The organism is Leucobacter salsicius M1-8, assembly GCF_000350525.1.
Taxonomy (GTDB): domain Bacteria; phylum Actinomycetota; class Actinomycetes; order Actinomycetales; family Microbacteriaceae; genus Leucobacter; species Leucobacter salsicius.
The window spans coordinates 57,672-115,342 of sequence record NZ_AOCN01000012.1 but is presented as its reverse complement, the minus strand read 5'-3'; the positions used below and the strand labels follow the sequence as shown (position 1 = coordinate 115,342).

The 57,671-nt window shown below is 63.6% G+C and carries 51 protein-coding genes (2 of these 51 cut by a window edge); 29 read left to right on the top strand and 22 right to left on the bottom strand.

From position 1 onward, the window contains the following. Positions 1-608, bottom strand: partial view of a LysR family transcriptional regulator ArgP gene (locus C795_RS0104495; protein WP_017792565.1) — the 5' portion only. The gene continues 295 nt to the left of window position 1, outside the view; only the first 608 of its 903 coding nucleotides appear in the window; its start codon is at positions 606-608; the stop codon falls past the left edge of the window. Positions 609-699: 91 nt separating this feature from the next. Between C795_RS0104495 and C795_RS0104490 the strand changes: the two genes are divergently transcribed. From C795_RS0104490 to C795_RS0104475, 4 genes are all read left to right on the top strand, one after another. Beyond that, positions 700-1,323, top strand: coding sequence for a LysE/ArgO family amino acid transporter (locus C795_RS0104490; RefSeq protein WP_017792564.1), 624 nt, complete (start codon positions 700-702; stop codon positions 1,321-1,323). 168 nt (positions 1,324-1,491) lie between these two features. Further along, on the top strand, positions 1,492-2,484 hold the full coding sequence (locus C795_RS0104485; RefSeq protein ID WP_017792563.1) for a DUF6923 family protein: 993 nt from the start codon (positions 1,492-1,494) through the stop codon (positions 2,482-2,484). A gap of 15 nt (positions 2,485-2,499) precedes the next feature. Beyond that, a complete protein-coding gene (locus C795_RS0104480; protein ID WP_017792562.1) occupies positions 2,500-3,030 on the top strand; it encodes a COG1361 family protein in 531 nt (176 codons plus the stop codon). After that, positions 2,972-3,331 carry an LPXTG cell wall anchor domain-containing protein gene (locus tag C795_RS0104475; protein WP_157486959.1) on the top strand — a complete coding sequence of 120 codons (360 nt, stop codon included), beginning with the start codon at positions 2,972-2,974 and terminating at the stop codon, positions 3,329-3,331. Before C795_RS0104480 ends, C795_RS0104475 begins: the two co-directional genes overlap by 59 nt. A 9-nt stretch (positions 3,332-3,340) precedes the next feature. Here C795_RS0104475 and C795_RS0104470 read toward each other — a convergent pair whose 3' ends face one another. From C795_RS0104470 to C795_RS15215, 4 genes are all read right to left on the bottom strand, one after another. Beyond that, entirely contained in the window at positions 3,341-4,477 is a 1,137-nt protein-coding gene (locus C795_RS0104470) for a sigma-70 family RNA polymerase sigma factor (protein ID WP_026139448.1), read from the bottom strand. Between the two features lie 54 nt (positions 4,478-4,531). Then, on the bottom strand, positions 4,532-4,660 hold the full coding sequence (locus C795_RS17680) for a hypothetical protein (protein WP_017792560.1): 129 nt from the start codon (positions 4,658-4,660) through the stop codon (positions 4,532-4,534). Between the two features lie 292 nt (positions 4,661-4,952). After that, positions 4,953-5,663 (bottom strand): response regulator, encoded by a 711-nt coding sequence (locus C795_RS0104460; protein WP_017792559.1) that lies wholly within the window; start codon positions 5,661-5,663, stop codon positions 4,953-4,955. Then, a complete protein-coding gene (locus tag C795_RS15215; protein WP_232225431.1) occupies positions 5,660-7,060 on the bottom strand; it encodes a sensor histidine kinase in 1,401 nt (466 codons plus the stop codon). Before C795_RS15215 ends, C795_RS0104460 begins: the two co-directional genes overlap by 4 nt. A gap of 166 nt (positions 7,061-7,226) precedes the next feature. On the opposite strand from C795_RS15215, the gene C795_RS0104450 reads away from it, so the two are divergent. Both C795_RS0104450 and C795_RS0104445 read left to right on the top strand, forming a co-directional pair. Next, positions 7,227-8,153, top strand: a complete 927-nt coding sequence (locus C795_RS0104450; protein WP_017792557.1) for an ABC transporter ATP-binding protein — start codon at positions 7,227-7,229, stop codon at positions 8,151-8,153. Further along, positions 8,150-9,253 carry an ABC transporter permease gene (locus C795_RS0104445; RefSeq protein WP_017792556.1) on the top strand — a complete coding sequence of 368 codons (1,104 nt, stop codon included), beginning with the start codon at positions 8,150-8,152 and terminating at the stop codon, positions 9,251-9,253. The genes C795_RS0104450 and C795_RS0104445 overlap by 4 nt, the downstream gene beginning before the upstream one ends. 107 nt (positions 9,254-9,360) lie before the next feature. Here C795_RS0104445 and C795_RS15205 read toward each other — a convergent pair whose 3' ends face one another. Then, positions 9,361-10,689: an NADPH:quinone reductase gene (locus C795_RS15205; protein WP_017792555.1), complete on the bottom strand. Its 1,329-nt coding sequence runs from the start codon at positions 10,687-10,689 to the stop codon at positions 9,361-9,363. Positions 10,690-10,885: 196 nt separating this feature from the next. On the opposite strand from C795_RS15205, the gene C795_RS0104435 reads away from it, so the two are divergent. The 7 genes from C795_RS0104435 (at position 10,886) to C795_RS15200 (ending at position 20,026) form a co-directional block, all read left to right on the top strand. After that, the gene (locus tag C795_RS0104435; RefSeq protein WP_017792554.1) at positions 10,886-12,328 is read left to right on the top strand and encodes a DHA2 family efflux MFS transporter permease subunit; all 1,443 of its coding nucleotides are present in this window, start codon (positions 10,886-10,888) and stop codon (positions 12,326-12,328) included. Between the two features lie 168 nt (positions 12,329-12,496). Next, a complete protein-coding gene (locus tag C795_RS0104430) occupies positions 12,497-12,817 on the top strand; it encodes a thiamine-binding protein (protein ID WP_017792553.1) in 321 nt (106 codons plus the stop codon). Between the two features lie 16 nt (positions 12,818-12,833). Continuing rightward, positions 12,834-13,232, top strand: coding sequence for a hypothetical protein (locus tag C795_RS0104425; protein WP_017792552.1), 399 nt, complete (start codon positions 12,834-12,836; stop codon positions 13,230-13,232). A 178-nt stretch (positions 13,233-13,410) separates the two neighbouring features. Beyond that, positions 13,411-14,298, top strand: coding sequence for a glucose-1-phosphate thymidylyltransferase RfbA (gene rfbA / locus C795_RS0104420; protein ID WP_017792551.1), 888 nt, complete (start codon positions 13,411-13,413; stop codon positions 14,296-14,298). Then, positions 14,295-15,296 (top strand): dTDP-glucose 4,6-dehydratase, encoded by a 1,002-nt coding sequence (gene rfbB / locus C795_RS0104415; RefSeq protein WP_017792550.1) that lies wholly within the window; start codon positions 14,295-14,297, stop codon positions 15,294-15,296. The genes rfbA and rfbB overlap by 4 nt, the downstream gene beginning before the upstream one ends. 2 nt (positions 15,297-15,298) lie before the next feature. Further along, on the top strand, positions 15,299-16,705 hold the full coding sequence (locus C795_RS0104410) for a sugar nucleotide-binding protein (RefSeq protein WP_017792549.1): 1,407 nt from the start codon (positions 15,299-15,301) through the stop codon (positions 16,703-16,705). Between the two features lie 129 nt (positions 16,706-16,834). Then, positions 16,835-20,026, top strand: coding sequence for a right-handed parallel beta-helix repeat-containing protein (locus tag C795_RS15200; RefSeq protein ID WP_017792548.1), 3,192 nt, complete (start codon positions 16,835-16,837; stop codon positions 20,024-20,026). Between the two features lie 2 nt (positions 20,027-20,028). Here C795_RS15200 and C795_RS0104400 read toward each other — a convergent pair whose 3' ends face one another. The 11 genes from C795_RS0104400 to C795_RS15190 form a co-directional block, all read right to left on the bottom strand. Then, positions 20,029-21,105: a glycosyltransferase family 4 protein gene (locus C795_RS0104400; protein WP_083879131.1), complete on the bottom strand. Its 1,077-nt coding sequence runs from the start codon at positions 21,103-21,105 to the stop codon at positions 20,029-20,031. A 56-nt stretch (positions 21,106-21,161) separates the two neighbouring features. Further along, positions 21,162-22,331 carry a DUF1972 domain-containing protein gene (locus C795_RS0104395; protein ID WP_017792546.1) on the bottom strand — a complete coding sequence of 390 codons (1,170 nt, stop codon included), beginning with the start codon at positions 22,329-22,331 and terminating at the stop codon, positions 21,162-21,164. Between the two features lie 17 nt (positions 22,332-22,348). Next, the gene (locus C795_RS16500; RefSeq protein WP_017792545.1) at positions 22,349-22,972 is read right to left on the bottom strand and encodes an arsenate reductase/protein-tyrosine-phosphatase family protein; all 624 of its coding nucleotides are present in this window, start codon (positions 22,970-22,972) and stop codon (positions 22,349-22,351) included. Next, positions 22,969-24,180: a Coenzyme F420 hydrogenase/dehydrogenase, beta subunit C-terminal domain gene (locus tag C795_RS0104385; protein ID WP_026139444.1), complete on the bottom strand. Its 1,212-nt coding sequence runs from the start codon at positions 24,178-24,180 to the stop codon at positions 22,969-22,971. Before C795_RS0104385 ends, C795_RS16500 begins: the two co-directional genes overlap by 4 nt. Before the next feature lie 60 nt (positions 24,181-24,240). Then, a complete protein-coding gene (locus C795_RS0104380; RefSeq protein WP_017792543.1) occupies positions 24,241-25,719 on the bottom strand; it encodes a lipopolysaccharide biosynthesis protein in 1,479 nt (492 codons plus the stop codon). A 7-nt stretch (positions 25,720-25,726) separates the two neighbouring features. After that, positions 25,727-26,794 (bottom strand): polysaccharide pyruvyl transferase family protein, encoded by a 1,068-nt coding sequence (locus C795_RS0104375; RefSeq protein ID WP_017792542.1) that lies wholly within the window; start codon positions 26,792-26,794, stop codon positions 25,727-25,729. 2 nt (positions 26,795-26,796) lie between these two features. Next, positions 26,797-28,230 (bottom strand): polysaccharide biosynthesis tyrosine autokinase, encoded by a 1,434-nt coding sequence (locus C795_RS0104370; RefSeq protein ID WP_017792541.1) that lies wholly within the window; start codon positions 28,228-28,230, stop codon positions 26,797-26,799. Further along, on the bottom strand, positions 28,227-29,555 hold the full coding sequence (locus tag C795_RS0104365) for a hypothetical protein (RefSeq protein WP_157486957.1): 1,329 nt from the start codon (positions 29,553-29,555) through the stop codon (positions 28,227-28,229). The genes C795_RS0104370 and C795_RS0104365 overlap by 4 nt, the downstream gene beginning before the upstream one ends. 73 nt (positions 29,556-29,628) lie before the next feature. Continuing rightward, positions 29,629-34,572, bottom strand: coding sequence for a PKD domain-containing protein (locus C795_RS0104360; protein ID WP_017792539.1), 4,944 nt, complete (start codon positions 34,570-34,572; stop codon positions 29,629-29,631). A gap of 17 nt (positions 34,573-34,589) precedes the next feature. Then, entirely contained in the window at positions 34,590-35,213 is a 624-nt protein-coding gene (locus C795_RS0104355; protein WP_232225430.1) for a hypothetical protein, read from the bottom strand. Positions 35,214-35,344: 131 nt separating this feature from the next. Next, entirely contained in the window at positions 35,345-36,304 is a 960-nt protein-coding gene (locus C795_RS15190; protein WP_017792537.1) for a glycosyltransferase family 2 protein, read from the bottom strand. A gap of 214 nt (positions 36,305-36,518) precedes the next feature. On the opposite strand from C795_RS15190, the gene C795_RS0104345 reads away from it, so the two are divergent. Further along, positions 36,519-37,463: a glycosyltransferase family 2 protein gene (locus C795_RS0104345; protein WP_017792536.1), complete on the top strand. Its 945-nt coding sequence runs from the start codon at positions 36,519-36,521 to the stop codon at positions 37,461-37,463. A gap of 61 nt (positions 37,464-37,524) precedes the next feature. Further along, the gene (locus C795_RS0104340) at positions 37,525-38,571 is read left to right on the top strand and encodes a glycosyltransferase family protein (RefSeq protein ID WP_232225429.1); all 1,047 of its coding nucleotides are present in this window, start codon (positions 37,525-37,527) and stop codon (positions 38,569-38,571) included. Positions 38,572-38,586: 15 nt separating this feature from the next. On the opposite strand, the gene C795_RS0104335 is transcribed toward C795_RS0104340, so the two are convergent. After that, a complete protein-coding gene (locus C795_RS0104335) occupies positions 38,587-40,050 on the bottom strand; it encodes a glucosamine inositolphosphorylceramide transferase family protein (RefSeq protein ID WP_017792534.1) in 1,464 nt (487 codons plus the stop codon). 117 nt (positions 40,051-40,167) lie between these two features. Between C795_RS0104335 and C795_RS0104330 the strand changes: the two genes are divergently transcribed. The 13 genes from C795_RS0104330 to C795_RS16830 all read left to right on the top strand — a co-directional run bounded on the left by C795_RS0104330 (position 40,168) and on the right by C795_RS16830 (position 53,885). Continuing rightward, positions 40,168-40,905 (top strand): CDP-alcohol phosphatidyltransferase family protein, encoded by a 738-nt coding sequence (locus C795_RS0104330; protein WP_017792533.1) that lies wholly within the window; start codon positions 40,168-40,170, stop codon positions 40,903-40,905. Positions 40,906-40,951: 46 nt separating this feature from the next. Continuing rightward, positions 40,952-42,295 carry a phenylacetate--CoA ligase family protein gene (locus C795_RS0104325; RefSeq protein WP_017792532.1) on the top strand — a complete coding sequence of 448 codons (1,344 nt, stop codon included), beginning with the start codon at positions 40,952-40,954 and terminating at the stop codon, positions 42,293-42,295. Positions 42,296-42,304: 9 nt separating this feature from the next. Beyond that, complete coding sequence (locus C795_RS0104320) at positions 42,305-43,402, top strand: DUF2207 family protein (RefSeq protein WP_017792531.1); 1,098 nt, start codon at positions 42,305-42,307, stop codon at positions 43,400-43,402. A gap of 36 nt (positions 43,403-43,438) precedes the next feature. Further along, the gene (locus C795_RS0104315; protein ID WP_026139440.1) at positions 43,439-45,292 is read left to right on the top strand and encodes an ABC transporter ATP-binding protein; all 1,854 of its coding nucleotides are present in this window, start codon (positions 43,439-43,441) and stop codon (positions 45,290-45,292) included. 27 nt (positions 45,293-45,319) lie between these two features. Continuing rightward, positions 45,320-46,558 carry a pyridoxal phosphate-dependent aminotransferase gene (locus C795_RS0104310; RefSeq protein WP_033349076.1) on the top strand — a complete coding sequence of 413 codons (1,239 nt, stop codon included), beginning with the start codon at positions 45,320-45,322 and terminating at the stop codon, positions 46,556-46,558. Continuing rightward, positions 46,555-47,013 (top strand): 23S rRNA (pseudouridine(1915)-N(3))-methyltransferase RlmH, encoded by a 459-nt coding sequence (locus tag C795_RS0104305; RefSeq protein WP_017792528.1) that lies wholly within the window; start codon positions 46,555-46,557, stop codon positions 47,011-47,013. Before C795_RS0104310 ends, C795_RS0104305 begins: the two co-directional genes overlap by 4 nt. 37 nt (positions 47,014-47,050) lie before the next feature. Beyond that, positions 47,051-47,476, top strand: a complete 426-nt coding sequence (locus tag C795_RS17135) for a hypothetical protein (RefSeq protein ID WP_157486956.1) — start codon at positions 47,051-47,053, stop codon at positions 47,474-47,476. A 247-nt stretch (positions 47,477-47,723) separates the two neighbouring features. Further along, positions 47,724-47,957, top strand: coding sequence for a glutaredoxin-like protein NrdH (gene nrdH / locus C795_RS0104295; protein WP_017792526.1), 234 nt, complete (start codon positions 47,724-47,726; stop codon positions 47,955-47,957). Between the two features lie 65 nt (positions 47,958-48,022). Further along, positions 48,023-48,424, top strand: coding sequence for a class Ib ribonucleoside-diphosphate reductase assembly flavoprotein NrdI (nrdI, locus tag C795_RS0104290; RefSeq protein WP_026139438.1), 402 nt, complete (start codon positions 48,023-48,025; stop codon positions 48,422-48,424). Then, complete coding sequence (nrdE, locus tag C795_RS0104285) at positions 48,424-50,562, top strand: class 1b ribonucleoside-diphosphate reductase subunit alpha (protein WP_017792524.1); 2,139 nt, start codon at positions 48,424-48,426, stop codon at positions 50,560-50,562. The genes nrdI and nrdE overlap by 1 nt, the downstream gene beginning before the upstream one ends. Before the next feature lie 436 nt (positions 50,563-50,998). Beyond that, entirely contained in the window at positions 50,999-51,976 is a 978-nt protein-coding gene (nrdF, locus tag C795_RS0104280; protein WP_017792523.1) for a class 1b ribonucleoside-diphosphate reductase subunit beta, read from the top strand. Positions 51,977-52,339: 363 nt separating this feature from the next. Further along, on the top strand, positions 52,340-53,620 hold the full coding sequence (locus C795_RS0104275) for a tyrosine-type recombinase/integrase (RefSeq protein ID WP_017792522.1): 1,281 nt from the start codon (positions 52,340-52,342) through the stop codon (positions 53,618-53,620). A 58-nt stretch (positions 53,621-53,678) separates the two neighbouring features. Further along, positions 53,679-53,885 (top strand): excisionase family DNA-binding protein, encoded by a 207-nt coding sequence (locus tag C795_RS16830; RefSeq protein ID WP_083879129.1) that lies wholly within the window; start codon positions 53,679-53,681, stop codon positions 53,883-53,885. A gap of 3 nt (positions 53,886-53,888) precedes the next feature. On the opposite strand, the gene dprA is transcribed toward C795_RS16830, so the two are convergent. Beyond that, on the bottom strand, positions 53,889-54,872 hold the full coding sequence (gene dprA / locus C795_RS0104270) for a DNA-processing protein DprA (protein ID WP_017792521.1): 984 nt from the start codon (positions 54,870-54,872) through the stop codon (positions 53,889-53,891). Positions 54,873-55,085: 213 nt separating this feature from the next. Between dprA and C795_RS0104265 the strand changes: the two genes are divergently transcribed. Further along, entirely contained in the window at positions 55,086-55,430 is a 345-nt protein-coding gene (locus C795_RS0104265; protein WP_332248475.1) for a sulfate permease, read from the top strand. A 6-nt stretch (positions 55,431-55,436) separates the two neighbouring features. Here C795_RS0104265 and C795_RS0104260 read toward each other — a convergent pair whose 3' ends face one another. The 3 genes from C795_RS0104260 to C795_RS0104250 all read right to left on the bottom strand — a co-directional run. Next, on the bottom strand, positions 55,437-56,003 hold the full coding sequence (locus C795_RS0104260) for a hypothetical protein (RefSeq protein WP_017792519.1): 567 nt from the start codon (positions 56,001-56,003) through the stop codon (positions 55,437-55,439). A 21-nt stretch (positions 56,004-56,024) separates the two neighbouring features. Beyond that, positions 56,025-56,483 carry a single-stranded DNA-binding protein gene (locus tag C795_RS0104255; protein ID WP_017792518.1) on the bottom strand — a complete coding sequence of 153 codons (459 nt, stop codon included), beginning with the start codon at positions 56,481-56,483 and terminating at the stop codon, positions 56,025-56,027. A gap of 81 nt (positions 56,484-56,564) precedes the next feature. Continuing rightward, positions 56,565-57,671 carry the 3' portion of a type IV secretory system conjugative DNA transfer family protein gene (locus C795_RS0104250; RefSeq protein WP_017792517.1) on the bottom strand. The gene runs 672 nt beyond the window's last position, so 1,107 of the gene's 1,779 nt are visible here — the last part of the coding sequence; the start codon falls outside the window, past its right edge; the stop codon is at positions 56,565-56,567.

Sequence of the window (57,671 nt, the reverse complement as noted above, 5' to 3'; positions counted from 1 at the left end):
CGGCGTTGAAAGGCATCGTGGCGGTCGAACTCCACGATGGGGGCGACGGCGAGGGCTTCTGCGGTAACACCTTCGGCAAAGTGAGTGGCGGCGAACTCGGGGCTTGCGACGGCGCGGTACCGGTCGACCCCGATGTGTGTGGAGGTGCAGCCGGGCACCGCTTCAGCGGTGGCCGTGAGCGCGGCCATCACCTCACCGTTGCGGAGCTTTTCAGTGGATACGGTTTCATCGGCGCGTAGCACCTCGAAGCGGGCACCGGTCTCGCGGGCCGCGCGGGCGAGCGCCGGCACGAACCAGGTTGCGAGTGAATCGGCGTTGACGACGATGGGAATCAGTGCACCGCCCGCCGGGCCCTGCTCGAGTTCGACCGCGACGTCGCTCATGATCTGTTCGACCTGTCGGGCGGCGCGCAGCACGGTCGCACCTGCAGCGGTGGTGGTGACGGGCCGGGTGCGGCGCAGCAGCACGGATCCGGAGCGTTGCTCCATGGCGCGCACGCGTTGGCTCACGGCCGAGGGAGTGATGTGCAGGCGCCGGGCGGCACCTTCGAAGCTGCCCTCTGCGATGATGGCGGCGAAGGTTTGCAGGTGCTCCACGGGCAGGTCCATGCGTCTAAGTTAAGCACTGCTAATGCGCCTGAAGAAACATGAGGTGCGCTGAAGTGGCAGATGAGTGCCCCGAGGCCCTAGCGTCGATGCTGTGATCATTCCTCTCCTCATCGGTATCGGCAGCGGTCTATCGCTCATCATGGCGATCGGCGCGCAGAATGCGTTTGTATTGCGTCAGGGCATTCGACGTGAACACGTGCTGCCCGTGGTGCTCATCTGCGGGCTTACTGATGCGCTCCTCGAGACCCTGGGAGTGGCCGGGATCGGTTTCGTTGTTGAGCGCGCCCCCATCGTGCTCGAGATCGTGCGCTGGGGCGGCGTCGTGTTCTTGCTCTGGTATGCGTGGACCGCGGTGCGACGCGCGATGAAGCCCGAGGGCATGATTGTGGACCAGAGCGCGAACGGTACCGCTGGTTCGCTGAAGCGTACGGTGCTCGCGTGCCTCGCGATTACGTACCTCAACCCGCACGTCTATCTCGACACGATGGTGCTGATGGGATCGATTGGCAATGCGCAGGGTGACCCCGAGAAGTGGTGGTTTGCCGCGGGCGGAGCCATCGCGAGCGTCGTGTGGTTCTTTGCGCTCGGATACGGTGCGCGCCTGCTCACGCGGTTCTTTGCGACCCCACGATCATGGCAGATTCTCGACGGCATTGTTGCGGCGGTTATGCTGGTGATCGCTGCGCGGCTAGCCTTCGGTTCCATGGGGGTCTAGGGCCCAAGAGATACGAATGCGAAGCCGGGGTGAATGGGTCCAAGGACTTGCGACGAATATGTGGCGTAATGGAGGTCACGTATACTTTGGTCAATGTGTAGCGAGAGGTCGCTATGCGCGGCGCTCGGGGGAGGTAGCTGTGCACACTGTATTTGGGGAGTGTGTCAGATGGCCCTTCGGGCATCAAATGTTTCGAGGCGCCTGAGCGCACTGCTGGTCGCAGGTGCCGTCGTGCTTGCCGGAGCTATCGTTCCGACGAGCATCGCCCACGCGGCGGGCTCCGCTCAGCATGAACCCGGCCTCTACATCTCTGTGGGTGACCCGACGCAGCTCACTCGCGGGCAGATTGATGCCGACGGTAAGCTGACGATGGAGACGGTGGGTGCCCCCGCGGCCACAACCTACAATGCACTTGCGGCGCACCTTCCCACCTCGTCGCTGTACGCGATTGCAAACAATGGCGGCACGCTCCTGCGGATTCTCGATGACGGATCGGTCGAGAACGTTATCAACAGCGACGGTGGCATTACGAGGTTTGGAAGTTCGAGTTCAGCCGCAGCTTTCGGTGCAGGCGCGTTTGAAGACCAGCTGTTCTATGTTGCAAATGGCGGGAGAGAGCTCGGCTGCTTTGACGTGGTGGCGTCGAATTCGTGTGGCGTGAAGACGCTGCCGCAAAAGTTTGAGCCCATCGGTATGGCCTGGAACGACGGGTTTTTCTGGGGGCTCTCGGGCACGGGCAACCAGGCGAAACTGACACGTGTCTCCCTCGACGGAGCTGTGACCCCCGGGGCGATCCCCGCGCTCGACTCCTCGCGGGTCAAGAGCGGCAGCTTTGGTGCTGCATGGACCTACGGCAATGGCAATCTCGGCTTCATGTCGAACGGCGGAGGGTCGGTGCAGATCAAGATCACTTCGGTGGACCCGATTGCGGCTGAGGTCGTAGGTTACTCCACCGGGGAGACATCAAATCAACTCGACGGTGCCATGATCCCGCCGCCGCCCGGCGACGTGGCGCTCAAGGTCGCTTCGGAGCGTACGGGCGCGGGCGACACTCACCTCGTCACTGCCACAGTGCACAACGTCGGTTCAACGCTGATCACCGGTTACCAGCTGCGGCTGGCCCCAGACACCGCAGACACTCGTCCGGTAACCGCGCCTTGAACCTGTACTGCCACGGTGGGAGCCCACCAATGCATCGGCGGTGCGCTGCAGCCCGGTGAATCACGCAGCCTGCGGTTCGAGTTGGGTGCGCCCGTAGACGCTTCGGTGGTTGCGAGTCAGTGGACCGGCCGTGTCGAGCTCAACGAGGTAGACACGAACCTGGCCAACAACACAGCCAAGTTTTCGCCAGCGGTGCCAGCTCCCATTGACGTGCGCACCGACGTGAAGGCGCGAGTCATTGACACCAATGGGGACGGCGCGGCGTCGCCGGGGGAGAAGATCGAGGTGTACGTGCTCGTCGAGAACAACAGCCCCGAAACACTCACCAGCATCGCGGTGCAGCTGGACACAATCATTCCCCAGAACCAAGAGCTGGAGGGCAGTATCCTCCCGGGGGCCCGCCGCACAATCAAGTTCGAGAACGTGGTGCCCCGAGATCGACGAGATCATTCTCTCGAGCCTGAAGGCACAGGCAAACGGGGTGCCCGTGAGTGCTCGTGGCGGCGAACTCATCGTGCTGGGGGACAGCGCGAGGCCCGTCATTAAGCCGCCAACACCCACGGTCGATGCCACTGCGGATACCGCTGGTGGGGTCGACAACGCCGCGGCCGCCGGCGCCACCGCGGGCGCGTCAAGCGCAGCTGCCTCGCAAGCCGCGGGATCCGGATCAGCGGCGAACGGTGCTGGTAGCGAGGGTAGCCCGAACGGGCCTGAGGCCGCGGGGCTGAGCGCGACGGGCGCTGAAGGCCACTCGCCCGCCTTCGCAATCGTGGGTCTGTGCCTCTTGCTCGCGCTCGCCGTCGGAGGGGCGGGGCTGCGAAGGTCGCGCCGTCAGCTCAGCGAGTAGCGCAGCGCGTTAGCAGTCCTTGGTGAATGACTGCTTGGCCTCGCACCAGTCGGTCCAATCGCCGAAGTAGAGCACGTTGCTGGCCTCGGAAGTGCCGTCGGCATCGGCGTTGCTGCTGGCGGCGCTGCTCGCGCCACCATCGGCACTGCTCGTGCTTGACGCTTGGCTCGAGACGTTCCCCAAAACGTTTCCGTTGGTGCGAGCGCCCGCGCCGTTCGATGCGTTGGTGCCCGAGGAATTGGATCCGGTGCTGCCGTCAGCAGTGCGAGCCCCGGTGCCGTCGGCCTGACTTGGCGCCGACGCCGCTGCACCCGCGGCGTTGTGCGGCTGGCTCTGCGACCCGTCTGGGGTGGTCCCGTTGCCTCCCTCAGGCCGGGGTACTGCAGAAGCATCGAGCGGGGCAGCCGGTGGCTGCCGATCCGCGTTCGATGAGTCAGGGAAGAGATCGGCCCCGAGCAGGGGAGCGATCAGCGCGGTGGCCGATAGCGCAAGCGCCGCCGCGCCAACGGCTGCGACAGCTGGCACCGTGACTCGCCTGTGAGCACCGGCGCCCAGCGCCAGAATGCCCGCGCTCACGAGCCCGACGATGACGGCTTGGTCCCTGAACTGCACCCAACGTGCGTCGCAACGATCACAGCCGTCAATGTGCGCTCGAGCCTCGAGTCGCGCAGGGGTGTCCTTCTTACCCCAGCGCAGTTCGCCAAATCGTGACACGCTGCGGGTGCACTCCTCGGGGAGGTTGCGCGCGGGATGCATCACACTCAGCCAGGCCTTGCGCAGGCCCTCGCGGGCGCGCTTGAGCAGCACCGACGCCGAATTGGGGGTGAGGCCAAAGCTCTCGGCTACCTCCTGCACCGACCGACCTTCGACGTCGACGGCAACGATGACCTGCTGCCACCGCTCGGGGAGGGAGCGCAACGCCTGTGCCGCAGCGCCCCGCTGCTCATCAGAATCAATGCGGTCGGCGGCCCCCACGAAGTCGGGGTCTTCAACCTCGGTGTCGGTCAGCTGCTGGTTGCGCTGCCGGGACTTCCAGTGGCGCCCGAACTGGGCATTCATGGTGCGAAACAGGTAGGGCTTAAATGCCTCGGTCGGGCCGCCACCCTTGAGCAGCGCCTGGAAAACGAGGTCAAACGACTCGGCCACAACGTCCTCGCCCAGCGAGTCGTCCTTCTTGAGCGCCCAGGCAAGGGCCAGGTCTTAGTGCCGCACCCAGAGCTCACCGAGGGGCCAGGCCTCACCGTTTCGCACCTCATTGCAGAGGGCCGCATCAGTGAGATTGTGTGCGCCGTCGCTCGACTGAGGGCTTGATACAGCGGGACCACTCATGCCCCGAATCGTAGCATCAGGGGGCGTCATATCGGCAGTGAGGGCGCTATGCGGGGCCAGGGCAGCGCGTCAATGATTGCTGGCAGGGAGCGAGGTCAGCGCTGCGCGTGACACGCCCGGGAATCCGATTTTGGGGGAGCCGCGTCACATTCTGGGCAGAACGGCCTCTTAGCTTCCGGAACCAAGAAAGCGCGGCAACTGCCTGCGGTCTTGGGCCTTATGTGAAGTCCGGCGTGTGCACTCCCCCCCAAATGGCACATTCCGGACTTCACCTTATTTTGGGGATTGATCGCTAGGCCGCGCCGCGCGTGTGCGCCCACACGACCGCCTGAATGCGGTCACGTACGCCTAGCTTTTGCAGCACGTTGGACACGTGGGTCTTCACGGTGGCCTCGCCCACAAACAACGCGGCCGCAATCTCGGCGTTCGACGCGCCCGTCGCGAGCTGCCGCAGCACGTCACGCTCACGCTCCGTGAGTCCCACGGCGACAAACGGGTCTGGGTTTTGTGTTGATCCGGATCCGGCATCGCCCGAATCGACAGGAGCCGCGGCCGCGGCATCGCCCGAATACATCGCACCTGCGGGGCGCGTGGCCCGCTCCATGACCGCCCGGGTGACATCCGTGCCGAGGAGCGCGCCGCCGGCGGCGAGCGTGTGGACCGCGTCGATGAGCTGTTCGGCACGGGCGGTTTTCACGAGAAAGCCGCTGACGCCGGCGGCGAGGGCGTCGAACAGGTACTCCTCGTGACCGAACGTCGTGAGGATCAGTACGGAGGAGTGAGGGGTAGCCGCCAGAATGCGGCGCGAGGCCTCAATGCCGTTCAGCCGGGGCATCTCGACGTCCATACAGATCACATCGGGGGCGAGGGACTTCGCGAGCTCGATGGCTGCGACGCCGTCGCCAGCCTCGCCCACGACCTCGATGTCGGGCTCCGTTTCGAGGATGATGCGAAAGCCCGAGCGCACGAGCGCCTGGTCGTCGACGAGTAGTACCCGGATCATGGGCGGGCCTCCTGAATGGCGGTGTCGGTAACGGTGTTGGGGGAGGCGTGAGCCAGCGGGATTCTAGCTCGCACCAGGAATCCGCCGTGCTCGCGGCGCTGCGCTTCGACCGTGCCGCCGACTGCGCCCACTCGCTCGCGCATGCCGCGCAGCCCGAGCCCCGAACCGTTGCCCGTGCTGCTGGCCACAAATCGCTGCGCGAAGCCGGTATCGCCCACTTCGAGCTCGACCGCGTCTGCCTCGAACCGCAGCCGCACGGTGGCCTCAGCGCCACCACCGGCGTGCTTGCGCACGTTCGTGAGGGCCTCCTGCGTTGTGCGGTAGAGCGCGACGTCGACGAGCAGCGGTACCGGGCGGGCCTCGCCCACCACGATCAGGGTGGTGGGCACCCCCGCACTGGTCGAGGAAGAGGTCAGCGCGGGGAGCTGGGCGATTCCGAGCGTTGTAGCGGCATCGGCGGGATCCGGGGCCCGCAGCGTACCCACGAGCCCGTGCAGCTCGGCGATCGCCTGCTCCGCGCTCGTTTCGACGACCTCGAGGGCGGCTTGGGCGCGGGACAGCGGGGAGGCATCGCTTTCGACGGGGCCTGCCGTGGTGGCGTACTGTGCCACCAACCGTCGTGCGGCAGCCGCCTGGATGCCCATCACTGACACGTGATGTGCGACGACGTCGTGCAGCTCGCGGGCGATTGCGATGCGATCGAGTGCGACCGCCTGCTCGGCGCTCGTGCGCCGCTCAAGTTCGAGCTCGCGGCCCTGCGCCTCAAGCTGCGCGCGCATCCTCGCCGACTGCCATGAGCGGTTACCAAAGAAGAACGCGCCGCCAAAGTACACCAGATTCGTGATGATCTGAATGACCGCGTACGTGGCGAACGCCGAGAACAAGCCGCTCCGAGAGACGCCGGGCAGTGCGTCGGCGTTCGACGATGCAACGATGAGCGACACGGTGAGCCACAACACCATCGCTGTGCTGATGCCAAACCTGGCCCAGAACGCGAGGCTGCGCCGGGGCTCCCAAGCGCCGACCGTGTACAGCGCGATGAACAAGCCGATGTTGGTGATGAGCAACTCGGGCACCGCGAACTGCCCGCAGATGAAGAACCCCACCGCCGAGAGCACCGCGACAGGTACTGGCCACACCCTCCGCACAGCGAGCGGCAGAGTGACCAGTCCGAGCCCCACAACCCACACCCACGCGGGCGCCAACTCGGGGTAGATGCTCGCGCGGGCGTACAACAGCGAGGTTGTGGTTGCCGAGAGCGCGAGCACGAGGGCCAGCACGAGGTCGAATTGCAGCGCCTCCCGGTTTGCCCGCGGCCTCGCCCACCGCCCTGCTGGGCTCGGTCGCTGTGGCCGTCCCGGCCGCCCCGAGTGCGGTGCTGCCGCGAGAGTCATCATGAGATTCAGCGTAGTGACCGGCCACCACGATCGCCTCCTCCGTGAGGGGGATCCGGAGCGGCGTGCGCGATTACACCGCACCGGATCGGCCGCCCGAATTCCCCCGAGAGGGGGAGGCGTGGCCCCCGTGCGCTCCGCCAAGCTAGAGGGAACGAAGGGAACATCCATGATCGAGATTCAGGGCATCAGCCGCACTTTTGGCAGCCGACGCGTGCTCGACAACGTCACGTTTGGCGTCGAGAGCGGGCGCATGACCGGGTTCGTCGGCGGCAACGGCGCGGGCAAGACCACCACGATGCGCATTCTGTTGGGAGTGCTCGCCGCCGACTCGGGCAGCATCGCATTCGAGGGGGCCTCGATCACGGCAGCAGATCGCGCACGTATTGGTTACATGCCTGAGGAGCGCGGGCTGTACCCCAAAATGAAGGTGCTCGAGCAGCTCGTCTACCTGGGCCGCCTGCACGGAATGGCCCCGGCCGCCGCCAAAGCCTCGGCCGAGGGCCTCATTGACCGACTCGGCCTCACCGAGCGCGCGAGCGACACGCTCGAGAGCCTGTCGCTTGGCAACCAGCAGCGCGCACAGATCGCGGCGGCGCTCGTACACGAGCCGGCGGCGCTTGTGCTCGACGAGCCGTTCTCGGGCCTCGACCCGATGGCGGTCGAGGTCGTGCTCGGGGTGCTGCGTGACTACGCGGCACAAGGCGCCCCGGTCCTGTTCTCCTCACATCAGCTCGATATCGTCGAGCGCCTCTGCGACGACGTCGTCGTGATCGGCGGCGGCAAGATCCTCGCCGCCGGATCACGCGAGCAGCTGCGAGCCGACCACGCGGGCCTCAGCTTCGCGCTCGAGCTCGCGGGCCCCGCAGCCGACGCCGGCTGGGTGCGCCAGCAGCCCGGCGTGACTGTCACCCACCTTGATGGGGGGATCGCCCGCTTCGACGCCGAAACCGCGGAGGCCGCGCAGCGGGTGCTCGCGGCCGCGGTCGCCCTGGGCTCCCAGCCCGCCGAGGCCGGCGGATCCGGAACGACCGTGCGTCGCTTCGGTCAAGAAACCCCGTCCCTCGCCCAGATCTTCCAGGAGGTAGTCCGATGAGCACCGCATCCCACACCCAGCTCTCGCCCGCGCAGGCCACCTGGATCGTCGCTGAGCGCGAGATCACCACGCGCCTGCGGTCGAAAGCCTTTCTCATCTCGACGGGCATCCTGCTCTTCCTGGTGCTCGCGGGAGTCCTCGCGAGCGGATTCATCGCGAAGGCCGGCGGCATAGGCGGCCCCACGCAGGTCGCCGCAGTGGGCACCGTCGCCGACCCGCTCGAGGCCGCGGGCTTTGAGGTGACGCAGGTGCCGGATCGCGCGGCCGCCGAGCAACTCGTGCTTGACGGCGACGTCGAAGCCGCGGTGGTGCCCGGGGGCGATACGCCCGTCGATCTGACGGTGCTGGCGAAGGATTCCCCGCCCATGGAGGTCGTGCAGGCGCTGTCGGCTTCGCCGACTCTTGAACTGCTCGCCCCCACGACCGAGAGCCCGTTTCTCGCATACATCATCGCGATCGCATTTGGCATCGTGTTCATGATGAGCGCGATGACGTTCGGCACGACGATTGCGCAGAGCGTTGTCGAGGAGAAGCAGACGCGCATCGTCGAGATTCTGCTTGCCACGGTGCCCGCCCGCACGATCCTCGCGGGCAAGATCCTCGGCAACAGCATCCTCGCGCTGGCCCAGGTCGTCGCGATCGCCGGGCTCGCCGCGGTGGGCATGCTCGCGACGGGGCAAGACCTGCTGCTTGGCGAACTGGGCACGGCCCTCATCTGGTTCGGCGTGCTCTTCGCGTTCGGGTTCGTGCTGCTGGCGGCGCTGTATGCGGCGCTCGCCTCGCTCGTGTCGCGGCAGGAGGACATCGGCTCGGTCACGAGCCCCGTCATGATGCTCGTGATGCTGCCGTACCTCGGCGTGATCGTGTTCTACAACAACCCGACCGCGCTCGCGATCATGAGCTACGTGCCGTTCTCGGCGCCCGTCGGCATGCCGATGCGGCTCTATCTCGGCACTGCAGCTTGGTGGGAGCCCGTGCTGTCGATGGGTGTGCTGGCGGTCTCGATCGCCCTGGTGTGGGGAATCGGGGCGCGCATCTACGAGGGCTCGATCCTGCGCACCGGATCGCGCGTGAAGCTCGGCGAGGCGCTCAAGGGGTAACCCGGGGGTCCCCGCACTAGGGATACCCAAATGACGAGGGGACACGGTAATCGCGCGATTACCGTGTCCCCTCGTCATTTCGATATGGAGTCGAAGCGCGTTGAGAGCTAGGGAGCTGGTTTGGGTGCGGGTTTTGGGGCCGGCTTGGGCTCTGCGGGATTGGGAGAGGCGGTCGGAGCTGACTGAGGTGCTGCTGACTGAGGTGCTGCCGACTGATGTGCTGCTGGTTTGGGTGCTGCAGGCTTAGGCGCTGCCGGTTTTGGTGCCGGATCGGTGCGCTGCGCTGATCCGGCGTGCGGCTTCGCGTGCGGTGCCGGTCGAGCAGCTGGTACGGCGCCTGAACTAGCGCCGCGCGCAGCCGCACCTGCGGCCCCAGCCCCAACTCCAGCCCCAACCCCAGCACCGGGTGCGTGCGGCTTCGGGCGTGCGGTGCCCGGCTTCACCAGCAGCTTGCCCGGAGCCGCGTGCGACTCCATGAGCCTGTGGGCGCTCGCGGCCTCCTCGAGCGAGAGTACCTTCGCGACGCGGCTCTTGAACCCGCCGCGAGTCAGTAGGGCGTTGAGGGATGCGGCGGCCTCGGCCAGGTTTGCGACCGATGCGTTGCTGAGGGCAAAGCCTCGCAGCTGGATGTCTCTGGTGTAGAACGACGCGGGCGTCAACGTGAAGCCCGGGCCGGTTGCACCCGCCGTGACGACGACCCGTCCGCCCCGACGCACGAGCGGCAGCACCGCCGTGAGATCGAGTCGGCCAGTGGTGTCCCACCACACGTCAATGCCCGAGGAGGCCGAGGCGTACACCCGCTCGAGCAGTGCCGGGTCGGTGCGGTCGAAAACCTCGTCGGCGCCGCACGAACGCACCCACTCGGCGTCGTGCGGCGCGCACGAGGCGAGCACGCGCGCACCGGCGGCTCGGGCCAGTTGTACGGCGGCCGATCCGACGCCGCCAGCCGCGCCGCCGATGAACACCGTCTCGCCGATCCGCAGCCCGGCCTCGCGCACCAGCCCGAGATAGGCGGTCGCACCCGTGTGCGCGACCGACATCACTGTCTCGGGCGTCACCCCGGCGGGCAGGGGGTACAGCCGGTCGGCAGGCACGACCGAGTAGTCACTGAACGACCCCTGCCGGCCGTCGTGCCCCATGCTGTTGCACCACACGGCGTCGCCGACCGCGAAGCCGGTCACCCCGGAGCCCACCTCGACCACGGTGCCCGCGAGGTCGCGGCCCACGACGAAGGGAACGCCAGCGGGCAGTGGCGTCGCGTAGGCGCCCGCGCGAATAAACGTGTCGACGTGGTTCACGGCCATGACCGAGTTGTGCACGAGCACGCTTCCTGGGCCGGGTCGTGGAATTGGAAGGTCACCCACGACGATCGAATCGACCGGGCCCGTCTCGCGAATATAGGCGGCCCGCATGTGCTCAGCGTTGAGGGTAGTCATGTGTTCAACATACGCCCGTCGGCGCACCGACATGCCAGAAAGCAGGCTTCGGCTCACAAAACCCGGCACGCGGGCCAGCGCCGGCAGCGCCCACGCGCGGCCCGATCCGGATCAAAGCGCGTAGGCTAACCGAGTGAGTAACGAGCGCAGCACCCCAGCCAGCAGTCAGATCCGGCCCTGGGCGGCACTGTGGTCGATGGTGCTGGGCTTCTTCATGATCCTCGTCGATACGACGATCGTGTCGGTCGCCAACCCGTCGATCATGCAGGGCCTCGAGACGACGATGACTGCGACGCTGTGGGCGACGAGCGCCTATCTGCTCGCGTACGCCGTGCCGCTGCTTATCACCGGGCGCCTCGGCGATCGCTTCGGCCCGCGCCGGTTGTACCTGATCGGCCTCGTGGTGTTCACGCTCGCCTCGCTCGCATGCGGCATGGCGCCCAACATCGAGGTGCTCATTGGCGCGCGCGTCGCCCAGGGCCTCGGAGCCGCGATGCTCACGCCGCAGACCATGGCCGTGATCACGCGCATCTTCGCGCCCCGCGAGCGCGGCTCAGCGATGGCGATCTGGGGCGTCACGGCGGGCGTTGCGACGCTCGTCGGCCCGATCCTGGGCGGCTTCCTGATCGACGCGGGCGGCTGGGAGTGGATCTTCTTCGTGAACATTCCCGTCGGTGTGATCGCCTTCGTGCTCGCCCTGAAGTACGTGCCCAAGCTGCCCACCAGCGCGCACCGCTTCGACTGGCTCGGCGTCGCGCTGAGCGGCATCGGCATGCTGCTGCTGGTGTTTGGCATCCAGGAGGGCGAGAGCTACGACTGGGGCACGATCGCGGGCCCCATCACGGTGCCGATGCTGATCGTAGCCGGCGTCGTGCTCCTCACGCTGTTTGTGCTGTGGCAGTGGAAGCAGAAGGGCGAGCCGCTGATTCCGCTGCGTGTCTTCCGCGACCGCAACTTCTCGGTCGGCACCGCCGCCATCGTGACCGTCGGCTTCGCGGTCACCGCGCAGAGCCTGCCCATGATGTTCTACTTCCAGCTTGTGCTCGGCCTCACGCCCACGGAATCGGCGCTGATGCTCGCGCCCATGGCGGTGCTGTCGATCGCGCTCGCCCGCCCCGTCGGGCTGTTCATCGACCGCGGCGAACCGCGCCGCGTCGCCACGCTTGGCATGGCGCTGGTGGGCGTGGGTCTCGCCATGTACCTCGTGCTGATGCGCCCCGACGCGTCGATCTGGCTGCTGCTCGTCGCCAGCGCGGTGCTCGGCCTCGGCAACGCCTTCATGTGGGGGCCGCTCGCCTCGATCACGACGTTCGGGTTGGCTCCTGAGCTTGCGGGCGCCGGATCAGGCGTCTACAACACCAGCCGCCAGGTGGGTGCGGTACTCGGTTCAGCTGCCATCACGGTGCTGATGGCAGCGCTGCTCACCGTCCAGTTCGGTGTGAAGGCCGCGACGATGGGGGAGATGGGGTCGGGCAAGGTCGGTGCGCTGCCCGCGCCGCTGCGCGAGGGCTTCTCGACTGCCATGGCCCACTCGCTGATCCTGCCGCTCGCGGTTATCGGGCTGGGCATCGTCGTCTCGCTGCTGTTTGGCAAGCGCCCCGTGAAGTCTGACACCGGGCCGGTGCGGGTCAACCCGTAGGCCGCTGCCTCGGCCACACCCACTTGCAGATGGGAAACTCCGTACGGCTTAGGGTCCTCTAAGCCGTACGGAGTTTCCTATCTGTGGAGCGGGTGAGACTGGGAGCGGGCCGCCAAGCGGCGGCTGCGTAGACTGGGGCGATCCGGAGCTTCTTCGAAAGGACCCCACATGATTCTTGCGTTCTCTGTTGCCCCGAGCGGCGCCGTACCGGGGCGTGCCGAGCGCGCCGACGGGTCCGTGTCTGACGCGGTCGCCGAGGCCGTGAAGGTCGTGCGCGAGTCGGGCCTGCCGCACCGCACCTCGTCGATGTTCACCGAGATCGAGGGCGAATGGGACGAGGTCTTCGACGTCGTCAAGCGCGCTACCGAGGCCGTCATGCCGTTTGGCGCTCGCGTTTCGCTCGTGATGAAGGCTGATATTCGCCCAGGGTTTACCGGCGAGATTGACGGCAAACTCGAGCGGCTCGAACAAGCCATCGACGACGCCTGAGCGTACGCTGGGGTGCATGCCAGTCTTCGATATGCTCCTCAACTCTCGTTTCGTCGATCAGTACGGTGCTGCGCTCGCCCCGTCCTTTAGCTTCGTGAACACCGAAGCGGGGGCTGAGCTGGATCTGCCGGTGTCGGTCACGCAGGCGAGCGCAGCCGTGCAGCGCGTCATCGCAGAGCTCGGCCACACCGTGGCCGGCGTGAGCGACGACCAGCTGCAGTTCGCGGTGATCACCAAGAAGACCTGGCTGAGCTGGGAACTCGCGACCGGCATCGAGATCACCGAGACGCCCCAGGGATCCCACGTTGCCATCTACATGGCAAACATGCCGGGCCGCCCGAAAGCACTGCTCGACGGCGCAAAGAACAAGAAGGTCGCGCAGAAGCTCGGCGAGAAGATTCGCGCTGCGGTCTAAGCACTCACGACACCGAGGGGTAGCGGTGCAGTGGCGCCGCGGACCGCGAAGCGAAGCATGCGCTAAATCTTGCACGAACTCCACGCTGTCGTGAGAGGATCAGAAGCATCCAGTTCAATGGCGACCTGGTGCGGGCTTCTGTGGCCCGAGCTGCGGTGCGCCAGAAGTGAGGTGCGACGTGCGCGGAATCATTCTTGCGGGAGGCTCCGGGACCCGACTGTGGCCGATCACCCGGGGCACCTCGAAGCAACTGATGCCCGTGTACGACAAGCCGATGGTGTTCTACCCGCTCTCGACGCTCATGGCGGCGGGCATTCGCGAGGTACTGATCATCACTACCCCCGAACACAACGCGCAGTTCAAAGCATTGCTCGGTGACGGATCGGCATGGGGCATGCGGCTCGAGTACGCCGTGCAGCCGTCCCCCGACGGGCTCGCGCAGGCTTTCATCATCGGCGAGGACTTCATCGGGGGCGAGAGCGCCGCGCTTGTGCTCGGCGACAACCTGTTTCACGGCACGGGGCTCGGAACGGCACTGCAAGAGCACGCCGAGATCGACGGCGCGAGAATCTTCGCGTACCACGTCGCCAACCCCCGCGCGTATGGCGTCGTCGAGTTCGACAGCGACGGGACCGCACTGTCGATCGAGGAGAAACCGACCGAACCCAAGAGCAACTTCGCGGTGCCGGGGCTGTACTTCTACGATTCCGATGTCGTGGAGATTGCGAAGACCATCACCCCGAGCGCTCGGGGCGAGCTCGAGATCTCGTCGGTCAACGACGCCTACCTGCGCGCGGGCAAGTTGCACGTGCAGGTGCTCGAACGCGGCACCGCCTGGCTCGACACCGGCACCTTCGACGCCATGATGCAGGCCTCCGACTACGTGCGGGTCATTGAGGAGCGGCAGGGCCTCAAGATCGGCTGCGTGGAGGAGTTGGCCTGGCGCAACGGTTGGATCGATGACGCACAGCTCGAGGCGCTCGCCGCACCGCTCGTGAAGAGCGGCTACGGCAACTACCTGATCGGCCTGCTCGACGGCGGCCGGATCGAAGGCGGCCGGGCATGAGCCGCCGGGTGCTCGTGACCGGCGGTGCCGGGTTCATCGGTTCAAATTTCGTGCACTATCTGGTCGCGCACACCGATGACATGGTGACCGTGCTCGACAAGTTCACCTATGCGGGCAACGAGGCCTCGCTCGCGGGCCTCCCGGTAGAGCGCGTCACCGTGGTGCGAGGTGACATCTGCGACGCGGGTCTGGTCGACCGGCTCGTGGCGGAGTCCGACGTCGTCGTGCACTACGCGGCCGAGTCGCACAACGACAACTCGCTGCACGACCCGCACCCGTTCCTCGACACCAACATCATTGGCAGCTACACACTGCTCGAGGCGGTGCGGCGGCACGGCACGCGCTACCACCACATTTCGACCGACGAGGTCTACGGTGACCTCGCGTTCGACAACCCCGAGCGCTTCACTGAGCACACGCCCTACAACCCTTCGTCGCCGTACAGTGCGACGAAGGCGGGCAGTGACCTGCTCGTGCGCGCCTGGGTGCGCTCGTTCGGGGTGGAGGCGACCCTCTCGAACTGCTCCAATAACTACGGGCCGCGCCAGCACGTCGAGAAGTTCATTCCGCGCCAGATCACCAATGTTCTTTGTGGGGATCGGCCCAAGCTCTACGGCGCGGGCACCAACGTACGCGACTGGATCCATGCCGATGATCATTCCTCGGCGGTCCTGCGCATCATTGAGCGGGGCCGGATCGGCGAGACCTATCTCATCGGAGCCGACGGCGAGCGAAACAATCGGGCGGTGCTCGAGGCGATTCTCACGGCCATGGGGGAGCCCGCGGACGCCTACGACCACGTCACCGACCGGCCCGGCCACGACCTGCGCTACGCGATCGACAGCACCAAGCTGCGCGAGGAGCTGGGCTGGCGCCCCGCTTTGCAGGACTTTGACCGGGGGCTGCAGCGGACGATCGACTGGTATCGCGCAAACGAGGCGTGGTGGCGGCCGCAGAAGGCGGCCACCGAGGCTAGGTACTTAGAGCTGGGGAGGTAGCCGTGGAAGCGAAATCGCTTGCGGTGCGCGAGACCACAATTCCGGGGCTGATGCTGCTCGACCTGCCGGTGCACGGCGACAATCGCGGCTGGTTCAAGGAGAACTGGCAGCGCGAGAAGATGGTGGCCCTCGGACTGCCTGATTTCGGGCCGGTGCAAAACAACATCTCCTTCAACGACAAGCGCGGCGCCACTCGTGGCATCCACGCCGAGCCCTGGGACAAGTACGTCTCGGTGGCGACCGGACGCATCTTTGGTGCCTGGGTGGACCTGCGCGAGGGCCCCAGTTTCGGCACCGTGTTCACCGCCGAGCTCGACCCGTCCTCGGCCATCTTCGTGCCGCGCGGCGTCGGCAACGCGTACCAAACGCTTGAGGACAACACCGCCTACGTCTACCTCGTCAATGACCACTGGTCGGCCGAGTCTCAGGGCGCCTACACCTTCTTGAATCTCGCCGACGAGACCGCCGCTATCGACTGGCCGATCCCGCTCGAGCAGGCCGAGCGCTCTGAAAAGGACCTGGCACACCCCCGGCTGGCAGGCGTGACGCCCATGCCAGCCAAGCGCACCCTCGTGCTCGGGGCGGGCGGGCAGGTGGGTCGCGCGCTTCGTGGCGCACTGCCGCAGGCCGACTTTGCCGACCGCGCGCGCATCGACCTTGGTGACGAGACGAGCCTCGACCGCGTGCGCTGGGGCGACTACGACACGGTGATCAACGCCGCCGCCTACACGGCGGTCGACCTCGCCGAGACCGCGGCGGGCCGAACCGACTGCTGGGATGCCAACGTGACGGGCCTCGCGCGGCTCGTCAGCCACGTGTCCCGTCATCGGATCACGCTCGTGCACGTCTCGAGCGACTACGTCTTCGACGGCACGAGACCGGGCCCCTACACGGAGCAGGATCGGGTTGCCCCGCTCGGCGTCTACGGCCAGACCAAGGCCGCGGGCGACGCGCTCGTGGCCACCGTGCCGAACCACTACATCGTGCGCACCAGCTGGGTGATCGGCGACGGCGACAACTTCGTGCGCACCATGGCGCGGCTCGCAGAGCGCGGCGTCGACCCCTCGGTCGTGAACGACCAGGTCGGGCGTCTCAGCTTCACTAAAGACATCGCCGCGGGCATCGTGCACCTGCTCAGGCAGCGCCCCGAGCATGGAGTTTATAACCTCACGAGCGGGGGCGATGCGGCCTCGTGGGCCGACATCGCGCGACGCGTGTTTGCTGAGCTGGGCCATGATCCGGATCGAATTGCGGGCGTGAGTACCGCGCAGTATTTCGCGGGCAAAGAAGCCGCCCCTCGGCCAGCCAACAGCGTTCTCGCGCTCGACAAACTGGCCGCAACGGGGTTTGTACCGCGGGCCGTCGAGACGGCGCTTTCGGAGTATCTGGTGGGCGTCGGCAAACTGTGAATGTACGCAGCGAGGTTACTTTGGGAGGTGAAATCGGGTTAGGCTAGCGCGAGTTTCAGGGGATATCAGCCGCTGCCGTGAGTAATTGCGGCCGTGGGTAATACGTTCACGCTAGGAATCCTCAACTGTATGGCCGCAAGCGCCTCTTACCCGCACTATCTTTCACGCTCACGTTCAATCCTCATCGCAGTAATTGCGCTGCTCTCGTTGCTGCTCACGGGAGTAGTTGTTGCTCCGGCGCAGGCAGCCCCCGGGCTGGTCTTGTCCGATGAGTTTGACCGTTCCGCAGTAAGCGGCTGGGGCGACCCCGCCTCGGGAGCGTACATCGCAAACTCGGCGGCCGTCTCGTCTGCCTCCGGCGGCGCCGCGGTGCTGCAACCAGCTGGCGCAGGACGCACGGCAAACATGGCCTGGAATGGCGCGTCTCTCAGTGACACTCAGGTTCGCACAGCATTTCGGATCCCCACGATCCCCACTGAGGGAAGCGGAGTGTACTTCAGCTCACTAGTGCGCGACACCGGTGACTCCTCGTATGCGGCGCGCGTTCGCGCGCTGACCAACGGTCAGGTCGAACTCGCGCTGACGCGTACCGAGGGGGCCCAAACGCGGGTACTGCAGGAGCGCACCGTCTCGCTCGACGTGCAGGCCGACGCCGTTCTCGAGGTCAAGGCCGTGGGCACCGGCGCGGTAGCGCTGCACGCTCGGGTGTGGAACCCTGCTGCTTCGGCCCCGGAGTGGCAGCTCGAGCTCACTGACCAGGTAACGCCCGCACTCAGCGGAGCGGGGAACGTTTCATGGTCGGCCTACAGTTCATCTGCCGCCCCGGCAACAACGGTCAATCTGCTCTCAGTGCGCGCTGGCGCACCGGATCAAGCAACCGAACCGACGCCCAACCCCGAGCCTAATCCTGACCCCGAGCCCGAGGCCAAGCCCTGGCCCGAGGCCGACAAAGCTAAACTGAGCGATGATTTTGCGCGCGAGGTCTCCGGTAGCTGGGGCACCTCGGACTCCGGTGCAACGTGGGAATCAACTCCGGCGGCGGTGCTGTCAGTGGGCACGAACGGTGCCTCCATCGCAAGCCCCGCCCCAGGTCGAACCAGTGTCGTGACGGCTGCGGGACTCTCGCTCGCTGATGCCCAACTGCGCTTTGAAGTGAAGGTTCCTGCTCTCCCGAAGGGCGGAAGCGGACTGTACCTGACGTCGGGGCTTCGCGCCACCGATGCCGGCGCTGTGGGCGCCCAGTTGCAGATTCAGCCGAACGGTGCGGTCGACCTCGCGCTTGTCGAAACCAGCGGCCTCACCACCTCAACGGTGCTGAAATCGGTCCGCCTCGACTCGGCCGTTCGCGCAGGTGACACCCTGCGTGTGCGCACCGCCGTGCGGGGAGACACTCAGACCTCGCTCGCGGCATCGGCCTGGTTGGCAACTGACGACGAGCCCGCCACCTGGAGTGTCACCGCCGCAAGCACCAGCGGTGCTGTGGCGGGTAGCGCCAGGCTGTCGCTGTACACCTCCAACGGAACAGAGGTCGCGCCGCTGATGATCGACGCGCTGCGAGTCAGCGGGACCGACAACCTGCCTGAGATCCCGACGGCGCCCGAGCCTGAGCCCAAGCCAGAGCCAGAGCCAGGTCCCGAGACTGGACTGCGGGGAAATCCCGGTGCTGCGGCACCAGGAACGCTCAGCTACCCGGTGCCTGCGGGCGCGGTCTTTGTTGCTCCTGCAGGAAACGACGTATTCGCGGGCAGCCAAGCGGCACCCTTGAAAACAATCACCGCTGCGCTGCGCAAGGTGCGCAATGGTGGCACCATCGTGCTTCGCGCGGGCTCTTACCACGAGGAGGTGCTGGTGCCGCCGCAGAAGCGCGTGACGGTTCAGCCGTATCCCAACGAAGCTGTGTGGCTCGACGGCGCAGCCCCGGTGGTCGGCTGGGTAGCCTCCGGTACAACCTGGGTGAAGTCGGGCTGGACCCTGGAACTGGATGACAGCCCCACCTTTGTGCGAGGCAAACCTGACAGCACGCAGCCTGGTTGGCAGTTTGTGAACCCCGAGTATCCAATGGCCGCCCACCCCGATCAGGTTTGGGTCGGAGGTGTGAAGCTGACCGAGGTTACTTCGCGCAGCAAGGTCACGAAGGGGACGTTCTTTGTGGATGACGCCCGGGATGAGATGGTTATTGGCAGCAACCCGACCGGGAAGCGTGTGGAAGCAAGCTCGCTCGTGCAGGCGCTTTCGGTTCGGTCAGACAACTCCGAGGTGCGTGGTATCGGTGTGAAGCGGTACGCGCCCAGTGTGCCTGACATGGGAGCGGTCATCGCCGCCGCGGCAAATGTCACGTTCACCGACGTGACAATCCAAGACAACGCGACGACAGGGTTCTACACATGGAGCCCCAACACGACGCTGCGTCGCGTTTCGATGATTGACAATGGATTGCTGGGCGGAGGCGCGGCTACAGCCGATGGCCTCAAGCTCGAGCGCGTGCTGTCCTCTGGTAACAATACGGAGCGGTTTAACCGTGCGCCCGTGTCAGGGGCGTTCAAGGTCGGACGTTCGCGCAACGTCTCTGTGGTCGACTCGGCCTTCGTGGACAACCTTGGTCAAGGCCCCTGGTTCGACGAATCGGTCTACAACATTCGGTTCACCGGAAATGATGTCATTGGAAATACGGGCAATGGCCTCGTCCTGGAACTGTCAGATACGGCCATCGTCGCAGACAACATTGTGGCCGACAATGCTCTCGCGGGCATCTATGTGATCAACACCGGCAACGTTCAGGTGTGGAACAACACGGCCGTCGGTAACAGTCGCAACATCAACATCACGCAGGACCGTCGTCGAGCGTCTGACCTGTCTGCTGCGGGCCACGACCCCAGGCAGCCAAAGCCCGACCTCACCATGCCGTGGATCACACGCAATACTGTCGTAGCGAACAACGTGGTCGGTTCTTCCTCTGGAAACTGCCTGATGTGCGTGGAGGACTTCTCGCGCGAGTTCACCGCCAATCGCATGGTGTCGTGGACGGATGGCAACCTGTACCAGCGTGCCAACGCCAATGCCCCGAAGTGGTTTGGCGTCTGGTCGACTGGAGCGGCTGGCAATCCGACCGTGACCAACACGCTGGACCTGTTCCGCTCCTCGACGGGGCAGGAGAAGCGCTCGCGCCTCGTTGAGGGTGGTGCGCTCACGACGAGCAACTATGCACTGCAAAGCGCGTATGTAAAGGATCAGGCGGCGGTGGCGCGCAGCGTGCCCGCCAATATTGCCTCGGCAACGCACCTGGCACAGGGCAGCAGCGTGCTTGGCGCGCAGTCACGCTAGCGTCAGGTAATGCCGGTCACAGCGCGACTGATTGAAGCGCGGTAGCTGGCGGGTGCGTGGCGGTTGAGAGCTTGAATGCGCTCGGCCGCCACGCGCTCGTGCAGACTCGACCAGTTGGTGCGCACCTGCCTGAGTGCAGCGACGAGTTCATACTCGTCATCGGGGGCGACGAGGTAGGCGGTCGAGTACCGGCCTACTGCTTCCCGCAGCCCCGAGAGGTCGCTTGCGACCACTGGGCGAAGCGCGAGCACCCCCTCGACAGCAGTATTGCCAAACGACTCGTCAAGGCGTGACGGGACGACAGCGACATCGGCTCCAGCGAGATGCGGCCAGATATTGGGCGCGAATCCTGCAAACGTGACAGAGGCGCCTTCAGGGAGCTCGGCCGCGAGGTCACGAAGCTCCTGTTCGTACCATTCATTGCCCGCAAACACCGATCCGACGAGTGTGATCTGCACAGGACTGTTGTTCAGCGCGAGGATGCGGGCAGCCTTGAGGACCAGATCCGGACCCTTGCGAGGGGAGAGCCGACCGACATAGCAGACGCGCAGTGCCCCGGTAATTGCCTCGCGCGGTGGCATCGGGTCGTCTGGGCTGGCGACCCCGTTAAGAATGACTTGAGCCCGATCCCGCAACGGGGGGAGGCTCTCGCCGAGCACATGTTTCGAATAGTCACTATTGACGATCACGGTATGAGCGGCCGCAAGCGGCAAATATGCGGCGGCATTGACCAATCGGTGCACGTAGCCCTCGGCCTCGTGCACGTGGGCGACGACGTGTGCCCGGTGCAATCTGGCTGCAACCGGCCAGTGGGGAAGCGTGATCGTGCTCACATAGACTGCGGATGGGTGTAGCTTTCTCAACAGCCTGTGAGCCGCCACGAAACCACGAATTCCGTCGCGCGCAAGTATGCCCCAACCAGAAGGGCGGAGGTGGGCCCGCCTGAGCACGAGCATGGGTAGCACGACGACGCGTGCTCCAATTGCGTGGAGTTCAGGCACCATCGGGCCGGTGGCTGGCAACGCGACTACGACGTTGTGGCCAGCGCTTCTGAGCCCGACTATGCTCTCGAGAAACATTCGATCAGAGCCAAAGAGGTCCCCACTCGAATGAACAGCCAGTACGGTCTGCGGAGTCACTCCGGCCACTCCTCGGAGGCCCTGCGTGCGTGGCGTGCAGTCTGGTGGATGGACTCACCGGAGGCGAGGCGATGTGCAAGATCCTCGTACTGCCTCGCGACCTTGTCCCAATTGAACTCAGCTGCGGCGCGGGCGCGAGCAGCCTGTGCCGTAGCCAGCACCACTTCTGGCGAAGCCTCTGCGTCAATGATGGACTTGGAGACACCATCGCTGTCGGAGAAGAACCAGCCTCCTCCTGCTGTTTCGCGGTTGAACCCGACATCAAACGCAATCACCGCAGTGCCAGCACCCATTGCACGCAGCAACGACGGGTTTGTACCACCAACGGAGTGCCCATGCAGGTAGGTGCGTGCATGGAAGTACAAGGCATCGAGGAGTTCCTGGTCATACACCCCACCCAACAGGCGGATTCGTGGGTCTCCCTGCGCGATGGCTTCAATCTGCTGTGTGTAGTGGGCGCTATACGGCGCCGACCCCACAACCACGAGCGGCAATTTGGCATTGCTCGCCGAGTAACCCGCCACGATCTCGATCACGTGATTCTCGGGTTCGAAACGGGCTACGACCAAGTGATACCCATTCGGCTCAAGCCCGATCTTGCGGATCCCATGATCGGGGGCCGCATCCAGGAGAGGGGCACCGTAACGGATCATCTCGGTAGCGACGCCGAACTGGTGACGATAGTAGTTGGCGATGCCGGGGGCATCTGAAATCAAGGCATCGGCACGACGAACACCTAACTGCTCGGCCCAGCGGTAATATGACCGACCGCGGGCCCCCCACTTGGATCTGCGCCACTCAAGCCCGTCCATGTGCAGTGCCGTCGGGATTCTGCGCGCGCGAAGCAGCGGCAAGAATGGAGCGTTTGCCGCATTGAAGACGAACGCGGCGTCGATCTTCTTTCGAGTGAACGCGTGCACGGTTGAGAGCCCGGTGTGACTCAGTGTCTCGATCTGCTTCACCGGCACGGCGGGAAGATGAATCAGCTCCATGCCGAGGAATTCGCGTTCCTTTTGCTCTGCACCGCGAGCGTAAACCAACACCCGGTGACCGTGCCGAACGAGACGCTGACCAATTTCTTCGATCGCGGTCTCGAACCCGCCGTAGGCTGCTGGTACGCCCCGCGTGCCAACCATCGCGATGGTGAGATCCTTGCCAGCATTCATGGGCCCAGTATCCGTTCCTATTGCTCGACTGCCGCGACAAAACCGGCGAGTAGGGACGAAAACTCGGTGATCTCCGTGCGTATGCGCCTGAGCGTACGTGTGTGTGCACGGCGCCGAAGCTGGTGGCCGTCAGAGATGTCGAGGGGATGAGGCTGCTCCAAGCCGCTGAGATATCGACGCTGGTTGCGTGGGCGGGGGAGAACGAGCATGCCTCGCTGAGAGTCGAGCATCTGCGCGTACTGGGCCACCGTGCCCGGTTGCTCTCGCTCCCCGGGGTAGTGCTGACCCGCAGATCGACCGAGGTAAACAGCCTCGGCAAGGGTGAAGACTCGCCATCGTACGTCGGGTGAGTGCTGCGCAATCGTAGCCCGTTCAGCACGAGACGCGACGATGACCAAGTCAGCCTGCAACTGGTCTCGATCGAGTTGAGTGGCGCGGTGGGTCGCGGCCTGGGCGTGGACGTCCTCTTCCTGAAGCAGGCTCAGTGAGAGGCTGCACGGGGGCGCACCCTCTCGTGCAGCGACCCCGGCGCTCGCCACATCCCAGTCTGTGGCTTCGGGTACTGCTTCGAGAAATGAGTACTGCATCAGTGGCGAACGGCAGACGTTGGCACTGCACACGAAGAGAACCGAACCCCTCATTGGATGCCTCCCTGCTTCGTTCCCCGGAGTCTCCTGAGCGTACCGCGGAACGTGCGCAACGCAATGCGCGGCTGTGCCAGGGAGAGCCAAGTGAGACCAAACCCGCGGTAGCGGGGCACCGATCGTCCGCCGAGGCGGGTGGCCCAGAGCCGCGCCGCAAGGAACTGGCGTCGAGAGGTTTGGAGGGGCTGTGCCCGGGCAAGCCGTTCGGGCTCGAGGGGGTGCAGCTCGATGACGCCGGCCTCCTGAGCGGCGAGCACAACCGCGCGGCCGCGCTCGGTGCGGGCAATGAGCGCGCTCCGGCCTTCCTGCTCGCCAAACGTTGGATAGCCGCGATCGTCGGAGTCCCAGGAGTCAGCGGCGGCGATGTCGGCTGCCTCTCCGATACCGTCGGGACAAATTTTGCAGCGCCACTGTGTCGTTGGGCCGAGTGCCTGCCCCCATGAGCTGTCGTAGTCGGTACTGACCTGACCGCCGTCAAACACCGCTGTGAAGCGGCCAGGCCACCCCCTCCCGCGGTACCAGAGGTCTGTGATCTCCTCGGGGGCCGGGCCTCCGAGGTCATGCACGAGACGCTCCGTCGCATGCTGACTCGGAGTGCCCGCGCAGAAAAAAGAAAGGAGAAGCGGCGTCTCTCCGATTCGCCCCCCGGAGAGCGCGCGAATGGCGCTGGCCTCACAAGGCTTGGCGGTGATGGCGTGGGTGGGATCGAGAGAGGCGATCGAGCCAACACCCACCGGAGCGTATCGAGAGCCAGCTGCGGCGAGAGCCTCTTCGCGAGAAACGATCCGCACCGGTACAGTTCTTACCGGTTGCTGCGGGTCTGCGGCCGCGGTGGCTACCTGCGTTATGGCGCCCGAAGTAAGGAGCCAGCTCTGAATCGCGGTGAGCACGCCACCGCTGCTGCCGCGATGCCGGATCTCTGGATTAACGGCCCACGCTTCCCAGATGCCAACGTAGGAACCCATTAGGGGATGCCTGGTGGTGCCCGCTGGGCGGTGCGCAACGACTTCGCGACCCGGGCAAACTCGCTTGAATGCGCGCACTGCACCAGCTCGTTCTGAGGGCGGGCTCACAGCAGCAGGGCGCAGGTATCCTGCTGAGTTGACGCGCATCGAGAGCCCCGTGTCGAGAAGCGTGCACGCTCCGCAACCAGAGCAGGCGTCAGCCTGCAGCACCTTCGCTACTAGCTCCTGGACGGTACTCACAGCGTTCCTTCCCCGTGCGACCCTGCCATCCCCGTGCTGCCACCCTACTGCCTGGTCCGGTCAATCTTGTAGCTTCCGGCGACCCTGAACCATAAGTTTTACGATTGAGCGCAGCGTTGCAGCGTCTCGGCGAAGCTGCGGCACCACGAACAAGAGCCCGATGGCCGCCGCCGCTGCCGCAAGCCCGCAGCCAAGTGAGAGCCAGGGTCCGCCCGCTGAAGCGACGGCTTCGGAGGCTGCCCAAGCTGCCAGCGCACCGGTTGCAGAGACAAGGAGGATTCGCGATGCGCCGGTATACAACGCTCGTACCGGAAGATCAGTGACGCGAGAAAGCCAGAAGATAGATAGCGGCCATGCGAGGGCCGGGGCGAGCGCGAAACCTGCAGCGATTCCCACCACCCCGAAGAAGGAGCCACCGACAATGCAGATCAGTCGAATCGCTGTGGACACGAGTGAGTACTGCAAGAGCTGTTTACTCAGCCCGCGAGATACGTACACCCAGTAACCCACAAACGAGAGCGTCGTGAGCGTGCCAGCGATCGCAAAGAACCTCAGCACTGGCGTCGCTTCTTCCCACTGCGCGCCGAGCATGATGGCGACCACGGGTTCGGCCAAGCCGCACACCAGCAAGAGCGGCACACCCAGGGAGTAGCCGAGCGCCAACTGCCCTGCAACTACAAAGGAATTGAACCGTTCACGGTCTTCCTGGGCGCGCGAGAACACCGGCAGCGCCACGTTGGTAATAGGTGACCGGATCTGGTTTAAGGGAGTCATCACGATTTGGTAGGCGCGATTGTAGAAACCAAGCGGGGCCGTGCCGAACTTGGCCGCGACCAGAATAGTGTCGACCTGAGCAGCGCCGTAGGTGATGAGGTTTGTGGCGACAAGATGCCATCCGAACCTGACGAGTTCACCTACCTTGTGCTGCCTCGAGTACATTCCTGGCCGCCATCGGCCGAACCAGACGAGCATGATCAAGAGAATCGCTGCAGTGGCGAGCTGTTGATAGACCAGCGCCCAGTAGCCCGCCCCGAGAACAGCCGCCCCCACAGCGATCACGAGGGCGACCGCGGCAGAAACGACGTCAGCTATGGCGAGCGCGGTGAAACCTAGCGCACGCATGAGCTGTGCGCGATATTGCGTGGCGAGACCGTTGAGTACAAACACGAGGGAAAGAGCTTGCACAATGACGAGGAGCTCATCTTGGCCACTCACCCAAGTGATGGGCCAGGCCGAGAGGAAAACGATGATCGCAAGGAACACCCCGAGCGAGGAGTTGATCCAGAACAAATTGTCACGCTGGCCGTTGCTGAGCACGGGGGCTTGGACGGCGGCAGAGGTGAGACCGAAATCGCGAAAAATCTCTCCGATGCCAACGATGACGAGCGCGATGGCGAGGAGGCCATAGTCGTGTGGTGTGAGCAGTCGAGCGAGGACCACAACTGACAGCAGCTGTAGCAAGATGCGCGCGAGTTGCGCGCCCATCGTGAAGACTGCACCGCGGGCAGCGGAATGCGCGAGGTCCTGAGCCGCCGACATGCCAGCCCTACACGAGCGATTCGATGGCTGGTCGCAATCTGTCGATGTGCGCGCGGCCGGTAGCTTGGGCGTGAAGTGCGCGCTCAGCTAGCCCCGGTGAGCGCACTGCCGCAAGCACTGCGCTGCTCGTGCTTGAAGCATCCCGGATCTCGACCACCTCGTCCCACCCCAACTCAGCAAGAAGAGGCCGAAACTTCCGAGAGTATGCCATAGCGATAGCCGGTGTTCCTGTTGACAGGGCGTTGAGACAGGCGTGCATGCGGGCGCCGATGACGACCTGTGCGGCAGCGAGTATGCTTCGTGCGTCGTCGAGGTCCGTGGGGGTACAAAGTTCGAACTCGCGGTCATACTCTGCGTGAATAGTTTCGACTGCGGCGATGTCGCTGTCTGGGTCGGCGGAAGCGATGACGTGCGGCAAGAGCGTGATAGACCTGCCGTCTGAACGCAACCCCTCGATCACAAGCCGAACAGAACGGCGGTACTCCTCATAGTCCACGTGGGGATTGGGCTGCCAGAGCAGCCCTGAGATGTTGAGCACCACGTCACGAGGTGCTGTGTGAGCCGGAGGGTCAATCGCGAACACCAGATCGGTGGTCAGCGCATCAACGGGGCGCCCGAGTGCGGCAGCAGCGTCTGCACTCTTCGGGTCGCGGGCGAACACGAGGCTCGACCGTTTGAGGTTTCTCGCGGCCAGTCGATTTGATGGCCAACGAGAGAAGGGGCCGATTGTTTGCGGCGCCATGACGCACTGCACTCCCGCCTGCGCTGCAAATTCATGGATGAGAGACATGGTGAGGTGCCGGTCAAACCCATAGATGTCAGCAAAGCTGTCGCCCGATCGTGTGTCCCAGTACACATCGAATGATGCGAGCCACTCCATCATCCCTGAGCTCGGTAAGAACCGATTTTTCAACAGGGTGCGTGGCGACCAGTCGATAGCGGCTGGTCGGGACCCATAGTTCATCATCTCAATCTCGGCGTGCGGGTAGGCGGACGTCAGCAGGTCGGTTGACCCGCGTCCTAGGGCGCGCACCCCCAGGTTGGGCGAAATATCATCGGCCCAAGCAATCAGCATTCTCATGAGCGTCGACCAGGCTTTCGTCTGGGGTGCACTGGAGAGCCCGTGGCTGCGGCGTGCGTTGATTTGCTGCCCTCCATGTAGTAGCCGTCAGTGCTTCGCCGCTGCCGCGCCTTGTTCAACACGACGCCAATGATTTGCCCACCAGCGGACTCGAACGAGGTCACTGCCTGCGCGAGTTGCGATCGCCTGGTGCGCCCCGCGTCGACGACGAGCAGCGCGCCATCGACGAGGGGGGAAGTGAGGCCCGCGTCTGCGACGCTCAAAATGGGTGGTGAATCTATGATGACGTAGTCATACTCTAGAGCGACGGCATCAATGAGGCGTCGCATCGCATCCGAAGTCAGCATCTCAGAAGGGTTGGGCGGGACCGTGCCTGCGGTCAGGATGTCGAGGGAAGTCCCGCGACGTTGGATCTTGGCCTGTTCGAACGTGGCATCACCCAGCAGCACTGACGTCAGCCCAACTGCACCCTCAACCCCGAAAATATCGGTGATCCTGGGCTTCCGAAAGTCGGCATCAATGAGCAGTACCCGACTCCGCAGCTCAGCCAGGGTGAGGGCGAAGTTTGCACTAAACGTTGACTTGCCTTCGCTCTCCGTAGTGGAAGTGATGAGGATTCGTTGCAGCCGGTCTGATACGCCGGCATAGGTGAGTGCCGAGCGCACCCGCCTGAACTCCTCCGACATGTGCCCCAGCGGATCATGTGCGACGACAAGGCCCACGCCCTGCTTGCCGTTGCGAACTCGGGAAATGGAACCAAGAACGGGAAGAGGCACCGCCGCCCGGAGCGCGGCGGCGTTCGGAATGCGCGTGTCGAGCAGACTATAGATGAGGGCGGCTGCGACGCCCAGAAGAAACCCGACAGCCGCGGCGAGTAGTGTGTCTCGAGACTTGTTGGGTGAAATTTGGTACTCGGGAACCACCGCGGTATCAACGAGGGTCGCCGCGATCGAAGGCGCACCCTCAGTGCCGGTCGGTGAGACTTCCTTGACCGTCTCAGCCAAGCTCTCTGCAATCGAGTTTGCGACGGCGGCAGCCCGTTCGGGAGACGTGGACGCGGCCTGAATGCTGAGGATCACTGTATTCGTTGGAGTGATCACCTCGACATTGCGCGCCAGCTCCTTTGGCGTCATATCGAGATGGAGCTCTTCAATTACCGGCTCAAGTACGCGTGATGAGGTCGCGAGCCGGGCAAAGGACTGCATCTGGTTTTGGGCATAGGCGGTGCCCTGGTTGAGATCCGATCCCGTGGACCCTTGGCTGATAGATATGAACAGCGTGGCCGTGGATTGGAACACCGGCGTCGTTAGGAGTGACATCGTCAAGCCTGCGATCCCACCGAGTGCTGCCGCAGCGGCGATGAGGTACCAGCGTTTTTTGAGCGCGACCCAGACAGATCCGAGCGTCCATGCTGATGTGTTTTCAGTCACATCGAACCTCCCCACACCCCGCCAGGCCTTTCGGGCGATAGTCGGCCCAGGATACCAGCGGAGGGCATGCTTGGCTCGGAGGTGAATGAAGTCGTCTTGTCTGGTGTGGTTTCCCTTGCGCGCCTGCGGTTGTCAAGCCCGAGCTCAATGGCCAACCCAACGGTGAACCAAAAGAATGCCGAGTACTGAGTGATGAAGGCGACAGCAAAGAGCCCGGGAAGTTGCCCGGTGAGCGCAATGTTCGCAACGTTTGCACCGCGCTTGAGGAACACCCGACCCACCGCGATGACCAATACCGTGATGAGTAGCAACGTAGGCACCCAGCCCACCCGCATCGCAACGACCATGAGCGCGTTGTCGATCGAACGGGAAAACGTGCCAAGATACTCGCCGTTGACGGTCAAGCCGGTAATGTCTGGCGCAGCGCCAAAGGGGCGAATGACGAGCCCCAACGAGAGCAAGTCGAGTCGGTAGTTTGCGCTGCCGTCAGCCTCCTGTCCAGCTTCCAAGAACACGCCGCTCACGAATGGCACGATGACGAAAGCAGCTGCCAGCGCTGCGGCACTGATCATCACTCGTGCCGCCCGAGTCAAACCAGGAAGGACGATGATCGAGAGGGCCACCGTAATTACAAAGGTGACGAGGCCGATTCGGCTCAACGTCAGCATGATCGCCGCGGCAATCCCCAACAGCACGATGAGTCGAATGGTGAGGCGCCACTTCGTTGCGAGCACAAACGCGGCGCACATGGACAAAGAAGCACCCAGGGCAATTGAATGGCCGAACGCACCCTCAACCCGTACCAGCCCGCCACGCGGTTGGAGCTCTGCCCACAGGTTGTAGAGGCCGGGATCTCCCCAGGCGATCATGACAAAGAAATTGGTCGCGGTGATGGACTCTAGGATTGCAAGCCCGGCCGCCACGATGGCGACCACTGAAATAGCGCGAATGAGGAAGTCGAGGCTCACGCGTGTCAATATGAGTCGCCCCCAGATATAGGGCAGGAGCCACTCGGACAAGGCGATGACAGCGCCAGAGAGTGTCGTGAGGTCCAGTGCGTACTGGGCGACGATGAGTAGGGCGAATGCGGCCATGAGGCCGTCAGCGGGGGAGAGCACGATCGATGTGCTGCACGTCATGATCATGGCTATCGTGATCGCAGTGATCGCCGACCAGAAGGGCCCCACGCTCACTCCGATCCACACGGGAACGAAGAAGAGCACGACCAGCCACAACGCAACCCCTACCCGGGGGGCGGCTCGCAGCACGAGCAATGCAACGATCGCTGCGGCGAGTCCCCCCAAGGCCATGAGCAAGGTAGTCACGTTTCCTATGCTTGCCGATGTCTAGTGCTTTGGAAAGGCTCGCGCTCTAGAAACTCGACAAGGGGCCGCCGAATCACCCGATTTCCTTTGCTTGGAAACGGTCAAAGGTGACGACCGCGGGCGTTGTCGAGGCGCCGGTGCGGCTTGCCCGCAGACCCACGGTGCCATTGGCCTGGAGTGCTGGGTCAGTATTCTGCACTGCCACCTGCCAGTTGGCGGGCTCGGGGGTCCCCACCTTCCAAAGCTTCGCGTTGATCTGCGTTGCGGTGGTGCCAGAAACCTCGAGCTTCAGCGTAAAGGTATCGCCTGCGGCATAGGTGAGGCCAGAGAGCGTTGATGACTGCAGCACCGTCGAACCCTGCTGGGCTATCAGCCAGACCGTCCCGCCGGGGCGTAGCCAGGCATGTACCAAGTACGTGCCTGCCCCGGTATCGCGTGCGACCATGCCGGCATACGTTGCGCCGCTGTCGGGAGTGGCAGAAGTCGAGAAATCAACCTCCGCCGTGTACTCCCGCAACGAAGCCTGGGGGAGCATCGCGAACCGGGTGCTCCCGGCCGCGAGGTTCAACCGGGCTTTGCCGTCTGCGACCGAAGCGGCCGAGGCTGCACCACCGCTGATGGTCCAGGGCCCGCCAATGGTGGCGGCTCCCCAGGATGACGTTGCGCTGCGCTCAAAGTCATCTTGGAGGAGGAACTCCGCGGGAGGTGGGGCATCCACCGTCACATTCTGAGTGGTGGTGCCCATGGCCCCTGCGTTGTCTGTAATCACCAAGGTAATGGTGTACTGGCCCGCTGCGGCGTAGGCGTGGGTAGCTGTAGCGCCGGTGCTGCCGGGGGAACCATCACCCCAGTCCCACGCGTAGCTCGCGATCGTGCCATCCGGATCAGCGGATGCCGCGGCGTCGGTCGCTACTGACAAGCCAGTCGTTGTAGGAGTGAAAGCTGCGACGGGGGGCACATTATTTGCGGGTGCCGTGACGGTAACTGGTTTCGAGACCGAGTGAGTGGCCCCATCGTTGTCGGTGACGGTGAGGGACACATTGTAGGTACCGGCCGCGGCATAGGCGTGGGTGGCGGAGACTCCCGAGCTGCTGGGGGAACCATCACCCCAGTTCCATGCGTACGAGGCGATAGTTCCGTCAGCGTCGGAGGACGCGGTGGCGTTAGCGGTCACCGAGAGGCCCGTGGCTGCGGGTGTGAACGCCGCGACGGGAGGAACGTTTTCGACCGGAACCGTTGAGCCCAGATCTCGGATGGTGATGCGGTCAAACGTGACTTGGCCGACTGCAGCCGAGCTGGATCCCACGTTATTGCGGACCGAGACAAAGCCTGCCTGCTGCAGCCCTGAGGTGGAATCGGTGGCGCTCAACTGCCATGTCTGTGGCTCTGTACCGCCCTTTGGCCATATCTTGGCGCGAAGGGTGGTGGGGCTTGAGCCAGACACCTCAGTCTTGACCGTGAATTCGTCGCCCTGCGCCCAAGCCATCCCTGAGATCGCTTGAGATTTGATGACAGTGCCGCCCTGCTGCGCGACGAGCCAGATCGTGCCATTGTTCCTGTGCCATGCCTGAATTGTGTAGCCGTTTGTAGGGGTTTGGCGAAGCGTCAACCCCACATAGCCTGTCCCAATAGCAGGGCCGTATCCCATCTTGTAATCAAGAGTTGATTCGGTGTCAGCCAGTGACAGGCCCTGCTGCGCGAGCTGCCGAGTACTGCCGGGTGCAAGGTTGAGCACACCGTGTGTTCCGTTGACAGAAGCGACGTTGGCTGAACCGAGCATTGTGGTCCACACGCCACCGTTAGGGGCCGCGCCCCAACCGCTCGACACGACTCGTTCGAAGTCATCGAGGAACGCATACACCGTTGCCTCCACGGTAACCGTGTGGGTGACGGAACTACTCGCCCCGAGACTGTCGGTCGCGGTTACCGTGATGTCGTAGGTGCCATCCGCGGCGTATGCGTGTGTAGCTTGCGCACCCGTTGAGCTCGCGGCGCCGTCACCCCAGTCCCAAGCGTAGGTGAGCGTTGCGCCGTTCGAAGCGGTTGACCCGCTGGCATCAACGTCGACGGTCAGCCCCGCCGCCGAGGTAGAAAATGTTGCTACGGGAGCGTCGTGGGTTGTTGTGACTTGACGACTCGTGGTTGCCGTGCCACCCCGGTCGTCGGTGACCGTCAGCTTGACCTCGTAGGTGCCGGCTGCGGCGTAGTCGTGAGTTGCCAGCGAGCCAGAGCCAGCCGCGCTGCCATCTCCCCAGTTCCAAGAGTAGGAGGAAATGGTACCGTCGGTGTCGCTCGATCCGGTGCCGTCCGTTGAGACAGTCAGGCCGTTGGCCGCTGACGTAAACGAAGCGGTTGGGAGCGAGTTCGGGCCGAGCACGGATACTTCCTTGGACACGGATCCGATGAGTCCCTGGTCATCGCGAACAGTGAGTGTCACCGTGTAGGTTCCGGTGGCGGGGAAGGTGTGCGTTGTGGTGGCCGAGGCTCCAGAAGCCACGGCAGACCCGTCGCCGAAATCCCAGCTGTAGTTTGCGATGGTGCCGCCCGGTGACACAGTGGATCCGGAGCCGTTGAAGTTGACGGCTAGCTCATTGGCTGCAGAGGTGAAGCTCGCAGTTGGGGCGGTTCTGCCCGTTCCAATTGCATAGTGTGTAGCGATCTGAGATGGGGTGAGCGCGCTCGGGTACACAGCAACCTCGTCGATCGCCCCTGAGAACCAGTTTGACGTCGGTGCGTTCGGCCAGCTGCTGAGGTTGTCGCCTCCGACGCGCCAGTAGCCGCTGTAGCCCTCTCCATAGGAGACGGTCGGGTCAGATGCCGCGAGCTGCCCGTCAACGAACAGCTTCATTCCGCCAGTGCTGAGGCTTGCTGCGACGTGATGCCACTTGCCGTCGTTTAGCGGTGACGTGGTGGTCACGACCTTGGTCGATCCCGGGTACACGCCAAAGTTGAGTCGGCCGTCATTTCGCATGTAGATATGGCGGTCGTAGGACGACGAAGAATCGGTTTGCGCGTTGCCGTATCCCAGCAACTTGCCACCACGGTTTGTCGTGGTCTTGAACCACAGTTCGGCGGTGAAATCCGAGGGGGTTGCCGTCTTAAAGGAACTCGAGACGCGGCCCGTGCTCGAACCAGTGAAGTTCGTGAAGCCAGTGCTGGAGCCATTCACAGCGCTCGGCTGCTGGGCCTGTGCACCGCTACCAAACACCGGTGGATTTGCTCCGGCCCAGTCGACAGTGCTGCTGCCTAGCGGGTAGTACAGGTTGGCGCCATCGTCGAGGACTGCGCTGGTGTACTCGGCTGCGGTACCGGCGCTCGCCGTCGCCGTAACTGGGGCACTCACAACGGCATTGCCATCACCGTCTTTTACGGTAATTCGGTAGGTGTAACTCTGGTCGGCCACTACGTTTGTGTCAGTCAGGCTCACGGTGGGTACGTTCCACCAACCGTTGGAGCGTGTGACAGATGCGACCGGGTTGGTCGTGCCGGACCGTGTGAGTTCATAGGTGAGGTCGCGATCGTCGCGGTCCCAGGTGCCATTGATCGACAGCCTGATACGTCCGGGCACAACTGACGAAGCGGTTGGCGCACCCCAGGCTGCCGTGGTTGTTCGAGGGCCGTCCTTTGCGCCGCCTGGCGGGGTGCTCGAGAAGCGCACGATTCCTTGGAAGTAACGATTATTCACGCCAGGAAATTCGCCGGCGATCGAGATGACGTTGCCCGCTCCAGTGATCGACAAACCGGCCTGACCTAGGCCAGACGCTGTGCCCGTGAAGAAGTCTGGGTACCATGCGTATGCTGACGGGGCGGCTTCGCCTTCCCAATTGACGTAGGTGCTCCCAGCGTGCGGCTGGCGAGACAGCGTTCCTCGAGCGTCCGCAGTCATAGCCTGAACGTACTTATACTGACGAGTGGGCTGCTCGGGCCAGAGCCCGTTGGTGCTGCAAGCGTGGGAGTGAGTGGTCGAATACACCACACTTCCTGTGGAGTAAACACCGTAGTGGTCACCCAGGCAGTCTGAGATCCATCGGGTCGTGCCTGATGAAGGCTTGAGAGAGAACACGCCCTCAAGGTTGCCGGTTTGCGCGTCCGCGAACACCCAGCCGGTACCATACACCGCGTTGCCGTCCCTATTGAGCGCGAAGATGCCGGCCTTGCCCTTGTTTGATCCGGTGCCCCAGCCGTTCTTGACCTTTGCGGTGCCTTCCCAAGCCTGATTGACTAGACCATTGCTGGCATTGACTGACACGAGTCCGCGCCATTTGCCGTCTCCGTTTACGTTGGAGAAACGGCCGCCGACGATGACGTTTTGCCCGTCGGGGTCCATGATCATCGCGTCCACCTGCTGTTCGGGCTGGGCCACCCAATCGGTCCGTAGCGCACCGTTTGAAGTGGCGAACGCGGCCAGGTTCGTGCGGGCCGTACCGTTTGCCTGGGTGAACAGTCCTCCAACATAGACGCCAGTGGCGTCGGCTGCGAGTGCATAGACGCCGTTGCCACCGATGGAGGGGGCAAAACCGGCAACGAGTTGCCCGGTTTGTGCGTCGAGCGCGGCGATGTTCCAACGCGTCTGGCCGTTGACGTTATTAAATGAGCCGCCAATGTAGATTCGCTTGCCATCAGGAGATGCTGCTACCGCCTTAATAGATCCGTTGACCGTGGGGGCGAAGGGCAGCAGCGCGCCGGAATTGATGTCGAACGCCAGAATGTTGGTGCGTGGCGTGAGAGAAGTTCCTGGGGCAGCAAGTGCTGCGCGTGCGTTCTCAAACTGGCCGACCGCGTACACAGTGGAGCCGATGGTTGTTTGCGCCCAAACGTATCCGCTGTCGATCTGTACGGTGGGCAGCGGATCGCCGGTCACGACCGACTGGTCGCGTTGCAGGAAGGGCGGGGGTGAAGGAACTGGATCGGCGGCTAGGGCAGCGGTCCCAGATCCCAGGACAATGGCGCTCGCCACCAGTGTCGCGGTCGTAATTGCACCAAGGATGGCTTTGAAGCCACGTCCGGCAAATGGCATGAGTTTCTCCGACTCGCTTAGGGCGTGCGCCCAGTGAACTTAGCGACAGGTTCTCCTGCTGCGTAATTCACACTGATACTGATGTCTCGGCCCTCGGCTGGGTCGAGCATGAAAAGGTAGTGCCCTTTGGTGCTCTCTTGAGGGGCGAGTTCGCCCTTCAGCGCTGACGCCCCTCCAGCAATTGTCGGGATCCCGAGGTCACCTTCGTCGGTCTCTAGCGTGACCACAGCGGAATCTACGCGCTGCGGCTCCTTAGAAACGTTGGTGACCTGTACAACGACCTCGACGGCAGGTCCCGCAACATCTCCCGGGGTTTCTGCCTTGACGGTCGTTGCTGAAATCGAGTCGAGCGCGACCGTGAAGCCGGTGGAGAGCTTGATAGTTTCATCCAGCTCTCCGTCAACCGCTGGAAGCTCGGGCTGTTCAACCGGGCCGACGCTGCCCGCCGACTCAGGCTTTACTGGGGGAGCTGGTTGAGACGCTGGCGTGCTGCTCCCGCCGCCGCTTGAATCTGGTGGTCCGTTGCCGGCTCCCACGTCGGGGCTCGCCATGCAGCCGGTCAAACTGATGACCGCTGTGGCCGCCAACAAGATGACGGCCGAACGGTGTCGAACTGCAATGCCCGTGCTCAATCTATTCAAGACACGGCCCCCTCGGTGCTCGCGGTCTACACCCTTAAGCGCCATTGCTCTGGTGATGACCGATATCGCATTGTAGGGGGCTTGCCCAAGGTCGGTGGGCGACTTTAAGTAATTTCTGCTGAGGCAGAAAGTCAGCGTTTCGGATTGAGGTTCTCTGGCCGAATGGTGCTGGTGCGGGATCGCCACAGACGCATCCCCGCAATGCTCCCGCGAAGCACGGGCCAGATCGATCGCCGAGGATTCATGAACTGACGCCGGCCTCCCTGCAGCAATATGCCGTATGACGCCCGAGGCGTGTGGCGCATCCAGCGTTGGCCGTCGGGACGGGACAGGAATTTCGCGGCGTACAGCAGTCGGTTGCGCGAGTTGTAGAAGTAGTAGATCGGCGACTTTGCGCGGTTCTCGCCTGAAACACGGTGGGTGGTCCCCTCATCGTGCACCGCAGAGAGCTCGGAATCAGCCCGAACGGTGCCGCCCAACTGCACCACCCGGCGCGACAGGTCGACGTCTTCCCAGTAGAGGAAGTACTCCTCGTCGAACCCACCTAGGCGTTCCCAGAGGGTGACGCTCATTATGAAGCACGCGCCGCTGACCCACGTGTGTATTTGATCCGGATCTGCATCCGCCGGCCTCCTCCGCGTCGCCCGCATTTCTCCGCTTTCCAGATGCAGATCGACCTCAGCACAGTACAGACTCCCGTCTGGGCGCAGTACGACCGGGGCGAGCTGCAGCATCGGATCTTCTCGTACCTGCTCGTGCATGTGACGGATTGTCTCCAGGCTCAACCATGCGTCGGGGTTGACCATCAAGAGCTCAGTCGCTCCTTGACGGATTGCGAAGTCGGCGCCGCGATTGTTGCCGCCACCAAACCCTTCGTTTGTGTCGAGCGCGAGCAGGGTCCAGCCGTGACGCGAACACGCATCTCGCATCGACTGGCGTTCCTCAGATGTGGTGAAGTTATCCACGATCACAACCTGACCGGGAAACTCGTGTCTCAGTGAGCGGATGAGGTTTGCCTCGACCACATCGTGTGAACCGTAATTGACGACCAAGATTGCGAGGCTTGCGAGTGGATCTGAAATATTAGGCATGGTGCCGCTCAGCTCTCTCGTAGGTGTGCAGCGTCGGGCTGCCGGATCGTGTTCTTCGTTGAGACACGGTACCTCCCACTCGATGAATCCGTATACTGTCCCCAAAGCTAGCCGAGTAAGAACCCATGGAGTGCTACGTCAATGAGGACTGGTGATGACTTGAGGATACGCGTTTGTACGGCTTTCGTCCTCTGCCCTCAGGCGGCAGATTGACATGGCTGATGCTCGCACCGATCCGCTCTCGGTAGTGATCGCGATTCCCACGTTTCGCAGACCTGATCGTCTCACCGCCCTCCTGAAAGCATTGCCCGAACGCATCGCGGAAGTCTCGAACCTCGCGACTGTCGGCATACTGGTCATCGATAACGACCCATCGGGTTCAGCCGCGGCCACCGTTCAAGCAGTTGAGACACAAAATCTCACGTATGTGCTCGAACGCGAGCCAGGCATCGCTGCCGCCCGGAGCAGGGCGCTCGCCGAATCCGCCGAGTTCGAGCTGCTTGCTTTTGTCGACGATGACGAGATACCGCAGGAGGGTTGGCTGCGGGAACTCCTCGCAATGCGCGAAAACACGGGGGCCTCTGCGGTAGCGGGGAGGGTGATCACCGATTTCCCACCCGATGTCGACCCCTGGGTGCTGGCAGGAGGATTCTTCCGCCGTCCGTTGCGGGTTGCAGGCGCCCGCATGGATGTCGCCGCAACCAACAACCTACTGTTGGATTTGAGACGAGTGCGAGAACTCGGTATCGACTTTGACCGCCAGATTGGTCTGGCGGGAGGGGAAGACAGCGCATTCACCCGAGAGCTGGTGCGTCGAGGCGGGACGATCGTGTGGTGCCAGGATTCGGTCGTGATCGACCCCATTTATGCGGATCGCATCACCCGTTCCGCCCTCCTGCGTCGCTCATTTGCGCTGGGGAACGTCTCAGTGCGTCTGCATATCGCAGAGGCATCATCAACGTCTCAGCGGGTCAGCCTCAGAGCGAGGTATGCGACACAGGGGTTCATGCGCGTCATGGTTGGAAGCGTGCGAACCGCGTGGGGATACGCCACAAATAGCCTGCCGCACAATGCGCGGGGCCGCAGACTCCTGAGTCGGGGGGCAGGCATGATCGCCGCCTCGTGTGGAATCAAGTTCGAAGAATACAGTCGAAGCTGATTGGCGCCGCCGCACTCTCCGCAGAGTGACGCAATGATCCGCTGTAAGAAGGGGAATGCCTGTGTCGAAGCATCAGAGAACTCGCCCTGAATCATCACGCGTCCTGCGTGTGATGCAGTCCCTCGGTGCTCCTCGTCCGACCACCAATCCGTACATCACCATGCTCGACAAAGCACTGTCTGAAGCTGAAGGAGTTGAACACCTCCGCTTCTCCTGGAAGCAAGCCCTACTGGGCAAGTATGATGCGTTTCACTGGCATTGGCCGGAAGTAAATCTCCATGGCACTACCTGGTGGAAATCGACGATCCTCTTCTCGCTGACGTTGCTGCTCTGGGTGCGCCACACAGTCTCCCGCAAGATTGCTGTCGTGCGCACCGTGCACAACATCGAGCTCCCAGACGACAATGCCGTGCGGCTCTGGCTACTTCGCCGTATCGATCGGCGGACTAACTACCGCATCATTCTCAACCCGACTACTCCTCTCCCCGAAGCCGCCCCACACAGTCTGATTCTTCATGGGCACTATCGCGGATGGTACGCTCCATGCCCCCGCGCGATACAGAAGCCTGGTCAGCTGGGCACCTTTGGCGGGATACGGCGGTACAAGGGAATGGAATCATTTATTGATGCCTTCGCGCAGGCCGTCGAACTTGATCCGGTGCTGACCCTCCGAGGCGGGGGGAAACCGTCAACGCAGGAGCTGGCAAATGATCTACGACGGCGGACGGCAACCTTGCCCGGTGTGACATTGCACTTGGACTTCCTGAGCGATGCAGAATTGGTCGACGTCGTGACGTCGTCGGATCTCATCGTTCTTGCGTATCGCTTTATGCATAATTCTGGAAGCGTGTTGGCCGCACTGTCATTGGACCGTCCGGTGCTCGTGCCACGCACTGACGTCAATGAGGCGCTTGCCGCGGAGGTGGGTGCGGCCTGGGTGATCATGTATGACGGTGAACTTGACGGTGACACTCTCCTGAGAGCTTGGCGCTCGGTTTCTGAGTTGACGGGTCGCCCTGACCTATCTCGGCGTGAATGGGATGACGCAGGGCGCATGCATGTCGAGGCGTTTCGTCGCGCGGTCGAGGTCAAGCGGCGGGAGAAATAACCAGCGGGCCCCGCATCATCGACGCCGCGGACGGCGGAGACGGGGGGACAGTCTGGAACCGTCGATCACCTCAATGCCGCCGCTCCGGTTCAGTGTGTGCACGCGTGTGCCGGGCCACGCTGCCCCTGACGCATACCGAGCAACGATGGTCTGTGCGAAAGCATCGTCATCGAGCCGAGTGATCTCTGCCACACTTATCGCCGCACCGTAGCCTTTCCTACCGTCTTGAACGGGTCGCAGTAACCGTCCATCGCGAAGCTCGACTCGGCCAGCCGGCCGAGCGCTCGCAATATCGATGAGCACCGGATTGTTCGTGTGCTCAGTCCACGGACCCAACAAATCAGGTGCAGACCACACGTACAGGCTGTCCGAGAGTGAACCGCCGAGCCCGACAGTTGCGGTGAGCCACCAGCGGTCAGCATGCATGAAGGGGGTCGCGTCGCTGGCGACAACTCCGTCCACGAGTACCGAGTGTAACTCCCACGCGTGCGGAAACTCCACTGCTCGATACAGCTCAATTCTGCCTGCTCCCGAGGTTTCGGGGATCATCCACACCTCCCCGGCATGCTCGAGCACGAATGGATAGGACAGATGTACATCGTGCATGAGGACGGGGGTGAACTCTTCCGTCTGCCCGTGTTCGTCCCACGGGGCTACCGAAATAACACCCTTGCCCGTGCGGTGATCAAAGTCTTCAACAAAGAGGTATGTGCGTCCACCACGATCAAATGGAAACGGATCGGCATAGAATCGGTGCCCATCATCGGCGACATCGGCCCATGGGGCTCCGGTGAGCCGACCAGTGGTGAGCGCGTCGGCATCACCCGCGGCACGCCACCCCACTCTCCAGTGGGGCGAACGAAACCCGACCCGGTACGCAACGCGGATGGCAGCGCCAGCCACCCCGCGGAGTCCGATTTCGGTGTGTGACCGGGGCGACTTAGGGGAGGAGGCGCCGGGGTCAGGGAGTGCGAATTTCTTTCCCGAGATAGCTCCGACGAGCAACGTGGATACTCCCACACTGAGATCAGCGAGCGCCGTTGAAAACAAGCCGGGTACTTCGCTCCCGGGTCGCCCCGTTGCGCGCTCGCTGCCTGTTTCATCGACGATACTCACGAGGGGCAAGTGCCCAGAGCGAAGCGCGTCGACGGCCGCCTGCTCTCCAGGGCGGCCGTCGTACCGAACCGACCACCGCCCGGCCAGCGGCTGGGCGGTGAGATCGATCGTGATGTCGGGTTCGAACGGGTGAGGGTCCGTGGGCGTTGCGTGGAGGGCCCCGAGCCCGAGCCCGCCGGGATCAAGATGATGCAGCCGTCGTTCAAGCCAGAGAAGCCGTTGCAGTCGACGGTACCCCGGGGTTTTTGCATCATCTGTCAAGTGGACCCGAACCTCGACGCCGGGAAGATCTCGGAGGCACTGAGCGAGCACCTCGTGCCACTTTCGCTGCTGCGCTCGGCTGACGAACAATTCAATTCTCATGTTGCATCTCCAGTGATCGACATGACTGGTGACGACTATACTCGTACTCACCTAACTCACTGACGAGTCAGAGCCGCAGCCTATTTGGGGTGGCTCAAGGCATTGGGGCTGATGCAAATGGACGATGTTTCTGAGCGACGCTACGGGGCCGCGCTGGAACGCCTGCGCAGCGCGCAGAAACCATCCGCCGGTACCCCGCTGTATTCTCGCTTCGTGAATAGGCCGCTCGGGCGTCGGTTTGCCGCCTTCGGACACGTTCTGGGCTGGACGCCAAATACGGTGACCTTCGTGAGTGCGATCTTCACCTTCTCGGCAATTGCGCTCGTCGCGCTGGTGGCGCCCGCGTGGTGGCTGGGAGTGCTCGTCAGCGTACTGTTGATGCTCGGATATGCACTGGATTCGGCCGATGGTCAGCTCGCGCGCCTGCGCGGTGGCGGAAGTGTGCAGGGCGAGTGGCTGGATCACACTGTGGATGCCGCAAAGGTGCTCACGATTCACTCCGCCATTCTGATCTCGGTGTATCGCCACTTCGACCTGCAGGCGGCATGGCTGCTGGTACCGATCGCCTACCTCGTCGTCGATAGTCTCGTCTTCTTTGGCATGATGGAACGAGACCTGCTCCTTGCGCGTGCGGCCGGAGGCAAAGCCCCAGCGTCCTCGGCCTCCACCGGAACCCTGCGCGCGATCCTGATTCTCCCGTCGGACTACGGGCTGTTCTGCCTGATCTTCGTGCTCCTGGGGGCGCCGATCCTGTTCTTCGGGGTGTACACGCTCATGTTCGTGTGCAACACGCTCTTCCTCGTCTTGGCCCTCGCCAAGTGGTATCGACAGCTCGGTGAGTACGAGCGGCAGTGACCCAAATCTCGACCGCGCACCTTCGAGCCTCAACAAGGAGATAGAGATGGGACTGGCTCAGACTGCATTCACGCTGAAGAGCCGCACGGTGCGGCGTCGATCAGGTAGATTCCTCGACGAACTGCTTGCCAACGAGCATCGACCTCGCGAAGAAATCTCGGAGTTGCAGGCCTCCAAGGCCGCCGCGATCGCGCGCTTCGCGGCGGCAAACACGGTCTACTACGCCCGTACCTTTGCCGAACGTGGTGTCGACCTGACCCACCTGGAACAACCGGAAGCCTGGCAGCGCATCCCAGTGGTTGAGCGGTCGATGGTGAAGGAACACCGCGGGGAATTTGTGTCAACAGAGTCCAACTCGCGCACGGCCAGGGAAGCGATGACCGGTGGCAGCAGCGGTGAACCGCTCCGGTTGCAGCAGGACTCCCGAGTGCCCACCCTCGCCCACGCATGGCGAATGTACCGCTGGTGGGGGGTGGAACCGTGGGACAATCTCGCACGCGTCGGCCGCTGGGGGTTCGGGCTCGTGGACAATCTGAAGACCGCCGTAACCTGGTGGCCGTCAAAGCAGATCTACCTCGACGCGAAGCTCTTCGACGCGACAACGATGCGAGCATTTCACCGCTCCATTGTGCAGGTCCGACCGGCGCTCATCGAAGGCTACGTTGGGGCGATGCTCGAGTTTGCAGACTTTCTCGAAGCGGAGGGGCTGTCGATCCCCACTCCCAGGGCAGTCGCGACGACTGCCGCACCACTGACGGATAATGCGCGACACCGCCTTGCTTCCGTATATGGCACCCCGGTGTATGACGAGTACCGAGGCTCCGAGATCAACTGGATGGCGGCAGAATGTCGCGAGCGCCAGGGCCTGCACGTCTTCGCTGATACCCGGCGTATCGAAATTCTCGGACCAGACGGGCAGCCGGTGCCCTCGGGAGTAGTGGGGGATATTGTCGTCACTGACCTGCTCAACCGTGTTTTCCCCATGATCCGGTACCGGGTGGGTGACCGAGGGAAACTCCTCGACCGGGAGTGCCCCTGCGGCGTGACGCTGCCTATGATCGCGCAGCCCGAGGGCCGCACGACCGACGTCGTGCGATTGCCCAGTGGAGGTCTCATCAATCACGGACTGATGACGATGTTCTCGGAGCACCCCGAGTCGGTCAGGATGTTTCAGGTCGTCCAGGCCGCCGATTACTCTCTGCGGATCAAGGTGGTGCGCGGCGACGACCCGCTCGGTGACGAACATATTCGTCAGGCCCTGGCGCACGTGCGAAGGCGCATCGCCGATGAGGTGCCGGTCACAGTGGACTACGTGGACAGCCTGCCGCAGACCGGCGGCAAAACCAAGTACATCATCAGCGAGGTGGGGGCGGCAGAACCCGAGACCTAGAATTGCCCCATGGTTTTCTTCGCGATTCTCGTCGCCGGCATTCCCGCGGCGACCCTGCTCATCATCGCGATCGCGTCCCGGCGCGGATCCCGGCAACCCGTCGGCACGGTCATCGCCGAGTACGCGCCGCTACCCAATTCATCGGTGCTCTTCGACGCGGTGCTCGCGAACGCTGACGCGCGGGCGCTGCCCGCCGCGCTCATCGATCTCGCAATCCGCAAGAAGATTCGGCTGCTTGAACCGAATGATCCGGATCGCCAGCAGCCGGATCAGGCAGCGTCCACAGCCTCGAAGCGTGGTGCGCAGCAGCTCTCGATCGAGCTGGCACCCGGCGTGCAGTTCAACGCCCAGGAGCAGCGCGTGCTGGCCGTGTTTCTGGGGGAGCAGACCAAGGACCGCACAGCCCGACGCCTCGTGACCAATCGTGGTGCCGCGGGCAAGCGCGCGGCCGCGTTGCTCGCCGATACGGTTGCCGATCTTGCTGGCCGGGGGCTGATCGCTGCCCGGTCGGTGCGCTGGCAGAGCAACGTCGTCAACGTGTTCGGGTGGATTGGGGTGGCCGCGACAGTCGTCGTGGCTGGCATCTGCGGCGCGGTATGGGGCACCGAGGCGACGGCACCCGCCGGGGTGATGGTCGGCGCGCTGGCCTTCTGCGCGACCATCGCGGCGCTCATCGTCTGCCCGCGCCCGTGGCGCAGGTTTCTACCGCCAAGTCTGATGGCCCGGCGTCACCTCGAAGGGATGCGCGAGTACATTCGCTTGGCCGAGGCCGACCGTTTGCGTGTGCTGCAGTCGCCTCAGGGTGCGGTACGGGTGCCCGTGTCGAACGAGCTTGACCGGTTGCACGTGTACGAGCAGCTGTTGCCGTACGCGATCCTCTTTGAGCAGGAGAAGGAGTGGGCCGAGGTGCTGCGCATCGAATCCTCGCAGCTGGAGGCGTCAGCAGCCGGCTTTGACGATGTGATCATGGTCGCCGAGTTCGCAATGTACGCCACGCAGCTCGCCGAGATGGCCGCACACATCGCCGAGGCGACTGGCGGTGTCGGGCAGGTGCTCGATGCGGGGGGCGCCGTGCTCGAGGGCATCGGCGACCTGCTCAATATCTAGCGGCGCTGCGCATAGCGCTGGTACTAGGCTCAGGGCATGAGACCTGGTGGGCGCGGAGTGGCGGGCGGAGACTCCGCAAAACAGCGTGAGCAAAACGCGGCGGCGCCCGAGATTCCAAATCTCGGCCGCCACATCTCCGACCTGTTTCGGCCGTACAAGCGCCAGCTCGCCCTCATCATCGCGCTCGTCATGATCTCGGCAGGGCTCGGCATCTTGCCCCCGCTGATCACGCAGCGCGTCTTCGACGACGGCCTGTTCCCGCAAGACGGTATCCCCAACATGCCGCTGCTCGCCTGGCTCGTCGGCGCGATGGTCACTGCGTTCGTGCTGTCGAGCGGTCTCGGCATCGTGCAAACCCTCTACACCGCGCGGGTGGGCAACCGGGTGATGGGGGACCTGCGCGTGCGGCTCTTCTCCCACCTGCAAGCTATGGAGCTCGGCTTCTTCACACGCACCAAGACCGGCGTGATCCAGTCTCGGCTGCAAAACGACGTGGGTGGCGTCGCCAACGTGCTCACCAACACGGTGTCAAACGTCATCGGTAACACCGTCACGGTGATCGCGGCGGCGATCGCAATGATCATCCTCAGTTGGCAGCTCACCCTGATCGCGCTCGTGCTGATGCCCGTGCTCGTCATTGCGCAGCGCCGCGTCGGCCAGGTACGCGCCCGCATCGCCGGGAAGACGCAGGAGTCACTGTCGGAGATGACAGCGATCACCCAGGAGGCCCTCTCGGTGTCGGGGGTGCTGCTCGCCAAGACCTACTCCCGCCAGCGGGCCGAAACCGATCGCTACGCCGCTGAAAACGCACGGCAGATCGACCTGCAGGTGCGCCAGACCATGAGCGGGCAGTACTTCTTCGCGATGGTGCAGGTGTTTCTGTCGGCGGTACCGGCGATCGTCTACCTCGTCTCGGGCTTCATCATCACGTCGGCCCAGGGCGAGGGTTTCGACCCCGGCATTACGGCGGGCACGATCGTCGCGTTCACGACCGTGCAGTCGCGGCTGCTCTTCCCGCTCATGGCGCTGATGCGCATCGCGCTCGACCTCCAGACCTCGCGAGCGCTGTTCGCCCGCATCTTCGAGTATCTGAATCTGGTGCCTGCGATCTCAGATGCCCCCGATGCGCGTGACCCCTCCGAAGCTCCGGATCGCGCAGGGCGCATCGAGTTCGACGCCGTCACCTTTCGCTACGCCGATGCCGAGGAGACTGAGCGCCCCACGCTCGACCGGGTGTCGTTTCGGGTGGAACCCGGTGAGTTTGTGGCCTTCGTCGGGGCATCCGGATCCGGCAAGACGACCATCGGATCGCTCGTGCCGCGCCTCTACGATGCAACCGCGGGCAGCGTGCGTTACGCGGGAGACGACGTGCGCGACCTACGGCAGGAGGCGCTCATGGATCGGATCGGCGTCGTGACGCAGGATCCGTACCTGTTTCACGCGACGATCGCCGAGAACCTGCGCTACGGCAAGCCCGATGCGACGCTCGAGGAGCTCGAAGCGGCCGCGAGGCTCGCGAACATTCACGATGCGATCGCGGGGTTTGCGCACGGCTATGACACTGTCGTGGGGGAGCGTGGCTACCGGCTCTCGGGCGGCGAGAAGCAGCGCATCGCGATCGCGCGCGTGCTGCTCAAGAACCCGCGCGTGCTCGTCCTCGACGAGGCGACGAGCGCGCTCGACACCGTCAACGAGCGTGCGGTGCAGCGGGCGCTCGATGGCGCGCGCGGTGGCCGCACCACGATCGCGATCGCGCACCGGCTGTCGACGATCGAGGGAGCCGACCGGATCTACGTGGTGGGCGCCGGGCGCATTCTCGAACACGGCACACATGCTGAACTCATCGCGCAGGGCGGAGCGTACGCCGAGCTGTATGCGCAGCAGCAGTAACGCGATTACACTTCTTGCGTGCGGCAGATGCGTCAAATCACCCAATCCCAGAAGCTGAGAGGGGTGCGCTACGACGTGCGTGGCCCGATCCTCGTTGAGGCAGAGAAGCTCGAGCGTGAGGGGCACGAGATCCTCAAGCTCAACATCGGCAACCCGGCGCCGTTTGGGTTCGAGGCCCCGCCCGAGATCGTCGAGGCGCTGCGGGGCGCCCTGCCTGACGCGCAGGGGTACAGCGATTCACGAGGGATCCTGCCCGCGCGCGAAGCGGTGGCCCGCTACTACGCGAACGTGGGCGTGGCGGGAGTCACGCCCGAGGATGTGATCGTCGGCAACGGTGTCAGCGAACTCATCTCGCTCGTCTTGCAGGCGCTCGTGAGTGATGGTGATGAAGTGTTGGTGCCAGCCCCCGATTACCCGCTGTGGACCGCCCAGGTCACACTCTCGGGAGCGCGGGCCGTGCACTACCCGTGCGACGAACTGAACGGGTGGATGCCCGATCTCGACGCGATCGAGCGGCTCATCACGCCAGCCACCAAGGGCATCGTGCTCATCAATCCCAACAATCCCACGGGGGCGGTCTACAGCGCCGAGCTCGTGCGCGGGTTTGCCGAGCTCGCCGAGCGGCACGGCCTCGTGCTCATGGCTGACGAGATCTACGAGAAGATTCTGTACGACGGGGCGGTGCACGAGCACGCGGCGCTGCATGCTCGGGATACGCTCTGCCTCACCTTCAGCGGGCTCTCGAAGGCCCAGCGCGTCGCGGGCTACCGCGCCGGGTGGCTCGCCATCTCAGGTGACAAGGCGCGCGCCCGCGACTTCCTCGAGGGCCTCACCCTGCTCACGAACATGCGCATGTGCTCAAACGTGCCCGCGCAGCACGCGATCACCGCGGCGCTCGACGACCCTGAATGGTCGGGCATCGGCGCGCTGTGTGCCCCGGGCGGGCGGCTGCGCGAGCAGCGCGACGCCGCGCATCGCCTGCTCACGTCGATCCCCGGGGTCACGTGCGAGTTGCCGGGAGGCGCCATGTACCTGTTCCCCCGGCTCGATCCCGAGGTGTACCGCATCGACGACGACCAGGCCTTTGTGATCGACCTGCTGCGCGCGACTCGGGTGCTGGTGACGAACGGCCGCGGCTTCAATCTCGCGACTCCGGATCACCTGCGCTTTGTCACCCTGCCAACGGTTCCCGTGCTCGAAGAAGCGATCGGTCGTATCGCCGAGTATCTCGCGACGGTGCGGGGCGAACAGGTGGTGGCTGCGTGAGCGTGCGGGTGCTTGCAGTGGGCAAGAAGCATGAGAAGTGGGTCGTTGACGGCATCGACCGCTATGAGAAGCGGCTTCGCAAACCGTTCGACGCGACCTGGCAGCTGCTGCCGCACTCGGCCCGAGAGGGCGATGCGGCGCGTGCCGAGGAGTCGGAGCGGATTCTCGCGAAGGTTGATCGGAGCGCGTTCCTCGTGCTGCTCGACGAGCGCGGCAAGAACGTGGACTCGCCCGCGCTCGCGGCGACGCTGCAGGGTGCGTTTGATGCGGGCCGCCCGGTCGTCGTGGCGATCGGTGGCGCCTACGGCGTGAGCGACGAGGTACGCGGGCGCGCCGACTTCGTGTGGAGCCTGTCGAAGCTCGTGTTTCCGCACCAGCTCGTGCGGCTGATCCTGGCCGAACAGCTGTACCGGGCGCAGGAGATTGCGGGCGGTCGGCCCTACCACCACGTGTAGCGACACCAACGTCTGAGGTGCGGCGTACCCTGCACCCATGAATCCCTTTCGACTGAGTTCACGGGTGCGGCCACCGCCCCGAGCGGCGCGGGTCGGCCCCGCCAACATCAGCGCCGCGGTGCGCGCACGCGCCGATCCGTCGGCGGGCGCTGAGCCGAGAGAGCCCGCAGATCGCCCGTGCGCGATCGCGTTGCCATGGAGGGTGAGTGCCCGTTCGGCCTCCGGCGTCTTAGAGGTAGAACACTGCGGTGATCGGCCCGCGCACTCGGTGCGCTTCGCGCTGGCCGGTGCTGGCGTGCTGGGGCTCTCCCTGCCAGGCACCGTGCTGCCGGGCGAGCGAGTGCGCGTCGTGGTGCGCGGTGGCGTGGCCGGGGTGAGCGCCGCGGCGCCCGATGCGCTGTTGGTGTTGCGCTGGTTTGAGCCTGGCGGGCAAGAATTTCTCTGGCCGATCGCGCTCGAATGACCACTACGCGCGACACGCCGAGCGAGGGGTGGGAGCGAATCTCCACACACCCTCCGACACCTGTGGATAACCCGCTTGAAGGCGCAGAACGATGCGGAAAGTAATCCCCAAGAAAGCCCCCGCATCGGTGGAGAGCCGGTGGAAAACTACATTGCTGTAACTACACCATGTTGTGGTTGAGCTCGATGTGGTTCACTATATGTAGTGCCTCGGCCGAGGCGCGTGTGTTTTGAAAGAAGGGCGTGAAATGGCCATCACGGTATACACCAAGCCGTCGTGCGTGCAGTGCACCGCGACGTATCGTGCGCTCGACAGCAAGGGAATTGAGTACAACGTGCTCGACCTCTCTGAAGACGAGACGGCGCTCGAAACGGTGAAGGAACTGGGCTACCTCCAGGCTCCCGTCGTGGTGACCGACGACGAACACTGGTCGGGCTTCCGCCCCGACAAGATTTCGGCGCTCGCGAGTCGGTTGGCCTAGCCACCCGACTTACCCACCCCGGCGTCTCACGACCTCGGGGTATCGCGGTATCGAGGTAAATGATCATGGCCGATTTGGTGTATTTCTCGAGCGTTTCGGGTAACACCAAGCGCTTTGTTGAAAAGCTGGGTCGCCCTGCGATCCGGATCCCCCTCTATGCGCGTGAAGAACCGCTCGTGGTGACGGAGCCGTATGTGCTCCTCGTCCCCACTTACGGCGGTGGCCCGCAGACCCGGGCCGTACCCAAGCAAGTCATCAAATTTCTCAATGACGAGAAGAACCGCGGGCTCATTCGCGGTGTGATGGCCGCCGGAAACTTGAATTTCGGTACGGGCTTCGCGATTGCAGGAGACATTATTGCGAGGAAGTGCCAAGTGCCCTTCCTCTACCGGTTTGAAGTATTTGGAACGCCGGACGACGTAACCGCCGTGCAGCGTGGATTGGATGAGTTTTGGAAGCAGCAGTAATGGAAGGCCACGAGTCGTCAAAGATCAGCGAGATGGATTTTAACTCGCTGAACGCGATGCTCAACCTGTACGACGCCGACGGCAAGATCCAGTTCGAAAAGGATCGTGAGGCTGCGCGCCAGTACTTCCTGCAGCATGTGAACCAGAACATGGTGTTCTTCCACAACTTCGAAGAGCGCATGCGCTACCTGATCGACAACGATTACTACGAGAAGGCACTGCTCGACCAGTACTCGATCTCCTTCGTCGAGAGCCTCACCAATGAGGCCTACGCGATGAAGTTCCGCTTCCCCGCGTTCCTCGGCGCGTTCAAGTTCTTCACCTCGTACGCGCTCAAGACGTTTGACGGCAAGCGTTACCTCGAGCGCTTCGAGGACCGCGTCGTGATGGTGTCGCTCGGACTGGCTCAGGGCGACCAGGAGCTTGCTCGCGGCTTCATGCGCGAGATGATCTCGGGCCGCTTCCAGCCGGCTACGCCCACCTTCCTCAACCTGGGCAAGGCCCAGCGCGGTGAGCTCGTCTCGTGCTTCCTGCTGCGCGTCGAGGACAACATGGAGTCGATCTCGCGCGGCATTAACTCGTCGCTGCAGCTCTCCAAGCGCGGCGGTGGCGTGGCGTTGTCGCTGTCGAACGTGCGCGAGTCGGGTGCCCCGATCAAGAAGATCGAGAACCAGTCCTCGGGCATCATTCCCGTCATGAAGCTCCTCGAAGACAGCTTCAGCTACGCAAACCAGCTCGGTGCGCGTCAGGGCGCGGGCGCGGTGTACCTCTCGGCACACCACCCCGACATTATGAAGTTCCTCGACACCAAGCGTGAGAACGCAGACGAGAAGATTCGTATCAAGACGCTGTCGCTGGGCGTCGTCGTTCCCGACATCACGTTCGAACTCGCGAAGAAGAACGAAGATATGTACCTCTTCTCGCCGTACGACGTCGAGAAGGTCTACGGCGTGCCCTTCGGCGACCTGTCGGTCACCGAGCACTACTACGACATGGTCAACGATTCGCGCATCAAGAAGACCAAGATCAGCGCGCGCGTGTTCTTCCAGACGGTCGCTGAGCTGCAGTTCGAGTCGGGCTACCCCTACATCGTGTTTGAAGACACGGTGAACAAGGCGAACCCGATCAAGGGGCGCATCAACATGTCGAACCTCTGCTCCGAGATTCTTCAGGTCAACACCCCGACCACGTACAACGAGGACCTCAGCTACAAGGACATCGGCAAGGACATCTCGTGCAATCTGGGCTCGATGAACATCGCCATGGCGATGGACGGCGGCAACCTGGGTGACACGGTTGACCTCGCGATCCGGTCGCTGACCGCGGTGAGCGACATGAGCGCGATTCGTTCGGTGCGTTCAATTGAGGACGGCAACGCGCAGTCGCACGCCATCGGCCTCGGCCAGATGAACCTGCACGGCTACCTCGCTCGTGAGCGCGTGCACTACGGCTCCGAAGAGGGCATCGACTTCACGAACATCTACTTCTACACGGTGCTGTTCCACGCGCTGACCGCGTCGAACAAGATCTCGATCGAGCGTAAGCAGGTGTTCGGCGGCTTCGAGGACTCGAAGTACGCGTCGGGAGAGTTCTTCGACAAGTACACCGATAGCGAGTGGCTGCCCGAGACGCCCCGCGTTGCCGAGATGTTCGCAAACGCCGGCATCGAGATTCCGACCCAGGCCGACTGGGCAGAGCTCAAGGCAAGCGTCATGGAGCACGGCATCTACAACCAGAATCTGCAGGCTGTGCCGCCGACCGGTTCGATCTCGTACATTAACAACTCGACGAGCTCGATCCACCCGATCGCCTCGAAGGTTGAGATTCGCAAGGAAGGCAAGCTGGGCCGCGTCTACTACCCGGCTCCGTTCATGACGAACGACAACCTTGAGTTCTACGAGGACGCCTACGAGATCGGCCCCGAGAAGATCATCGACACCTACGCCGCGGCAACGCAGCACGTCGACCAGGGCCTCTCGCTCACGCTGTTCTTCAAGGACACGGCGACGACCCGCGACATCAACCGCGCGCAGATCTACGCATGGCGCAAGGGCATCAAGACGATCTACTACATCCGGATCCGTCAGCTCGCCCTCGAGGGCACTGACATGACGGAGTGCGTCAGCTGCATGCTCTAGTGAGCAGTCGCTGACAAGAAGGAGTGGTCCCAGCCGGGGCCACTCCTTCTTTTGCTTTGCGCTTATGGGAGCCCCCAGGGTCGGGGTTCCTCGAGCCTGCAAGCCCATAGGGGCCACGGCGAGGGGTAAAGCGTGCCCATTACCCCAGGGTGTGGCCCCAGTAGGGCAGCGGCCCCGCGTGGGGCATGCAACCCCGAGTTAGGCTTCCCGTGTTCACCTGTGTGCTCATGCGAAACAAAGCACACGATGTGGGAAATATTGCACCATAGGGCACAACATGTAGTGCTTGAGTGTCGAGGTGACGAAAGCCACCTAGAGCGGTAAGCTGGCAAAGATTATGGGTGTTTTGCTTGTCGAAACGCTTGTTTAGCGCAGTCCCTGCCAGTGGGTGAGGCTGTCGCTCGTGTTCCGAGGACTGTCAGGAGAAGTTACACACATGAACCCGAAGCCGTTCAAGCTGGGCCACGCGGTGCAGGCGATCAATTGGAACCGCATCGAGGACGAAAAGGACCTTGAGGTCTGGAACCGTCTCGTCAACAACTTCTGGCTGCCTGAGAAGGTGCCGTTGTCAAACGACGTGCAGTCGTGGGCGACCTTCACCGACGCCGAGAAGCGCCTCACGGAGCGCGTCTTCACCGGACTCACCCTGCTCGACACGATCCAGGGCACCGTCGGCGCCGTCTCGCTGATCCCTGATGCGATCACCCCGCACGAGGAAGCCGTGCTCACGAACATCGCGTTCATGGAGTCGGTGCACGCGAAGTCGTACTCCAGTATCTTCTCGACGCTCTGCTCGACGCAGGAGATCGACGACGCGTTCCGCTGGTCGGTCGAGAACCAGTACCTTCAGAAGAAGGCACAGATCATCGTCGACTACTACGAGGGCGACGACCCGCTCAAGCGCAAGGTCGCATCGACCCTGCTCGAGTCGTTCCTGTTCTACTCGGGTTTCTACCTGCCGATCTACTGGTCGTCGAAGGCGAAGCTCACGAACACGGCAGACCTGATCCGCCTCATTATTCGCGACGAGGCCGTGCACGGCTACTACATCGGCTACAAGTACCAGCAGAGTGTCGCCAAGGAGACGCCCGAGCGTCAGGAAGAGCTCAAGGCGTACACGTTCGATCTGATGTACGAGCTCTACGAGAACGAGGTGCTTTACACACAGGATCTCTACGATCCCGTAGGCCTGACCGAAGACGTCAAGAAGTTCCTGCACTACAACGCGAACAAGGCGCTCATGAACCTCGGTTACGAGCCGATGTTCCCCAAGGAGATGTGCGACGTCAACCCGGCGATCATGTCTTCGCTGTCGCCCAACGCTGACGAGAACCACGACTTCTTCTCGGGCTCGGGCTCGAGCTACGTCATCGGCAAGGCCGAGGCCACCGAGGACGAGGATTGGGACTTCTAAGATTTCTTCTTAGAGGCCCCGCCTAAATACCTGTTCACGCCCCTGATCCGCGAGTTTTCGCAGATCAGGGGCGTTTTCGTGTCTCCCAGTCGAAAGACAGAGGAGAACAGAGATGAACAGGAATACCCACCCGAAGTGGCACGGGGATGGCACGCGCGCACCTTCCATGCGGAAGGAGGGCGAGGTAGCGACCGGAATTTGCGGTTGCTGCACCGCCCAAGCCGTGCCACTTCGTGCCACGAACGATCGAATCAACCCCCGGAGATCCGCGGAATCATGCGGATCTAGGAGGGGTGTGAGGTCGAGTGGCACGAAGTGGCACGACGGTCCGCCAGCGTCCGTTCGAGTCCATGGGAGGGCATCATGAGCAACAGCAAACGCGAGAATTGGGGGAGCCTGCGCAAGCTCCCATCGGGCCGCTGGCAAGCTCGATACCCAGGACTCGACGGAACGACCTACACGGCCAGAACCGATCAAGACCGGCCGCTCACCTTTCTCACCAAAACGGATGCACGAACCTGGCTTGCCGGGGTGCAATCGAAGATGGCACGGGGCCTTTGGGAGCCACCGGAGCAGATTGCAGCGCGGCTGCAAGCCGAGCTGGAGATCGAACAGGCGCAGTCGTTGGGCTTCGAGGAGTATTCCAAGCGTTGGCTTGAAATGATCCGTACCGAACCCAATCGCAGCGGTAAGAAACGGGCGGTTGGTACGGTGCGCTCGTACCAGGGGAAGGTTACCGGCTACCTCGTTCCAGAGTTCGGAAGCACTCCGGTGCGCGAGATCGACGCCGCCCGCATCAAGGTGATGACGGACCGGCTTGATCAGATCCCCGCGCCGCTCAACCCGAACTCGAAGTTCAACGGCATTACGAGACCGGTGCTCATCGTGCTCATGATGATCCTTCGGCAGGCCGCACGAGACGGCATCATCCCGGCGGCACCGAATGTATCGGTACCGCGGCAAGAGTCGGTGAGGCACGACGCAGACCACGACGCGGGTGAAGACGTTGCGAATCCCATTCAGGTTGAAGCACTGTACGAGGCGGTTCCAGATCAGTGGGCTATCGCGGTGCTGCTCGCGGCATGGTGTCAGCTGCGCCGAGGTGAGTGCCTCGGCCTGCAACGTCGTGACATCGAGTGGCACGACGACGGAAGCGCCACACTGCATGTGCGGCGCCAGCTCAACGCCAACACCGGTGGCTACACCGATCTGAAGAGTGAGGCTGGCAGGCGATCCCTCAGCATCCCGAAGCTCATGATCGGTCGGCTGCAGCAGCACTTGGAGGACTACGTTTCGTCCGACGCGAAGGCGCCGGTGCTCCCGGCCGACCGCCGGGGGAGCATCCCGCTGTCGAACACCCGTTGGGGATACATCTGGGCTGACGTGCGAGACGGCGTCGCGGGGCTGCCTCACCGCTTCAGATTTCACGACCTGAGGCACACGGGGCTGACGATCTTCGCGCAAGAGGGGGCGACGCTCGCGGAGCTGATGAGACGCGGCGGTCACGCTGACATTCACATCGTGTTGCGTTATCAGCACGCCACGATGAATCGAGACCGGGAACTGGCCGACCGTATGAGCGATCGTGTTAGCACGAGCATTGCCCGAGCAAAGAAAGAAGGTGACGGCGGCGAGGAGACCTAACCGGACAGCCGAGGACACCTGTGGAGTGACACCAATTCGCTTACAGGGAGGTAACACCATGACTGCTCGCACTCCATCCGATGCACACGAATCCGCGCTGGTTCCATTGGCGGTCGCGGCCGAGAATCTGGGAGTTTCGGTCAAGACCATCAGACGTCGAATCGCTGACGGCACCGTCCGCGGGTATCGGGTCGGCCGACTCATCCGCGTTGATCTCGACGAGCTTCGCCGGAGTTTGGTGGTCGAGATTCCCACAGCAAGATAGAAGTTACAGCACCCGGCTTTTGGGTGAGACAGCATGCGGCGCCCCTGCGCGGATCACACTCCGCGCAGGGGCGCTCGTCTCGCCCTCCATCATTCGTACGATGTCGGCTCCACTGGTGACGACACGGGCGTGGCCACCTTGCAGCAGCAGGTTGGTGCCAGTGCTGGCGGCGCTCGTTATGGGCCCGGGGACTGCGCCGACGAAGCGCCCCAGCTGCGTCGCCTCGGTGGCCGTGTGCAACGAACCTGACCGGGATCCTGCTTCAACGATGATTATCGCGCTCGACAGAGCGGCGAGGATGCGCGATCGGTCGATAAACCGCTGGCGAGTCGGCGCGACCGACGGTGGCACCTCGGACAGCACCAGGCCCTCTCGGGCAATGCGATCGATGAGGTCAGCGTGGCCCGCGGGGTATGGGCGATCGACGCCAGAAGCGAGCACCGCGATCGTGTTCGCATCTCGGATGAGGGCGGCACGGTGCGCGGAGGCCTCGATCCCGTACGCCGCGCCTGCGACCAGTGTTCTGCCGCCCTGAGCGATGTCTCCGCACAATTCGTCGGTGACATGCGCGCCGTATGAGGTGGCGGCGCGGGCGCCCGTGACGGTGATGCGCTGCGGGAGCGGCTCAGCGAGCAACTCCGTGCGCCCCTTTACCCAGAGCGCGTACGGGGCACGAGGGCCGAGATCGTTAAGCGCCGCTGGCCAGTCAGGGTCGCTGGGAATGATCACACGGAACTCGCTGGCCTCAACTATTCGCTCGGCAAGGCGACCCGGGGCGGCAACTGAAAGGAGCCGATCGCGCCACACCGCAGCCTCAACGCGATCCATTCCCGGGACCGTGCCGTCCCCCTCGGCGATCGAGATCAGCTCTGCTGCGCCCACCTCGGCGAGCAAGTTTCCCGTGGCGATGTCAGCGGGGGTGCCGATCATCGACAGCAATACGCGGGCGGAACGATCATCCCTAGTAAGAGCGGTGAGCGCGGGCATGGTGGCCTCCTTCGAGAGTGACTTCTTCTAGAAGGTGCGCCTCATCCGACCCCTTTCGCATCTGTAAAAGGGGGCGTACATTGGAAGATGAGGCACGTCCACAAATAGCAGGCCCTTCGGGGCGGCCCTCACGGGAACTCGATCATATGTCGCCTCCTCTTCGGAGAAATATGTACATCGGGAGTCCCCGCCATGATTCGCTCAATCTGGATCTTGAGTATCTACGTTCGCTCGTTCATGCAGCACTGCATGCCGACCAACATCCTCATCGCTTTCATTCGGCGGCGTCATGGGCTGAAGTGGGGTGTGCCAGCGATGTTGCTTGCCGTGCCCTACGCGCTGGCTGCCGTGTGGTGTTTAGATCTGATCGATCACGGCGGGCCGGGGTGGTTACCCCTCGTGATCTTGATCTGTATCTGGAACGCGATAAAGTTCATCGTCATGGGCCCGGTCAGCGTGGTGCTGTTGTTGCGTTGGAAGCATTTTGAGGCAGTCGCCCGCAGAGAGGTAGCCATGCACGAGTCACCGGCTGAGCCCAACACTGTGCTCAGCCGGTGACGGCGATTAGTTGGGCACTTCTCCCGTGTGATCGTCGATGCTCGCGTAAAAGGTATCTTCGGCGGCTTCGCGTACTTGAACCTGGTCGACGACGAATTGCACGAAGTCGGCATCGCGGTCAGTAATGACCTGCTCGACGTTTTCGACCGTGTGATCCTCACCGGGCCAGATTGTCAGCCGTGTGGGCCGGTCTCGATCGAGACGGGTGCCGCTTGCGGCGATCCAATCGCGCAGCCGCTGCCGCGCGTCAGCGAAGTCTCGATGCCAGCCCAGTGGGGCAGAGCCGTCTTGGTTCGCGTCATAGGCGCAGAGCCAATGCAGATGGAGCGCAGACAGCTCCCAGAGCAGCTCGGAGTGCCGGTGCCAGAGGGGCGGAATTACTGATGCCGGGAGCCCGTACTCCACTCGGAGCCAGTCCACCCAGCGATTGAGTTCAAGCAGCTCTTGTTCGAGATCGTGCGAGGTGAGCAGGTTCCAGTTGACTGGATGCGGCGGTTCAGCCACCAGATTGCCATCGCCCCACTGACCGTGAACGCGGTCATCGCTTTCATCAAGGTTCTCCTGAGTGTTCATGAGTCGATCCCCATTCGTGCGTTAGAGGCCGAGTACCGGTGGGCTGAATACTGATCGTTGTGCGGGGGATTCAAACGCTCGATTCTGCTCCCGGGCGGGAGCGTCTTGACCTGCAACTTTGCGAGGTGAGCGATCCACGTCGTACCGGGTGCGAACGACATCATGACCGATGCGCTTCGCCACGAACTCTTCCCCCTCAACGGGCTGTCCATCTCGTTCGAAGCTCACCGGCTGTTGGTAACCCTCGGCGATGAAGTTGTCGCCTTTCGTGAACCGTTCATTTGCCAGTTCCGCTGAGCGCCCAAACATGACGAGATGATGGAAGCTCGTCTCGAGCTGCGTGAAGCTGCCGTCCTCTTCGCGACGAAAATGCTCCTGCCCAAAGCGGAAATAGAGACGCTGGTTTCCGTTTGCCGAGGTCGTCAGCTTGGGGTCGGTGGCGACAAAGCCTGAGACGGATTCTTGCGTGTGGATCGACATTTTCTCTTCCTGTCTGCTCGGGTGACCGGCATTGTTCGGTCACTGCAACAGGAAGGTGCGCGTGGATTCCCGCGCGTATCGTTACGTCGCGGGGCGTTCCAGCAATGCCTCAACCGCCGTGCGATCGGCTTTGAGCTGCGGGCTGTCGGTCCGCTTCGGCCACGGATGCAGGTCAGTAACGATCGGCGGTGCCGATCGCAGCAGGATGACCCCGGTGCCAAATGGCAGGGTGCGGATGAGGTCGGGCGGCAAAATCGGGACGCGCCGAATGGAACGTTGGTTCGAGCGCGAACCATAGTCTCCCAGCGTGATCGAGTCGGTGAACTCGTCCCGTTCTCCGATCAGGGTGGAGAGGTCTTGGAGGTCACGCGAGTTGGATGCGCCGCCCAGAATGATCTTGGCGATGCTGGCATCCCAGATCGCGGCTGCTTGATTCTCGGACCACTTGTCTCGCGCTTGGGCGAGTGTCTGGAGCACGGGCATGGTGGTGATCCCTGTGCCGCCGCCCTCTGCCATGAGCGTCGGGAGGGAGGGGAGCGGCGCGAGATTTCCAATCTCATCGAGGGCGAGTAGTAGCGGCGGATCAAGCCGGGCGCCCGGTGAGCGTGCTGCCATGCGGCGGGCGGTCTCGACGAGGTCTTCAACGAATGCCGCAACGAGAGCCGAGCTGTTCCCGGCACCCGCCCCGGTTGCCAGCAAATAGAGCGTACCGTGACTGCGAATGAACGTCTCGGGGTCGAAGTGCTCACCGTCCGACGGGCTGACGGCATCGAGCACCCGCGGATCTGCCAGTGCCGAGAGCGCGAGAGAAACACCCTGCCAGATGCTGTCACGCGTGCGCGGGTCAGCATCGAGCATCGCCTCCAGCGACTCCGCCCAACCTGTCGCCGCAAGTTGCGAGCCGACCAGGATCGCAACTGCCTCGGCCGCCGCCGAAGGATCGAGTGTCCACCGGAAGAGTTCAGTTGGGCTGCGGCGGTCGAGAGCTGCAGCGTGCAAGAGTGCCTGCAACGCAATGCGCGTCTTTCCCTCCCAGAACCCGCCGCCTTCGACGCCACCCGAAGATAGCTCGGTGGCCGCGGCTAGCCCGGTTGCTCGGATCATCGCGGTCAGCGGATCCTCGCACCCGCGTATAGGCGACCAGCGCAGTCCGGCAGGGATACCTTCGGCGAGGCGTTGTGGATCGAA

Bases quoted from the DNA above. Each gene is read 5' to 3' on its own strand.
- C795_RS0104310 (WP_033349076.1), top strand. From the start codon at position 45,320: ATGCGTCAAATCACCCAATCCCAGAAGCTGAGAGGGGTGCGCTACGAC.
- nrdH (WP_017792526.1), top strand. From the start codon at position 47,724: ATGGCCATCACGGTATACACCAAGCCGTCGTGCGTGCAGTGCACCGCG.
- C795_RS0104380 (WP_017792543.1), bottom strand. From the start codon at position 25,719: ATGTCGGCGGCTCAGGACCTCGCGCATTCCGCTGCCCGCGGTGCAGTC.
- C795_RS16500 (WP_017792545.1), bottom strand. From the start codon at position 22,972: ATGAGGGGTTCGGTTCTCTTCGTGTGCAGTGCCAACGTCTGCCGTTCG.
- C795_RS0104375 (WP_017792542.1), bottom strand. From the start codon at position 26,794: ATGCTGATTGCTTGGGCCGATGATATTTCGCCCAACCTGGGGGTGCGC.
- C795_RS0104260 (WP_017792519.1), bottom strand. From the start codon at position 56,003: ATGAACACTCAGGAGAACCTTGATGAAAGCGATGACCGCGTTCACGGT.
- C795_RS16830 (WP_083879129.1), top strand. From the start codon at position 53,679: ATGACTGCTCGCACTCCATCCGATGCACACGAATCCGCGCTGGTTCCA.
- nrdF (WP_017792523.1), top strand. From the start codon at position 50,999: ATGAACCCGAAGCCGTTCAAGCTGGGCCACGCGGTGCAGGCGATCAAT.
- C795_RS15190 (WP_017792537.1), bottom strand. From the start codon at position 36,304: ATGCCTAATATTTCAGATCCACTCGCAAGCCTCGCAATCTTGGTCGTC.
- C795_RS0104360 (WP_017792539.1), bottom strand. From the start codon at position 34,572: ATGCCATTTGCCGGACGTGGCTTCAAAGCCATCCTTGGTGCAATTACG.
- C795_RS0104330 (WP_017792533.1), top strand. From the start codon at position 40,168: ATGGACGATGTTTCTGAGCGACGCTACGGGGCCGCGCTGGAACGCCTG.
- dprA (WP_017792521.1), bottom strand. From the start codon at position 54,872: ATGCCCGCGCTCACCGCTCTTACTAGGGATGATCGTTCCGCCCGCGTA.
- C795_RS0104325 (WP_017792532.1), top strand. From the start codon at position 40,952: ATGGGACTGGCTCAGACTGCATTCACGCTGAAGAGCCGCACGGTGCGG.
- C795_RS17680 (WP_017792560.1), bottom strand. From the start codon at position 4,660: ATGAGTGGTCCCGCTGTATCAAGCCCTCAGTCGAGCGACGGCGCACAC.
- nrdI (WP_026139438.1), top strand. From the start codon at position 48,023: ATGGCCGATTTGGTGTATTTCTCGAGCGTTTCGGGTAACACCAAGCGC.
- C795_RS0104425 (WP_017792552.1), top strand. From the start codon at position 12,834: ATGCCAGTCTTCGATATGCTCCTCAACTCTCGTTTCGTCGATCAGTAC.
- C795_RS0104255 (WP_017792518.1), bottom strand. From the start codon at position 56,483: ATGTCGATCCACACGCAAGAATCCGTCTCAGGCTTTGTCGCCACCGAC.
- rfbB (WP_017792550.1), top strand. From the start codon at position 14,295: ATGAGCCGCCGGGTGCTCGTGACCGGCGGTGCCGGGTTCATCGGTTCA.
- C795_RS0104395 (WP_017792546.1), bottom strand. From the start codon at position 22,331: ATGAATGCTGGCAAGGATCTCACCATCGCGATGGTTGGCACGCGGGGC.
- C795_RS0104485 (WP_017792563.1), top strand. From the start codon at position 1,492: ATGGCCCTTCGGGCATCAAATGTTTCGAGGCGCCTGAGCGCACTGCTG.
- C795_RS0104400 (WP_083879131.1), bottom strand. From the start codon at position 21,105: ATGTTTCTCGAGAGCATAGTCGGGCTCAGAAGCGCTGGCCACAACGTC.
- C795_RS0104450 (WP_017792557.1), top strand. From the start codon at position 7,227: ATGATCGAGATTCAGGGCATCAGCCGCACTTTTGGCAGCCGACGCGTG.
- C795_RS0104320 (WP_017792531.1), top strand. From the start codon at position 42,305: ATGGTTTTCTTCGCGATTCTCGTCGCCGGCATTCCCGCGGCGACCCTG.
- C795_RS0104460 (WP_017792559.1), bottom strand. From the start codon at position 5,663: ATGATCCGGGTACTACTCGTCGACGACCAGGCGCTCGTGCGCTCGGGC.
- C795_RS17135 (WP_157486956.1), top strand. From the start codon at position 47,051: ATGAATCCCTTTCGACTGAGTTCACGGGTGCGGCCACCGCCCCGAGCG.
- C795_RS0104345 (WP_017792536.1), top strand. From the start codon at position 36,519: ATGGCTGATGCTCGCACCGATCCGCTCTCGGTAGTGATCGCGATTCCC.
- C795_RS15200 (WP_017792548.1), top strand. From the start codon at position 16,835: ATGGCCGCAAGCGCCTCTTACCCGCACTATCTTTCACGCTCACGTTCA.
- C795_RS0104315 (WP_026139440.1), top strand. From the start codon at position 43,439: ATGAGACCTGGTGGGCGCGGAGTGGCGGGCGGAGACTCCGCAAAACAG.
- C795_RS0104335 (WP_017792534.1), bottom strand. From the start codon at position 40,050: ATGAGAATTGAATTGTTCGTCAGCCGAGCGCAGCAGCGAAAGTGGCAC.
- C795_RS0104445 (WP_017792556.1), top strand. From the start codon at position 8,150: ATGAGCACCGCATCCCACACCCAGCTCTCGCCCGCGCAGGCCACCTGG.
- C795_RS15205 (WP_017792555.1), bottom strand. From the start codon at position 10,689: ATGACTACCCTCAACGCTGAGCACATGCGGGCCGCCTATATTCGCGAG.
- C795_RS0104275 (WP_017792522.1), top strand. From the start codon at position 52,340: ATGAGCAACAGCAAACGCGAGAATTGGGGGAGCCTGCGCAAGCTCCCA.
- C795_RS15215 (WP_232225431.1), bottom strand. From the start codon at position 7,060: ATGATGACTCTCGCGGCAGCACCGCACTCGGGGCGGCCGGGACGGCCA.
- C795_RS0104430 (WP_017792553.1), top strand. From the start codon at position 12,497: ATGATTCTTGCGTTCTCTGTTGCCCCGAGCGGCGCCGTACCGGGGCGT.
- C795_RS0104435 (WP_017792554.1), top strand. From the start codon at position 10,886: ATGGTGCTGGGCTTCTTCATGATCCTCGTCGATACGACGATCGTGTCG.
- nrdE (WP_017792524.1), top strand. From the start codon at position 48,424: ATGGAAGGCCACGAGTCGTCAAAGATCAGCGAGATGGATTTTAACTCG.